Below are 52,756 nucleotides of genomic sequence, written 5' to 3'. Positions count from 1 at the left end.
CTCTGCCGCGTCTACTAGGCGCGGGAGGGAAAGAGCATGTCACGTATCGGTAAGAAAGCCGTCTCGATCCCCAAGGGCGTCACCCTGACGCTCGACGGCCAGACGGTGTCGGTGAAGGGCCCCAAGGGTCAACTCTCCTGGACTGTTCCCGAGGAAATCGAAGCCAAGTTGGAAGGCGATGAGCTGACCCTGGCGACTCGGAACGAGACCACGCGCGCCAAGTCGATGTGGGGTCTGTCCCGCACACTGGTCGCCAACATGGTGCACGGCGTCAGCACGGGCTTCGAGGAAACCCTCGAGCTGGTGGGCGTTGGTTACCGCGCCGCGATGAAGGGCACCGCGCTCTCCATCCAGCTCGGTTTCTCGCACGACGTTGACGTCGAGGCTCCTGCCGGCGTCACCTTCGCGGTGCCCAAGCAGACCGAAATCAAGATCGCCGGCGCTGATAAGCAGGCGGTTGGCGAGATTGCCGCGAAAATCCGCCGCATTCGTCCGCCCGAGCCCTACAAGGGCAAAGGCGTGCGCTATGCTGGCGAAAAGGTTCGCCGCAAGGAAGGCAAGAAGAAGTAAGCCATGGCGCTCTCTCCTCGTGAATCCGCTCAGCGGCGCGCCCAGCGCACCCGCATCCGCCTCAAGGCGCTGTCCAACGGTCGTCCGCGTCTGTCGGTCTTCCGTTCGTCCAAGAACATCTACGCCCAGATCATCGATGATGAACGCGGCGTGACCCTGGCTCAGGCCTCCACCCTCGAAGGTGAAGGCAAGACCAAGGGCGCGGACAAGGACGCGGCTGCTCTCGTCGGCAAGCTCGTCGCCGAACGCGCCATCGAAAAGGGCGTCAAGGACGTCGTCTTCGATCGCGGCGGCTACATCTTCCACGGTCGGGTGAAAGCCCTGGCTGACGCCGCGCGCGAAGCCGGCCTGAACTTCTAAGGGAAACATCATGGCTCGTGGTGACCAACAGCGCGGTGAAGGCGGTCCTCGCCGGGACCGTCGCGACCGCAACGCCCCTGAAGAGCGGGTCGACAGCGACATCGTCGAAAAGCTCGTCCACATCAACCGCGTCGCCGCCACCGTGAAGGGCGGCCGTCGCTTCAGCTTCGCCGCTCTGATGGTCGTTGGCGACCAAAAGGGCCGCGTCGGCTTCGGTCATGGCAAGGCGCGTGAAGTGCCGGAAGCCATCCGCAAGGCGACCGAAGAAGCCAAGAAGACCATGGTCCGCGTCCCGCTCCGCGAGTCGCGCACCCTGCATCACGACGGCTACGGCCGTTGGGGCGCTGGCAAGGTCATGATGCGCGCTGCCCCTCCCGGCACGGGCGTCATCGCCGGTGGTCCGATGCGCGCGGTTCTCGAAACCCTGGGCGTCCAGGACGTCGTGGCCAAGTCGACGGGTTCCTCGAACCCGTACAACATGGTTCGCGCCACGTTCGAGGCCCTGAAGGTTCAATCGTCGCCCCGCCAGATCGCCGCCAAGCGCGGCAAGAAGGTCGGCGACATTCTCGGCCGCCGCGCCGACGGAGCTTCGGCTCCGGACGCCATCGAGGGCTAAGTCATGGCTGAAGCTAAAACCGTCAAGGTTCGCCAAACCGGCAGCCCGATCCGTCGCAACGCCGTTCAGCGTCAAACGCTGGCCGGCCTGGGTCTCAACAAGCTGGGCCGCGTGTCCGAGCTGGAAGACACCCCGTCGGTTCGCGGCATGATCCGCAAGGTCCAGCATCTGCTGGAAATCGTCGAGTAGTTCTGCTACGAGACGCCGAAATCGCCACCCCGGTGAAAGCCGGGGTGGTTTTCGTTTGAAGTCCGGTCCTCGGATCCCGTCGGGAACAGAGGGCAGGGCGGCGGACGAGATCCATTCTTTCAAGCCGAGTCCGGCCGCTGGCCGGGCGCAGATCTCCAAGGAGAGGCACATATGACCAAACTTAATGAACTGGCTCCGCGCGAAGGTTCGACCAAGGGCCGCATGCGCGTTGGCCGTGGTCCGGGTTCGGGCAAGGGCAAGACCGCCGGTCGCGGTGTGAAGGGCCAGAAGGCGCGCTCGGGCGTCGCCATCGCCGGCTTCGAAGGCGGCCAGATGCCGCTGCACATGCGCATGCCCAAGCGCGGCTTCAACAACCCCTTCCGTCTCGAGTTCGCCGAAGTGAACCTGTGGCGCCTGGAACAAGCCGTCGAAGCCGGCAAGCTGAAGGCCGGCGCCGAACTGTCGGCCGCCGAGCTGATCGCCGCGGGCGTGATCCGTCGCGAACTGGACGGCGTGAAGCTGCTGGGCAAGGGCGAGATCAAGACCGCCCTGAAGCTGACCGTCTACTCCGCGACCGAAGCGGCCATCAAGGCCGTGGAAGCCGCCGGCGGCTCGGTGACCGTGACCAAGAAGGTCAAGGTCGAAGCCGAAGCCTAATCCTATAGACTGTCATCCCGGACGGCCTTCGGGCCGAACCGGGACCGCCGGAGCTCCGCGCTTGTCGCGGTCCCGGCTCTTCCCCCGGGCTTTGGTCGGGGTTCGGCCGGGATGACAGTTCTTTTCGAGGCTCGCCGTGACATCACGGCGGGCCTCACCTATTTGTGGCTCATCTTAAGAGTCGTGGGGAATTGAATGGCCTCGGCCGCCGAACAACTCGCAGCCAATATGAATTTCGCGTCGTTCCAAAAGGCGACCGAACTTCATAAGCGTATCTGGTTCACGATCATCGCGCTCGTGGTCTACCGCCTCGGCACCTATGTGCCGATCCCCGGCATCGACCCCGCCGCCTTCGCCGCCGCCTTCGCGGGCCAGTCGAAGGGCATCCTGGGCATGTTCAACATGTTCTCGGGCGGCGCCGTGCAGCGCATGGCCGTGTTCTCGCTGAACGTCATGCCCTACATCTCGGCGTCGATCATCGTGCAGCTGATGGGCTCGGTGTATCCGCCGTGGGAAAAGCTGAAGAAGGAAGGCGGCGAAGCCGGCCGCAAGACCCTCAATCAGTACACCCGCTACCTGGCGGTGATCCTGGCGGTCGTGCAGTCGTTCTCGATCGCGGTCGGCCTGCATAGCCAGCCTGGCCTGGTGTTCGACGGCATCTCGGCTCCGTTCTTCATCGCCTCGACCGTCGTCGCCCTGACCGGCGGCACCATGTTCCTGATGTGGCTGGGCGAGCAGATCACCAGCCGCGGCGTCGGCAACGGCGTGTCGCTGATCATCTTCGCCGGCATCGTGGCGGGCCTGCCCAAGGGCCTGATCCAGCTGCTGGTCCAGGCGCAGACCGCCGGCAACTACACCCCGCTGTTCGTGATCGTGATCCTGGCCGTCGCGGCCGTGTGGGCGATCGTCTTCATCGAGCGCTCGCAGCGCCGCCTGCTGGTCCACTATCCCAAGCGCCAGCAGGGCAACCGCATGATCGGCGGCGACACCTCGTTCATGCCGCTGAAGATCAACACCGCCGGCGTCATCCCGCCGATCTTCGCGTCCAGCCTGCTGCTGCTGCCGACCACGGCCATGGGCTTCCTGTCGACGGCCAACCTGCCCGAATGGGCGGCCTGGCTGCCCGGCACGGTGGGCGCGCTGCAGCACGGCAAGCCGGCGTTCATGCTGATGTACGCGGCCCTGATCATCTTCTTCTCGTTCTTCTACACCTCGGTGGTGTTCAACCCCGAGGAGACGGCCGAGAACCTGCGCAAGTACGGCGGCTTCCTGCCGGGCATCCGTCCGGGCAAGCGCACGGCCGAGTATCTCGACTATGTGCTCACCCGCCTGACGGTGATCGGCGCGGCCTACATCACCGCCGTCTGCATCATCCCCGAGGCGATGATGGCGTCGCTGGGCGCCACCCAGTTCGCCCTGGGCGGCACCTCGGTGCTGATCGTCGTGACCGTGACCATGGACACCGTGGCGCAGATCCAGTCCCACCTGCTGGCGCACCAGTACGAGGGCCTGATCAAGAAGTCGAAGCTTCGAGGCGGCAAGGGCCGCTAGGCATTAGAAGCGTTCCGGAAGCCGGTTTGTCACAAAACCGGCTTCCGTTTTCTCCACCCGGGCTCTAGGTCTGCTCGGGGAAGACGACCGGGCGAAGACTCGGCAACGCGCGAAGGGGCATTCATGAACTTGATCCTGTTCGGACCGCCGGCGGCGGGGAAGGGGACCCAGGCCAAGCGGCTCGTCACCGAGCGCGGCATGGTCCAACTCTCCACCGGCGACATGCTGCGCGCGGCCATCGCGTCCGGCTCCGAGCTGGGCGCCCGCGTCAAGGGCGTGCTGGACCGCGGCGAGCTGGTCACCGACGAGATCGTCATCGCCCTGATCGAGGACCGCCTGCCCGAGGCCGAGGCCGCCGGCGGCGCCATCTTCGACGGTTTCCCCCGCACCGTGGCCCAGGCCGAGGCGCTGGACAAAATACTGGCGGCCCGGGGTCAGAAGATCGACCTGGTCCTCCGACTCAAGGTAGACGAACCAGCCTTGGTGGAGCGGATCTCGAAGAGATTCGCCGAGCAGGGCCGGCCAGACGACAATCCCGAAGTCTTCGTGACCCGGCTTGCCGCCTACAACGCCCAGACCGCGCCGCTGCTGCCCTACTATGTAGAGCAGGGTAAGCTCACGGAGCTGGACGGCATGGCTTCCGTGGAAACGGTCGCCGCCTCGATCGACGCGGCGCTCTCGGGCGCGGCGTGAGACATTTTCAATTCGTTGATTTTCAGCGGATTCAACCATTGACGGCGGCGCAACGATCCCTATAACGGGGCGCTTCCGCGAAAGGGCGCGATCTGTGCGCGCCGGACTGGGTCGAAAGACCTGGCCGGGCGCGCCGTTCGCGTCTTTAGTGCGTGACTAGGAGAACATTAGACGTGGCCCGTATCGCAGGCGTCAACATCCCGACGAACAAGCGCGTTTTGATCGCGCTTCAGTACATTCACGGCATTGGCCAGAAGTCCGCTCGTGACATCGTCACGAAGGTGGGCATCGATGACGCTCGCCGGGTCAACCAGCTGACCGACGCCGAAGTGCTCGCGATCCGTGAAACGATCGACAAGGACTTCACCGTCGAGGGCGACCTGCGCCGCGAAAACTCGATGAACATCAAGCGTCTGATGGACCTGGCCTGCTATCGCGGCCTGCGTCACCGTAAGGGCCTGCCGGTCCGCGGTCAGCGCACGCACACGAACGCTCGTACCCGCAAGGGTCCGGCCAAGCCGATCGCCGGCAAGAAGAAATAAGGTAGCCTGACGATGGCCAAGGAACCGGGTCGCGTTAAAAAGCGCGAACGCAAGAACATCACCTCGGGCGTGGCGCACGTGAACGCCTCGTTCAACAACACCATGATCACCATCACCGACGCTCAGGGCAACACGATCTCGTGGTCCTCGGCCGGCATGATGGGCTTCAAGGGTTCGCGCAAGTCGACCCCGTACGCCGCTCAGATGGCTGCGGAAGACGCGGGCAAGAAGGCTGCCGAGCACGGCGTGAAGACCCTCGAGGTCAACGTGTCGGGTCCGGGTTCGGGTCGCGAGTCGGCCCTGCGCGCTCTCCAGGCCGCGGGCATGACCATCACGACGATCCGCGACGTCACGCCGATCCCGCACAACGGCTGCCGTCCGCCCAAGCGTCGTCGCGTCTAGTACTTTTTAGACACAATTCTCCTTCGCCGGCTGCGCAAAACGCGGCCGGCGAGCCGCGTTCAAGGGATCGACCACGTGATCGAAAGAAACTGGAACGAGCTGATCCGTCCTGAGAAGCCGCAAATCGAGACTGGCGCCGACGCGACCCGCAAGGCGCGGATCGTGGCCGAGCCGCTCGAGCGTGGTTTCGGTGTGACGCTCGGCAACGCTCTGCGCCGCGTCCTGCTCTCCTCGCTTCAGGGCGCCGCCGTTACCGCCATCCAGATTGATGGCGTTGTCCACGAATTCTCCTCGCTCGAAGGCGTCCGCGAAGACGTCGTCGACATCGTTCTGAACATCAAGCAACTGGCCGTGCGCATGCACGCCGAGGGCCCGAAGCGCATGACGCTGCGCGCCACCGGCCCCGGACCGGTGACCGCTGGCCAAATCGAAACGCCTTCGGACATCGAGATCCTGAACCCCGACCACGTGCTCTGCACGCTGGACGACGGCGCCACCGTGCGCATGGAGTTCACGGTCAACACCGGCAAGGGCTACGTCCCCGCCGACCGCAACCGTCCGGAAGACGCGCCGATCGGCCTCATCGCCGTCGACGCCCTGTACTCGCCGGTCAAGCGCGTCGCCTATCGCGTCGAGCCGACCCGTCAGGGTCAGTCGCTGGACTACGATAAGCTGATCCTGGAAGTCGAAACCAACGGCGCTGTCACGCCCGTGGACGCCGTGGCCTACGCCGCCCGGATCCTGCAAGACCAGCTGCAGATCTTCATCACCTTCGAAGAGCCCAAGGCCAAGTCGGCCGACGAGGCCAAGCCGGAACTGCCGTTCAACCCGGCGCTCCTGAAGAAGGTCGATGAGCTGGAACTGTCGGTTCGCTCGGCCAACTGCCTGAAGAACGACAACATCGTCTACATCGGCGATCTGATCCAGAAGACCGAAGCCGAGATGCTGCGCACGCCGAACTTCGGCCGCAAGTCCTTGAACGAAATCAAGGAAGTGCTGGCTGGCATGGCGCTGCACCTGGGCATGGACGTGCCGAACTGGCCGCCCGAAAACATCGAAGACCTGGCCAAGAAGTTCGAAGACCAGATCTAAGATTTAAGTATCGCGCTCGATCCGGGCCGCTCGCGGGTTTCCTTCGGGAAATCGGCGGGTGGCCTGGGCCTTTTGAAGCCGCAACAGCGGTGGAGGGCCCCGGCGCTTCGTTCTGACCCGGCCGGGATACGCTGGGATTGGTGACAATCAGCGCTTGTTCGCGCCACTGCGGGCCTCGGCCCAGGAGAGACTAAAATGCGTCACGGTAAGGCTCACCGTAAACTCGGCCGCACCTCGGCTCACCGCACCGCCATGTTCGCCAACATGTCGGCCTCGCTGATCAAGCACGAGCAGATCGTCACCACCCTGCCTAAGGCCAAGGAACTGCGTCCCTTCGTCGAAAAGCTGGTCACCCTGGCCAAGCGCGGCGACCTGCACGCCCGTCGTCAGGCCATCTCGACCGTCCGCGACGTCGAGCAAGTCGGCAAGCTGTTCGCCACCATCGGTCCCCGTTACAAGGACCGCCAGGGCGGCTACATCCGCGTCCTGAAGGCCGGCTTCCGCTATGGCGACAACGCCCCGCTGGCCGTCATCGAGTTCGTCGATCGCGACGTCTCGGCCAAGGGCAAGGATTCGGGCCCGGTGTTCACCGCCGACTCGGAAGACTAAGATTTCTCAGCCTCGGCTGAACGACGAAGGCCCCGGAGCGATCCGGGGCCTTTTTCTTTGCTCGCGGTTGGCGGGCTTCTACCGCGCCGCCGCGACCTCGGATGCGCTGGGCGTCTTGGCCGTCTGCACCGGGTTGCAGTCGGCCAGTTGGGCTTCCGACAACACCGCGCCGCGATAGCCGAAGCTGGTCACGGCTCCCAGCTCTCGCGCCAGGCGCTTGCAGCTGCGCAGCGGCGGCAGCGACTTGACCTTGATCGAGCGGCAGACGTCGGCCTTGCAACGCCAGACCGCGCCGTCGAACACGATGTGGTCGCGGGTGGTGGGCGCGCTCAGCGTCAGCCAACCGTTCGTGGGTTGGGTTTCGGCCATGACGGGGCCGCCCGTCGCGGCCAGGGCCGCGACGGCGAAAAGAAGACTACGCATGGGAAGCTCCGGGGAGGAGGTTTGGGGGAGGTACGCTTACTGTCGTCCCGGCCCGCGCTGGGGCGCGGCCCGAACGGGTCTAGGCCGCGGCCTTGAACAGGGTGAATTCCTCGCCGAACGCCCGCGCCACCGAGGGGCGGGCCTGCAGGCGGTCGCGATAGGCGGTCAGAGCGGGGTAGGGGGCGAAGTCCAACCCGACGTATTGGGCCCAGACCAGCATCACGAAGAGATAGGCGTCGGCGACGCTGAACCGGCCCTGCAGGAACTCGCGTCCGGCTAGGTGGGCCTCCACCACGGCGAAGCGGCCGGCCACCGACGCGCGGGCCACGGCCTTGGACTCCTCCGGCGCGCTGGCGCTGAGCAGCACCCCGAACGTCTTGGCGTGCAGTTCGGTGCTGATGAAGCTGAGCCAGCTCTGAACGCGACGCCGCTCGGCGCCATCGGCCGGCATCAGGCCCGAGGCCGGGAAGCGGTCGGCCACATAGGGCAGGATCACGGCGTTCTCGTAGATCAACTCGCCGTCCTCGGCGCGCAGCACCGGCACCTGGCCTGCGGGATTGATCGCCGTGAACGGCTTCCCGTCAGGCGTGCGCTTGGGCGTGGCCTTGTTGTCGACCTGGATGAAGTTGATCGGGGCTCCGGCCTCATACGCCGCGATCCGCGTCGCCATCGAACAGGCCATAGGGAAGAAATACAGGTCCATCGCCGCCTCCATTTGCATTTTCATACTATTTCGCATAAAAATAACCGAGGTCAAGGAATAAGCTGCGAACCGGTACAAAAAGCAGAATCCGCCTGGAGAGAGTGAGATGTCAGAACAGCCCGCCAAGCGCCGAGGCCGGCCTCGCGCCTATGATCCCGAACTGGCCCTGGCCAAGGCCACTGAGACCTTCTGGGCCCAGGGCTACGCCGGCGCTTCGCTGGACGACCTGGCCGCCGCCACGGGCATGAACCGGCCCAGCCTGTATGGGGCGTTCGGCGACAAGCAGGCTCTCTTCTCCGCCGCCATCGACGCCTATATGGACAACTCGCGCGCGGCCATGATCCAGGCCTTCCGGGCCGGCGGCACGCTGCGCCAGGCGTTGGAGCGGGTTTATCGGGCGGCGCTCGAGAGATATCTGTCGCCCGACGCCGGCGGGCGGGGCTGCTTCATGATCAGCGCGGGCCTGGGCCAGGCCATGGTCGACCCCGCCGTGCGCGACAAGGTCGCGGGCGGGCTGCACGAGCTGGACCGGGGTTTCGAGCGGCTGGTGGCGCGCGCTCAGGACGCCGGCGAACTGCCGCTGGGCGCCGATCCGGGCGTCCTGGCCAAGGTGGCCGGCGGAATGCTGAACGCCCTGTCGGTGCGGGCCCGCGCGGGCGAGAGCCACGAGGAGCTTGAGACCCTGATCCAGGCGACGCTGGACATGGTTTGCGGCCCCGAGCCCCAGGCCAAGAGCGCCTAGCCCTTCGACTTCACCGGCCGGGCGGGATTGCCGACCACGGTCACGCCGGGCGGAACGTCCCGCGTCACCACGGCGCCGGAGCCGATGATGGCGTCATCGCCGACGGTGACGCCAGGCACGATGATCGCCCCGCCGCCGATCCAGACATTGCGGCCGATCCGCACCGGCTTGCCCGACTCCAGGCCCGTGGCCCGCTCGACCGGATCGCGCGGGTGGTCGGCGGTGTAGATCTGGACCATCGGGCCGATCTGGCAGCCCTCGCCGATCACCACCTCGACCACGTCCAGGATCACGCAGCCGAAGTTCATGAAGGCGCCGGCGCCGATCTTGATGTTGTAGCCATAGTCGCAATGGAACGGCGCGCGGATGGTCGCACCGTCGCCGACCTCGCCGAAGTGCTCGCGGAGCAGGGCGGGGCGGTCGTCGATCGCGGAGCTGTTGTAGCGGTCCATCCAGGCCTGGTTGGCCCGCTGGTCGACCTGGATCTCCGGATCGTTGGCGTTGTAGAGCTCGCCGGCCAGCATCCGCTGTTTGTGGGTGAGGGACATCCGATGGCTACTCCCGCGTGAGGTCCTGGCGGCTGAACAGGTAGATGGCGGCGGCGGTCAGGGCGGCGCTCCAGCCCAGCAGCACCAGTAGCGCGATGCCGGCCACGCCGTTCTCCAGGCCGCCATGGAACGGGGCGGAGACGAAGCCGCGCAGCAGATCGGCGTCATAGGCCGGGATGGCCAGGGTCTTCCAGGTCGGGCCCGGCGAGAAGGCCCCCAGCACCGAGGCCAGGACAGACTGCACGAAACGCGCGCCCAGGCAGACCACGACCGCGCCCATGGGCGAGCGGCTGACCACGGCCACGCAGGCGGCCAGGGCGGCCAGGGTCATGGCCTCCAGCCAGGTGATCGCGAACACGGCGACCATCTGGCCAAAGCCGACGCCGCCGCCCGAGCCGATGATGGCCTTGTGGTTGATCGCCGCGCCGATGACCGCGGCGGCCAGGGTCAGGATCACCGTCAGCACCAAGTTCCACAGGATCGCCTCGCCGACCACGACCAGCTTGGCGCCCAGAAGGTTGGGGCGGGTGTTGCGCGGGGTCAGCAGCCGCCAGGTCTCCCAGCGATAGTCGCCAGCCAGCACGGCCGCCGCGCCGATCATCAGGAACAGGGCCGAGAAGGTCGAGGCGCCCGAGCCCAGGGCCTTCAGCACCTGGGCCATCAGGTCGACCGTGCCGCCCGGCATCGGGCGCTTGAGCATGTTGCGGACGATCAGGTCGCCGCCGATGCTGAGGAAGAACCCGACCACGGGGGCGAAGACGAAGCCCCAGAACAGGGCCGAACGGTCGCGCAGCAGGCGGAAGCGTTCGGCGGCGATGGCGTCGGCCAACATCACTCGGCTCCCTTCTGTTCGAGAGTCTTGAGGTAGACGCCCTCCAGATCGGCGTCGCGCCAGCGGGCCTCGGTGATCTCCACCCCGGCCTCGACCAAGGCCTTGATCAGGGCGGGGGTCTCGGCGCGCGGGATGTCGGCCAGCACGGCGTCGTCACCGTCGGCCTGGCCCTTGGAGCCCAGCGCGGCCAGCACCTGGGCGACCGGCGAGACCACCAGACGCAGGCGGGCCTGGCTGGCGGTCAGGGCGTCGACCGCGCCCTCGGCGGCGATCTTGCCCTTGCTGAGGATGGCCACGCGGTCGCAGACGCGCTTGACCTCGTCCAGCTGATGGCTGGCCAGGATGACGGTGACGCCCTCGCGCTTGGCGAGATCGACGATCAGGGCGCGGATCTCCTGGATGCCGGCCGGGTCCATGCCGCTGGTCGGTTCGTCCAGGATCACCAGTTCGGGCTTGGTGAAGAAGGCCGCGGCCAGGCCCAGGCGCTGCTTCATGCCGACCGAGAAGCCGCTTGTCGAGCGGTCGGCGGCGTCGGCCAGGCCCACGCGCTCCAGCCAGCCGCCGATGTCGGCGCTCTTGGCTCCGCTTTCCAGGGCCAGCATCTTCAGGGCGTCGCGGGCGGTGAGCGAGGGCGGATAGCGCGGCGTCTCGATCATCGCGCCGATCTTGCGCAGCGCGTTGATGTCGCCTGCCGGCGCGCCGAACAATCGGGCCGAGCCGCTGGTGGGCCGCACCAGGCCCAGCGCGATGCGGAACAGGGTGCTCTTGCCGGCCCCGTTGGGCCCCAGCACGCCGAACACGCCGCCGGCCGGAATGGACAGCGAGAAATCGTCGAGCGCCCGCACCGACCCGTAGGTCTTGGTGAGCGCCGTGGCCTCTAGGGCGATGGTCATGCGGGGAGGGTCTCGATCACGCCGGTGGGAATCTGTCGACGACTGCGACTATGGGGGTGCGCTTGTCGCCCGCCAAGTTAAGACAAGGTCATGCGCGCCTGTCACACGGACGAGACGTCCGGCTGTCATGCCGCCTGTCGCGTTGTTCCAGAGCCCGCCATGCCTGTTCAGTTCCGCTTCGCCGTCCTGGCCCTGCTGCTGTCGCTTTCGGCCTGCGCCTCGGCGCCGCCGCCCGCGACCCCGAAGGCCAAGCTGACGGTGCTGGTGTCGATCGACGGCTTCCGGCCCGACTACATGGCGCGCGGCGAGACCCCGACCCTGGCCGCCATCGCCGCCGAGGGCGTGTCGGGGACCATGAGGCCCTCGTTCCCGTCCCTGACCTTTCCCAACCACTATGTGCTGGTGACGGGCCGCCGGCCCGACGAGACAGGCGTGGTCGCCAATACGATGGAGGATCCGCAGATCCCGGGCGTGACCTTCACCACCTCGGTCGTGGAGGTCGTCACCGATCCGCGCTGGTGGAACGGCGGCACGCCGTTCTGGGTGGACGCCGAGCGCGAGGGCATGCGCACCGCGGCGATGTTCTGGCCCGGCTCGGTGGCGCCGATCCAGGGCGTGCGGCCCAGCCGCTGGCGCTTCTACGAGAAGGCCATGACCTCAGAGCAGCGGGCCGACGCGTTGCTGGCGTTCATCGACGAGCCGGGCCTGAACCCCGGCTTCGCGGCGCTCTATCTCGACATCGTCGACGTCGAGGGGCACCACCACGGCGTGGCCTCGGCCGAGGTCGACGGCGCTATCCACGAGAGCGATCGGGCGGTCGGGCGTCTGGTCGCGGGCCTGAAGGCCAGCGGCCGTTACGAGACCACCAACCTGATCGTGGTGTCCGACCACGGCATGGTCGACCAGCCGTTGGACAAGGTGATCGTGCTCGACACGCTGGTCGACGCCTCCAAGTTCAAGACGGTCGGCGACGGCGCCCTGGCCGGGATCCAGCCGGTCCCCGGCGCGGAGGAGGAGGTCGCCGCCGCCTTGACCAAGCCGCATCCGCACATGACCTGCTGGCGCAAGGCCGACATTCCGGCGCGCTACTACTATGGCCGCAACCGGCGCGTGCCTGCGGTCGTCTGCATGGGCGAACCGGGCTGGACCGTCATGACCGCCGCCAAGTTCGCCAAGCGCACCGACATCGGCGGTCACGGCCACGATCCCTCCGATCCCAGCATGACGGCGGTGTTCCTGGCGCGCGGGCCGGCCTTCAAGCCGGGCGTGACCCTGCCGCTTTTCGACAATGTCGACGTCTATTCGCTGCTCAAGCGGATCACGGGCGTGAAGGGCCACAAGGGCGACGGCGACCTGAAGATCGTCGGCAAGGCGCTGCGCTAGCGAGGGCGACTCGAACGGCGTTATGCGGACTTGCGCAGATAGTTTCGTTATGCGTTAAATATTGTCACTATCCGCAAGGGGAAGCGACATGGCTGACGGACGTCCCAACCTGAGCTCGGCGGTGTGCTACCGCGATCCCAAGGCCGCCCTGGTCTGGCTGGAAAAGGCGTTCGGCTTCGAGCTGGTGTTCCTGGTCGAAGACGCCGAGGGCAATCTGGGCCACTCGGAGATGCGCTTCGGCGACTCCGTGGTGATGATCGGCAACGAGTGGAGCGCCGACCACAAGAGCCCGGCCTCGATCGACGGCAAGAACACCCAGACCGTCCACATCCAGCTGCACGAGGGCGATCTGGACGCCCACTGCGAGCGGGCCAGGGCGGCGGGGGCGTCCATCCTGGCCGAGCCCGAGACCCAGTTCTACGGCGATCGCACCTATCGCTGCAAAGACCCCGAGGGTCACATCTGGACCGTGGCGCGCAGCCTTGAGGACGTCTCGATCGCCGAGATGGAGCGGCGCAGCGGCCTGAAGATCGTCGATCCCAAGTCGTGACGCCCGATGACTTTCGCCGCATCGCCCTGTCGTTTCCCGGAGCGATCGAAAGCGCGCACATGGGCACGGTCGATTTTCGCGCCGGGCGGATCTTCGCCACCCTGGGCAATCCCGACGCCGACTGGGCGATGGTCAAGCTGACGCCCGAGCGGCAGGAGATGCTGGTCGCGGCCGAGCCGGCGGTGTTCGTTCCCGTGCCGGGCGGCTGGGGCCAGGGTGGGGCGACCCGCCTGCGTCTGGGCGCCTGCGACGAGGCCACCGCGACGGGCGCCCTGACCGCCGCCTGGCGCGGCGTGGCCTCCAAGACCCTGCTCAAGGCGTTCGACGGCGCATGAACAGCTCGCTGGACCGCACCCTGGCCGCCCTGGCCGACCCGCATCGCCGGCGGGTCGTCGACCTGCTGCGCGCGCGGCCGCACCGGGCGGGGGAGCTAGCCGAGGCCGTGGGCCTGACCCCGCCGGCCATGAGCCGCCACTTGCGCGCCCTGCGCCAGTCGGGGCTGGTGGAGGAGAGCCATCCCGCCTTCGACGCCCGGGTGCGGGTCTACGCCCTGCGCGCCGGGCCGATGGACGAACTGAAGGCCTGGCTGGACGCGGCCGAAGAGCATTGGGTCGACCAGCTGTCGGCGTTGAAAGCCCATGTGGAGGGGTCATGAGTTCGCGCGTCGTCGTGGCCCTGCGCATCGCCGCGCCGCCGGCCCGAGTGTTCGAGGCCTTCACCCACGAGATCGGCCTGTGGTGGCGGCCCAATGGCCTGTTCGCCTTCACGCCTCGCTCGCCCGGCGTCATGGCCTTCGAGGCGGAGGAGGGCGGCGGCCATCGGCTGGTCGAGCGCCTGGCCTCGGGCAAGGTGTTCGAGGTCGGCAAGGTTCGCGTCTGGTCGCCCGGCGAGAAGCTGGTGGTCGGCTGGCGGCAGGCGACCTTCGCGCCTGATATGGACACCGAGGTCGAGGTCAGGTTCGAGGCGGTCGAGGACGGAACGCGGGTGACGGTCGAGCATCGGGGCTGGGACAGCGTCCCGCAGGTCCACGTCGCGCGCCACACCTTCCCCGACGGCCTGTTCCTGCGTCGGCATGGGGAATGGTGGCGCGACCTGCTGGGCGGCCTTGCGGTCGCCGCGGCGTCGGGTCAACTAAGGGACGCCGGGGAGGGCGACACATGACCGAGATCACGGGAAAACGGCGACAGGCCGCGCTGGGCTTCATCTTCGTCACGGCCATCATGGACGTGCTGTCGCTGGGGGTGATGATCCCGGTGCTGCCGAACCTGGTCAAGCAGTTCGGCGGCGGCGACACGGCGGTGGCGGCCGACTGGAACGTGCTGTTCGCCACCACCTGGGGGGTGATGCAGTTCTTCTGCTCGCCGATCCTGGGCCTGATGTCCGACCGCTTCGGCCGGCGGCCGGTGATCCTGACCTCGATCTTCGGCCTGGGCGTCGACTTCCTGTTCATGGCCTTCGCGCCCAGCCTGTGGTGGCTGTTCGTGGGCCGGGTGTTCAACGGCATGACGGCGGCCAGCTTCTCGACCGCGTCGGCCTATGTCGCCGATGTCACCACGCCGGAGAACCGCGCCAAGGGGTTCGGCCTGATGGGCGCGGCGTTCGGCATCGGCTTCACCTTCGGCCCGGCCCTGGGCGGCTGGCTGTGGCACTACGACCATCGCCTGCCGTTCCTGGTCTGCGCCAGCGTGGCCCTGTGCAACTGGCTGTACGGTTTCTTCGTGCTGCCGGAGTCCCTTCCGCCCGAGCGCCGGGTCAAGACCTTCGACTGGAAGAAGGCCAACCCCGTCGGCTCGCTGAACCTGCTGCGCAGCAAGCCCAGCCTGATGGGCCTGGCCGGGGTCGGCTTCCTGTTCCAACTGGCCCACAACGTCCTGCCGTCGGTGTTCGTGCTCTATATGGGCTTCCGCTACCACTGGTCGGTGCAGGCCATCGGCCTGACCATGATGATCAGCGGCCTGCTCAGCATCCTGGTGCAGGGCGCGATCGTCGGGCGGGCCGTCAAGGCGCTGGGCGAGCGCGGCGCGCTGCTGGTGGGCCTGTTCTCCGGCGCGGTGGCCTTCCTGATCTACGCGCTGGCGCCGAGCCCGATCCTGTATCTGTGCGGCATGCCGATCTTCGCCCTGACCGGCCTGATCCAGCCGGGCCTGCAAGGCCTGATGAGCCGCCGGGTCTCGCCCTACGAACAGGGCCAGCTGCAGGGCGCCAATTCGGCGATCATGGGCATCACCGCCATCATTGGCCCGACGCTGTACCTGGCGCCGTTCGCCTTCGCAGTCCGGCATGACGCCACGCTGCACATGCCCGGCCTGCCGATCTTCATCGCCTCGGCCCTGATGCTGCTGGCGACCGTCCTGGCCTACGGCGCGGCCAAGCCGATCGCGGCGGAACCGCAGGCGGCCTGAGGGCTTTCGCCAGACGTCCGGCCCCAAATCCAGACGTCTGGCGGCCATCAATGCGCCCGAAAGCTCGGCTTGAAGTCCAGGGCTGATCCACGGAGTCGTCCCATACCCATGCGAGCCCATCGCGCGCTTCTTCCCGCCCTCGTCGTCCTGGCCGCCTGCTCGCCGCAAGGCCAGTCCAAGGCCCAGTCGATCCCGGACCTGGCCCAGCCCACCCGCCGCGCGCCCAGCGACCCGGCCTCGATGAAGGCCTCGTTCTCGCCCGTGGTGAAGAAGGCCGCCCCGGCCGTGGTCAACGTCGCCAGCCGCCGCGTGATCCGCGCCCAGGCCCGCGATCCGTTCTGGGACTTCTTCATGGGCGGTGGCGGCGGTGCGCCGCGCGACCAGGTGCAGGGCTCGTTGGGCTCCGGCGCCATCGTCCGCGCCGACGGGGTGATCATCACCAACCACCACAACATCGAAGGCGTCACCGGCGGCAACGGCGACATCACCGTCCAGCTGTCCGACCGCCGCGAGTTCCCGGCCACCGTGCTGCTGGACGATCCGCGCGCCGACCTGGCCGTGCTGAAGATCGACACCAAGGGCGAGCGCCTGCCGGTGATGGCCATCGACGACCAGGAGCAGCTCGAGGTCGGCGATCTCGTCCTGGCGCTGGGCAATCCGTTCGGCGTCGGCCAGACCGTGACCAACGGCATCGTCTCGGCCCTGGCCCGCACCGATGTCGGCGCGGCCGACTTCGGCAGCTACATCCAGACCGACGCCTCGATCAATCCGGGCAATTCCGGCGGACCGCTGGTCGACATGGACGGCGACCTGATCGGCATCAACACCTTCATCATCTCGCGCTCGGGCTCGTCGGCCGGCGTCGGCTTCGCCATTCCGGCCGCCGTGGTGCGCCAGGTGGTGTCGACCGCCCTGGGCGGCGGCCATAGCGTCGTGCGGCCCTGGCTGGGCGTGAAGGGCCAACCGGTCACCGCTGAGATCGCCCGCAGCCTGGGCATGCCCGCGCCGCTGGGCGTTCTGGTGGCCCAGGTCTATGCCGGCTCGTCGGCCGACAAGGCCGGCCTGCGGGAAAGCGACATCATCCTGTCGATCGACGGCCGGGCCGTGAACGACGAAGGCGGCGGCGCCTTCGCCATCGGCACCCACAAGGTCGGCGACCGCGTGCCGATGGTCATCCGTCGCGGCGACAAGGAGCAGACCCTGACCGTCCGCGCCGAGGCCGCGCCCGAAAGCCCCGCCAAGGACGAGCGCACGATCACCGGCCGCAACCCCTTCGAGGGCGCGACCGTCGTCAACCTGTCGCCCGCCGTGGCCCAGGACCTGAACGTCGACCCGTTCGCGGGCAGGGGCGTGCTGGTGACGAAGATCGCTCAGGGCTTCGCCATGAACGCCGGCCTGCGTCCGGGCGACTTCGTCCGCGAGGTCAACGGCCGCGCCATCAACACCGTGGCCGACCTGGCCTCGGTCTCGGCGGGAACCGGCCGCAGCTGGTCGGTGACCATTGAGCGCGGCGGCCAGCGGATCACCGCGCGGTTCAACACCTAGGCCCTGTCCCGGAGATCGGCGCTCAAGCCGTCGATCTCCGGGCGGTTTTCAATCGGCCGTGATGCGCTAGGTTGCGGTCATGTCTCAGCCGTCTCCGCCCCTGAACGATCCGCGTCTGGCGACCACGGCCGTGCGGCCCTTCGTGCCCGGCGGCCTCGACTTCGATGTGTCCAAGCGCTTCTACCAGGCGCTGGGCTTCACGATGATCTTCGAGGCCCCCGACATCGCGGGCTTCGACGGCGACAGCGGCGGCTTCCTGCTGCAGAACGCCTATTTCAAGGGCTGGGCCGAGAACTTCATGATGCAACTGACCGTCGTCGATCTCGACGCCTGGTGGACGCATCTCCAGGCGCTGGACCTTCCGGGCCGCTTCGGCGTGCAGGCGGCCAAGGCGCCGGCCCTGCAGCCTTGGGGCCTGCGGGTGGCCTATGTCTACGGGCCGTGCGGAGAGCTCTGGCACGTCGCCCAGGCTTAGGCGTTGGGAACGGGGAGGGTGTGTCGCCCTTTCGGTCTCCCTGCTAGAAGAGCCCATGTCCGATCTTTTCCAAGCCGCCGGCCTGACGCCTCATGCGCCGTCGCCGCTCGCCGAGCGCCTGCGGCCCCAGACGCTCGAACAGGTCGTGGGGCAGGAGCACCTGCTGGGCCCGGAAGGTCCGATCGGTCGGATGGCGGCTGCCCAGCGCCTGTCGTCGATGATCCTGTGGGGCCCCCCCGGCACCGGCAAGACCACCATCGCCCGGCTGCTGGCCAAGGCTGGGGGCTATGAGTTCCAGCAGATCTCGGCGGTGTTCTCCGGCGTCGCCGACCTGAAGAAGGCCTTCGAGCAGGCGCGTGGCCGCCGCATGGCCGGCCAGTCGACCCTGCTGTTCGTCGACGAGATCCACCGCTTCAACCGCGCCCAGCAGGACGGCTTCCTGCCGTTCGTGGAGGAGGGGATCGTCACCCTGGTCGGGGCGACCACCGAGAACCCGTCGTTCGAACTGAACGGCGCTCTGCTCTCGCGCTGCCAGGTCTTCGTGCTCAAGCGCCTGGACGAGGAAGCTCTGGAAGCCCTGCTGGCCAAGGCCGAGGAGGCCGAGGGCCGCAAGCTGCCGCTGGACGCCGAGGCGCGCGGCACGCTGATCGCTATGGCCGACGGCGATGGCCGCTACCTGCTGACCCTGACCGAGACTCTGCTGTCGGTCGGCACGGACAGCCCGCTGAACGCCGTGCAGCTGGGTCAATTCCTGCAGAAGCGCCGGCCCGCCTACGACAAGAACCGCGAGGAGCACTACAATCTCATTTCCGCGCTTCACAAGTCGGTGCGCGGCAGCGATCCGGACGCGGCGCTCTACTGGCTGGCGCGGATGCTGGAGGGCGGCGAGGACCCGCTGTTCATCGCCCGTCGCCTTGTGCGCATGGCGTCCGAGGACATCGGCGCGGCCGATCCGCTGAGCCTGCTGCTGACCACGGCCGCCAAGGACGCCTACGACTTCCTGGGCAGTCCCGAGGGCGAACTGGCCCTGGCCCAGGCCGTGGTCCACATGGCCAGCGCGCCCAAGTCCAACGCCGTCTATATGGCCTACAAGGCCGCCCGCCGCGCCGCCAAGGAGACCGGCTCCTTGGCCCCGCCGGCCCATATCCTCAACGCCCCAACCAAGCTGATGAAGACGCTGGGCTATGGCGACGGCTACGCCTACGACCACGATGTCGAGGGCGGAGTTTCAGGGCAGAACTACTTCCCGGATGGGATGGCGCGGCCGAAGTTCTATGAGCCCAAGCCAGTGGGCGCCGAGGCCAAGGTGCGCGAGCGGCTGGATGCATGGGGCAAGCTGCGGCGAGACGGGAAGTAGTCTTCTCCTCCCCCGTTGAAACGGGGGAGGGGGACCACGAAGTGGTGGAGGGGGCGCGGCCGGCGCACGGACGCCCCTTCCGTCACGTCGCGTATTCGCGACGCGCCACCTCCCCCGTGATACGGGGGAGGAGATGACTCAACGCCCGCCCCGCCGTCCCCTCGCGCAGCCGAAACCCAAGGCCTCCGACGCGCCCATCGCGCTTACCGACGACGAGATCGCGCTCGCCCGGTCATGGGTGATCCATGAGGACGACAGCGTCATCGTGCTGAACAAGCCGGCGGGCCTGTCCAGCCAGGGCGGCCGCATCCAGGCCCATACGCTGGACGACCTGCTGTGGGCGTTCGCGCGGCCGGGGCGCCCGCGTCCGCGGCTGATCCACCGCCTGGACCGCGACACCTCGGGCGTCATCCTGACCGCCAAGACCAAGCCGGCGGCGGCGTTTCTGGGCAAGGCCCTGATGGGCAAGCGTTTTCGCAAGTCCTACATGGCCATCGTCGCGCCCGGCGCGCCCGAGCCCAAGGGCGGCATGATCGACAGTCCGCTACGCCGCGAGTCGATCGGTCGCGAGGCCTATATGCGGGTCTGCCCGCCCGACCATCCCGACGCCGAGACCGCCCGCAGCCGCTACCGCACCCTGTCGTCCAACGCCGTCGCGGCCCTGGTCGAGCTGTCGCCGGACACCGGTCGCATGCACCAGCTGCGCGTCCACATGGCCTCGATCGGCCGACCGATCTCGGGCGACAGCCGCTATGGCGGGGCGTTGATGCTGGGCGGGGCGGCGGTTCCGCGGCTGATGCTGCACGCCGCCAGCCTGGCCTTTCCCCATCCCGAGGGCGGCGAGCGGCGGGTCAATGCGCCGATCCCGGCCGACATGATCGCGATGCTGGGTTCGCTGGGCCTGCCGGTTCCGGAACAGCGAGCCGAACCAAGCCGTTGATACGGCAAGGAGATAACGCCATGAAACGCCTCGCCGGTCTTGCCCTGTCCCTGATGCTGCTGAGCGGCTGCGCCAGCGCGCCGACCCTCTACGCCGCCAAGACCACGCCCGCCAGCGCCGGCTATTCGGAGTTCCGCCTGGAGCCCGGCCGTTACCGCGTCACGTTCCAAGGCGGCCCGGGCGCGCCGATCAACCAGGTCAGCGACTACGCCCTGCTGCGGGCGGCCGAGCTGGCGGTCCGCGACGGCTACGACTGGTTCCGGGTGTCGGACCGCGTGACCTCGACCACGGGCTCCAGCAACGGTCCGCGCCTGTCGGTGGGCGGCGGCTCCAGCAGCTATGGCCGCCGCAGCTCGGTGGGCCTGGGTGTGGGCACCAGCTTCAACCTCGGCCCGGGCCCGGCCGTGACCAGCTCGCTGGAAGTGGTGTTCGGACGGGGCCAGGCGCCGCGCGACGCCGACGCCTATGTCGCCAAGGCGATCATCGACTCCATCGGCCACGGCTACGGCCGCAGCGCGATCTAGCCGTTACTGACAGCAGGCTGTCAGCAGGGGCGTTCCATGGTCCGTAATCAGGACGCATGGAGACTGTCATGACCCTCAAGGCCCGTTGCCACTGCGGCGCGACCCAGTTCGAGATCACCGAGGCGCCCACCGAGCTGGCCGACTGCAACTGTTCGTTCTGCTCGCGCCGGGGCGCGCTGCACGCCTACTACAAGCCGGCCCAGTTCAAGCTGACTACGGCGCGCGACCGGGTCTCGACCTATCAGTGGGGTCACTATCTGGGCCAGCATCACCACTGTGGCGTCTGCGGCTGCCCGACCTATTCGGAGTTTCCCAGCTTCGACAGCGGCGCGCCGGACTTCGACGACCCCCGGATCAGCGTGAACGCGCGGCTGCTGGTCGATTTCGACTGGTCCGCGCTGCCCGTCCGTAAGGTGGACGGCAAGGCCTACTAGGCGGCGGCCGTCTTGGCCGCGATCGCCGCCAGCGGATTGGTGGCGCGCAGCGCCGCGTGGGTCAGGCCGGCGGTCTCGGCGGCGGCGAAATAGCCTTCCGCCGGCAGGCCCTGCAGGATGGTCATCGGGGCCAGGCCCTTGGAATCGCGGCCGAAGTTCATGATCTCGGCGGCCACCTTCTCGGCGGGACCCACCAGGTCCGAGGCGTCCAGGGTCAGGCCAGCCAGGCGCGCGTCCTTCAGACCGCGCAGGGCGTCCTTCTCCGGCGGCACGCGAGCGATGACGCCGCGCGTCAGGGCCTTCAGCAGACCGACCACTTCCAGCAGGCGGCCCGACGGCGTGCCACGGGTGACGTCCACCAGCTCGATCATCACGCCGCCGCGCAGCAGTGCCAGCGAGAGGCCCGGCGTGCCGGTCAGCATGTCGCGGCCGCGCTGGGTGCCCAGGGTGCGGAACGAGGCGGGCAGGATCAGGTCCGGCACGTCGTGACCCTGCGCCCCCCGGGCGAACAGGGCGGCGAACTTCAGGGTGGCCTCGTCGACGAAGGCGATGTCGCGGTCGGGCAGGCGGCTGACGGCGCGCGAGGTGGCCTGGCGGCCGCTGCCCAGGTGGGTGACCACCGGCTCGATGCGGATCGCTGTGGCCACGTTGCGGCGCAGGCTGACCACGTGCTCCAGCGTGAAGTCGACCCGCAGGGCCGCGCCGCCGGCGGTGGTGAAGGCGACGGGCGTGCGGCGAGCCTCGTCGGCGGCCTCGACCGCGCGCCGCACGGGCGAGCGGTTGGAGTCGCGGCGGGCGCGGGCGGCCAGCACCGAGGCGGCGTCGATGCGCCGGCAGACGGCCTCGCCGTTCTCGACGCCGATCACCGAGCTGATGCCCAGGTCGTTGACGTCGACCGAACCCAGCAGGTGGGTCAGCACGTCTTCGAGGATCTTCACGCTGGTGGCCTGGGCGGCCAAGCCGTGATCGCTGTTCATGGCGATCAGGAATTCGCTGTCGGAGATGCGGGCCCGCATGTCCTGGCGGTCCAGGTGCTCGGCGAGCTTGCGCTCGACATAGGTCCAGACGTCGCCGCGCTTCTGGCTCCACCAGTCGCCGGCCCAGGCGCGGATGGCCTTGACGCTGATGACGTTCACCGAGCCGCGGGCGATCAGCTCCGATCCCGCCAGCCGGTGCAGGACCGGGGCGGGCAGAGCGAGACGCTGGGTCGTTTCGTTCTGGTCGTGGCTGTCGAAGGGCATTGGCGAAGGTTCTCGGAGAGGACCTTCAGAATGCCTGCCTTGCGCTTAACGGGTCGTTCGGAAACAAGGTTTCCAAATCGACTACCTTATAGGTTTACCAAGCTGAGCCTTACGACCTCGCCGGTTCAGTAATCGTCCTCGGGCGCGTCCGGGATGGCGTAGAGGATCGGGACGAGGCAACCGCGATAGCCCGTGGGCGGCGCGGTCGGACGGGCGGCCGAGACCAGGTTGCGAGCCGCGATGCCGAACGCCTCGCTGGGCTGGGATTCCACGACCTCGACATTGCCGATCTGGCCCCAGGGCGCGACGTCGAAGCGGACAACGGCCCAGCCGGCCACCTGCCGCGCGGCGTAGACCGGCGGATAGGTCTTGTTGGCCGGCACGTTCATCTGGGCCTGGGTGATCTTGCAGACGTCGCCGGGCCGCGACAGGGCCTTCAGGTCCGGCCGCGCCGGGGCTGGCGTCGGGCGCGGCCGGGCGGCGAAGGTGGCGAAACAGGCGGTGCGCGGCGAGCCGGGCTGGTAGCGCGACTCCGCGACGGCGGCGGCGGCCGTGTCGGCGAACGCGGCGTCGCCGTTCTGAGCCACGACCCGCACATTGCGCACCGCGCCGTCGGCGTCGATGTCGTAGCGCAGGCCGGCCCAGGCCGGATCGATGCTCTTGCCGTCGAAGGCCCGCAGGTCGGGATAGGCGATGGTCTGCGGACGGCGACGCGGGGCCTTCCCGCAGTCGCCGGCGGCGGCCAGGGCCTCGCGGAGGGCCGGCGGCGCGTTGCGCCCGTCGGTGGCGAAGGCCTCGAACAGCTTGGCGGGCGAGGCCTCGGCGACCGGAACGCTGGTCTGTTTCAGCTCGAGCCGGCAGCTCTTGGCCGGCGCGCCGGGCGCGAACCGCCAGGTGGCCAGCGTGGCGCCCAGGTCCTCGTTGGGGAAGTAGAACGGACCGGGCGCGCGCTTGAGATTGGTCACAGCGCCATCGGCGTCGATAGAGAAGGCGTAGGCCTCGACCGGCGCAGCCGGCGGCGGCGCGGGGGTCTGGGTCACCGGCGGCGTCCACACCTGGCGGGTCTTGGCGCGGATCGGCGCGCTCTCGACGACACGCACGTCGTGTCCGTCGCAGACGACGGTGGCGGGGGGCGGCGCGAAGCCGACCACGAAGACCGACGGGGTTCCCGACAGGGGCGGAACGGTGGCCTGGGCGGCGGTGAGGGGCGTCAGAGCCGCCAGGGCCACGAGAACCAAACCGCGCATGCGACCTCCGGAACCTGTACTGCGCCGACGCTACCACAAGACGTGTGACAGCTGCAAAGCGCCGCGCCGCTTGGCGTTCGGCGCCGCTCGGCGCATAAGGAGCCAATGACCAAACTGCTCCTCGTGGCCGCCGGCGGCGCCGTGGGCTCGGTCGCCCGCTATCTGGTGGGCGCCCAGGCTCTCCGGCTGTTCGGGACGGCGTGGCCCTATGGCACCTTCACCGTCAACGTCGTCGGCGGATTCCTGATGGGCGTCCTGGCCTCGTGGCTGGCCCATCGCGGCAACGCCCATTCGGAGCAAATCCGCCTCATGCTCGCCGTCGGCGTCATGGGCGGGTTCACCACCTTTTCGGCCTTCTCGCTGGAGACCGCGCTGATGATTCAGAAGCGCGCCTACGGCCAGGCCTTCACCTACACCGCCGCCAGCGTCCTGCTGTCCGTGGCGGCTCTTTACGCGGGGATGTTCATCGCCCGCAGGATATTCGCCGCATGAAAGAAGTACGCACGCTCTATGTGGACGCGGGCGAGGACGGGGTTCGCGTTGACCGCTGGTTCAAGCGCCGCTGGCCCCACCTGAACCACATCCAGCTCAACAAGCTGTTCCGCTCGGGCCAGGTGCGGGTCGACGGCTCGCGCGTGAAGGCCGACACCAAGCTGGCCGCCGGCTCGCAGGTGCGCGTGCCGCCGCTGCCCGACGCGCCGGATCCGGACGAAAAGCCCAAGCTGTCGGCCCGCGATATCGCCTACGCCAAGTCGCTGGTGCTGTACGAGGACGAGGAAGTCCTGGCGCTGAACAAGCCCGCCGGCCTGGCCGTGCAGGGCGGCACGAAGACAACCCACCACATCGACAAGCTGCTCAGCGCCTGGGGCGAGGGCGTGGATCGGCCCAAGTTGGTCCACCGCCTGGACCGCGACACCTCGGGCGTGCTGCTGCTGGGCAAGACCCCGGCCGCCGCCGCGCGCCTGTCGGGCTCGTTCGCCAAGCGCAAGGCGCAAAAGACCTATTGGGCCATCGTGCAGGGCAATCCGCACCCGGTCGAGGGCGTCATCGAGCTGCACCTGGCCAAGCGCGGCGTGGGCGATCGCGAACTGGTCGTTCCGGCCGAACCCAAGGACAAGGACGCTCAGCCGGCCGAGACCGAGTTCGTCTCGATCAGCCGCGCGGGTCCGCGCGTCACCTTCATGGCCCTGCGCCCGCACACCGGCCGCACGCACCAGCTGCGCGCCCACATGAAGGCCATCGGCCACCCGATCCTTGGCGACCCGAAATACAGCGACGAGAAGTCGGTCCAGCTGTCGGAAGGCCTGAAGCTGCAACTGCACGCCCGCTCGGTGATGCTGCCGCACCCGTCGGTGGGCATGCTGTTCATCGAGGCGCCGATCAGCCCGGAGCTGAAGGCCGGCTTCGCCAAGTTCGGCTTCTCGGAAGACGAGGCCGACCAGGACCCGTTCGCGAAAAGGCAGATCAAGCGCCGATGAGCCAGGACGTCGTTCGCGACGCCTGGGCCCTGCTGGATCAGGGCCGGCCGGCCGACGCCGTCGAGCTGACGCGCGTCGCCGCCGCCCTGCCGACCGCGGGGACGCCGGTGCTGGTCGTCCACGCCGCAGCGCTGAAGGCGGTCAATCGCCACGACGAGGCCCTGGCGTTCAATCGCCGGTCCGTGGCGGTGACGCCCGGCGACCGCATCGCCTGGTACAATCTGGCCGCCACCCTGGGCGATCTCGCGCAAGCCGAAGACGGCGAGGCGGCGATCCGCAAGGCCATGGCGCTGGGGCTCGATGCGCCCGAGGCCTGGCTGGTGCTCGGCCGCGCCCTGCAAGGCCAGCAACGCTATGACGAGGCCGAGGCGGCGTTCCGGGGCGCCGTCGCCCGGCGCGAGACCTTCGCCGACGCTCACCGCAACCTGGCCCAACTGCGCTGGATGCGGACCGGCGACCTGGCCCACGCGCTGGAGCCCCTGAAGGCCTCGATCGCGCGAGCGCCCGGCGACAGCCCGTTGATCCTGCTGAAGAACACGGTCGAGGAGTTCGCCGGCGACAAGGCGGCCGCCTACGCCACCCTGCGCGAGGCCCTGGTCCGCCAGCCCGGCGATGGCCACCTGCTGCTGGCGGCCGCGCACATGGCCGGCGAGGTCGGCGAGATCGACGCCATGCTGGCCTACGCCCACGCCGTCGAGCGTCTGGCTCCGCAGTTCCCGCCGGTGCTGGCGGCGCTGTGCGAGGCGCATCTGGCGATCGGCGATCCGGCCTCGGCCGCCGCCGTGGCCGAGCGCTTGCGCGTGGTCTCGCCTCTGGACCAGTACGGCCTGGCCCTGCAATCGACGGCCTGGCGCCTGACCGGCGATCCGCGCCACGCCCAGCTCAGCGATTACCCGGGGTTGGTGCGATCCTACACCCTGCCCACGCCCGAGGGCTGGGACAGCCTGGAGGCCTATCTCGACGCCCTGCGCGCGCGCCTGGCGCAGCGTCATGACCTGAAGACCCATCCGCTGCAGCAGTCCCTGCGCGGGGGCAGCCAAGTCCCGTCATTGCACCAGTCGCCCGAGCCGGTGTTCCGCGCCTTCTACGAACAGGCCCGCAAGGTGGTGGCCCAGTACATCGCCGACATCGGCCCGGGCGCCGACCCGCTGCGCTCCCGGGCGACCGGCGACTTCCGGTTCAGCGGCGGCTGGTCGGTGCGCTTGCGGCCCAACGGCTTCCACGCCGACCACGTCCATCCGCAGGGCTGGATTTCGTCGGCCTTCTATCTGGACCTGCCGACAGGCGTGGCCGACGACGACAAGCGCGAAGGCTGGATCAAGTTCGGCCAGCCCGGCTGCGTGACCAAGCCGGCCCTGGGCCCAGAGCACGAGGTGCGGCCGTCGCCGGGCATGCTGGTGCTGTTCCCGGCCTACATGTGGCACGGCACGCGGGCGTTCACCTCGCCGGAGCACCGGCTCACCATGGCGTTCGACGTGGCGCCCCAATAATCTTGTCATCCCGGCCGTAGCGAAGCGAACAGCCGGGACCCAGGGCAACCGCAGTGCGCCGGCCCCTGGGTCCCGGACAGCCTCTGCGAGGCTTCCGGGATGACAAGAAATTTGCGCCCTAAACCAAGCCCGTAACCGCCTTCGCCCCCGCGCTGTCCGGGAAGATCCTGCTCTCGATCACGGCGCGATCCACGCCCATGTGGTCGGCCAGAACGCCCTTGAAGAGGCCGCGCATGTCGATCGTGGGGGCCAGGTCGCGGTTCTCGAACAGGGCCTGCTGCGACAGGGTCGGCCAGTCACCGATGATGCTTCCGCCGCCCTTCAGGCCGCCGCCGAGCACCAGGGCCGTCGATCCCGTGCCGTGGTCGGTGCCGCCGGTGCCGTTGACCTTGGCGGTGCGGCCGAACTCGGTGACCACCACGACCACGGTGTTCTTCCACTGGTCGCCCAGGCCGGTGTTCAGTCCGTCCAGCACCGCGTCCAGATAGGACAGGCGGGTGGCGATCTGGCCCGGCTGACCGGCGTGGGTGTCGAAGCCGTCCAGCGAAATGGCGGCGATCTGCGGGCCGTCGGCCTGGTTCATGAAGCCGGCCAGGGTCGAGCCCAGCTTGCGGGCCGCCTCGTTTCCCTGCCGGTTCTGGCGGTCGTTGGCCATGGTCGGCGACATCGTGGCCGGCGCCATGCTGGCGGGGGTGGCGGCGGCCATGGCGTTCATGGCCGGGGAGGGGGCTAGGGCGGTCATCGCCGCCTGGGCCATGGTCTCGGTCTCCAGACCCCGCGCGAAGGCCGGGCCCATCAGCGGGTCGTTGCGATAGAGGTCCTGCAGCAGCGTCGGCAGGCGAGCGGTCTCGTCGACACCCTTGCCCGGCGACCAGCTGGCGGCCTGGACCTTGCCGCGCAGGATCAGCGGGGCGGTGGTCCCCACCGAGAGGCCCTCGACCTTGCGGGCCGGGGCCATGGCCTCCAGCGTGCGGTTCAGCCAGCCGGTGTCGCTGCCATAGACGTGGGATTCGCCGGTCTCCAGCACGTCCTGGGCCTCGAAGTGCGAGCGGGCGCGGTCGGGGCTGGCGATGGCCGGAGCGATGCGCGCCTGGCCCTTCAGGGCCAGCCTGTGCACCGAGGTCAGTTCGGGGTGCAGGCCGAAGGTCCCGTCCAGCTTCAGCACCTGGTCGGGCTTCAGGGCGATGGCGCCGCGCAGGTCGGCATAGGCCGGGTCGCCGACCGGCGGGGCCACCGACAGGCCGTCCATGCCGCCCCGGCAGATCACCACCACCATCTTGCGACGGGCGAGATCGCCCTCGCTGGCGGCGAAGGCCTGGGAGCCCAGGAAGCTGACCCCGACGCCGAGGCCGGCGGCCAGGCTGAGGAACGAACGGCGGGAAGGTTGTTGAGCGGTCATCGGCGTTGGAACTCCGGGCTCATCACGAGAAGGGCGAAGGCTTCGCGGCGGGTCTCGGCCCGCGACACGGCCTTGGCGACGGGCGGCGATAGGCGCGCGCCCAGGGCGTCCAGCGCGACGGCGTTGGGATCCAGGCGATCGGCGACCACGGCGGCGAAGCCCTGGCTCCATTGCATCCGCTTGATCAGACCGTCGGGCGACGCCCAGGCCTGGGCCTCTTCCGGCCACCCCTTGGGGGAAGGCGGCGAGAACGGCTTCTGGCCCAGGCCGGTCAGGATCGGCGCCAGCCGGCCGATGGCCGAGGGCTCGGCCCCGATCAGCCGCCAGGTCGACAGGGTGAACTCGTACGGCGTCTTGAACTTGGCCGGGGCCGGGTCCCAGGCTTCGGGGGCCTCGATCAGCGCCCGGGCCACCTGGTCGAGCCGGCCGTCGGTCTCGCGCCAGCGTTTCTCCAAGGCCGCGACCAGGGCGGGTGGGGGTGTGTCGGAGACGAAGTGGCGGGCGATCTTCGTGCAGACGTGATGGGCGGTGCGCGGATCGGCGGCCAGGGTTTTCAGCACGGCGAGGCTTTGGGCCAGGCCCCCTTCGGGATAGACGCGACCCATGATCGACCGGCGACCGGGATCATGTACGTTTTCGCGGAATACGAACTCCCCCGGGCGATCTTCGTCGTCGCGGGCGACGCTGAAACCCGTCAAAGCGCGGGCGAACTCCGTCACGTCCGTCTGAGTGTAGCCGGCGTTCACACTGACGGTATGGAGCTCCAAAATCTCGCGGGCGAGGTTTTCGTTGAGACCCCGACGCATGCCCTTCTTGGTGAGATAGGCCGCGGCGCGGCTGTTTGGACCGATTGACTGGGCCTGGTCCAAATAGGTCAGCATGGCCTGATGGGTGGAGGACGCTACCAGCATGTCTTCGAAACGACCGAAGGCGTGCGCGCGTATGGCTTCGCGTTCGAAGGCGGCGATCAGGCCGGACGTCATTTGCCTTGTCGCGGAGACCGTGAAGTGGTTGGCCCAGAACAGAACCCATCGCTCGCGGAAACCGTTGGGCGTATTCGCCGCCAAGCGCGAACGGGCGAGAAAATCGTTTTCGATCATCTCTCGCATCGACTGCTGAGCGTCCATGAACGCCCGCGCGGCGGTGTCAGCGTCCTTTTTCGGGGACTGACGGTCGATCCGGCGCTCCTGGCGATATTTCAGCATATCGAGGAAACGCTGCGCGCCGGTTTCGCCCCCGTCGTCCGGCACTTCGGAGTTCTGTTGAGCCTGCGTGACTAGCCAAGCTCGTGGATCGTTCTTGATGGCGTCGATCTCGCCCGGCCGGGCCCCCAGGCCGAAGCGCGTCACCGCCAGGGCGGCCATCATGTCATTGGAAGGCAAGTTCAAGAGGGGCTCTCCCTTGCGCGATGTCGCTGTATCACTCAATTCAACGCTCAAAAGGCGGCAGTCCGTCGCTTCCCATTGAAAAAAGAGTCTCGTGTCAGAAAAGCCCGACCTGCTTCAGAAGCCGCGCCGCTTCTACAAGGCCGCCGCCGCCGCGCATGTCGAAGGCGGCTTCGCGGTGCAGCTGGACGGCCGCACGCCCAAGTCGCCGGCCAAGTCGCCCCTGGTCCTGCCGACGCTGGCCCTGGCGCAACTGGTCGCCGCCGAGTGGGAGGCGCAGGCGACGGTGATCGACTCCACCGCCATGCCCGCCACCCGCCTGGCCTTCACCGCCATCGACCGCATCGGCGAGACCCGCGCCGAGGTGGCCAAGGAAGTCGCCGCCTACGCCGGCTCGGACCTGCTGTGCTATCGCGCCGAACACCCGACGCCGCTGGTCGAGCGCCAGGCCCGCGAGTGGCAGCCGCTGCTGGACTGGGCGGGTGAGACGCTGGGAGCCGCCTTCACCCCGGTCGCCGGGATCATCCATTCGCCGCAACCGCCCCAGACGCTGGCGGCCGTCGAGGCTCTAGCCCTGTCGCTGGACGACTTCAGCCTGGCGGGCGTGGCCTACGCCGCCGGCCTGCTGGGCTCGACCGTGCTGGCCCTGGCCATCCGCGCCGGCCAAATCGACGGCCAGACGGCGCTGGACCTGTCGCGGCTGGAGGAGATCTTCCAGGCGCAAACCTGGGGCCAGGACGCGGAAGCCGCCCAGCGCGCCGAGCACCTGTCGGTCGAGGCCAAGGTGCTGGAGCGGTGGTTCGCCGCCCTGCGCGAATGAGGAGCCTGGCCGTCTACGCCCTGGCGGCCCTGGCCGAGATCGGCGGTTGCTTTGCCTTCTGGGCGTGGCTGAAGCTGGGCAAGTCGCCGCTGTGGGCGCTGCCGGGCGTGGCCAGCCTGATCGTCTTCGCCCTGCTGCTGACCCGCATCGACAGCCCCGCCGCCGGCCGGGCCTACGCGGCCTATGGCGGGATCTACATCCTGGCCTCGATGGTCTGGATGCGGATGGTCGAGGGCGCCAAGCCCGACCGCTGGGACCTGGCCGGACTTTGCATCTGCCTGGCCGGGGCGGCGCTCATCCTGTGGGCCCCGCGCTCGGCCTGAGCGACTTTGCTGCGCTGCCGTTAGGGCTGGCTTGCAAGCGCCGTCGCGCGGCTTTACCCCTCGAACCATAAGGCGGCCCCCGTGTTCGGGAGACCGCTGGGAGAGCAGGGGAGTTTCGTCGCGTGCAGCACATACTGGAGGAACTGGATCGTCGCCGGGCTCAGGCGCGGGCGGGCGGCGGCGAGAAGCGGGTGGCGGCGCAGCACGCCAAGGGCAAGCTGACGGCCCGCGAGCGCATCGATCTGCTGCTGGACGAAGACAGCTTCGAGGAGTTCGACATGTTCGTCGAACACCGCAGCGCCGACTTCGGCATGGCCGACCAGAAGATCCCCGGCGACGGCGTCGTCACCGGCTGGGGCACGATCAACGGCAAGGTGGTCTACGTCTTCTCCAAGGATTTCACGGTGTTCGGCGGCTCTCTGTCGGGCGCCCACGCGGCCAAGATCGTCAAGGTCCAGCGCCAGGCGATGAAGGTCGGCGCGCCGATCATCGGCCTGTTCGACGCCGGCGGCGCCCGCATCCAGGAAGGCGTCGACAGCCTGGCCGGCTATGCCGACATCTTCCTCGAGAACGTCATGGCCTCGGGCGTGGTGCCGCAGATCAGCGTGATCATGGGCCCCTGCGCCGGCGGCGACGTCTATTCGCCGGCCATGACCGACTTCATCTTCATGGTGAAGGACACCAGCTACATGTTCGTGACCGGCCCGGACGTGGTCAAGACCGTCACCAACGAGGTGGTCACCGCCGAGGAGCTGGGCGGGGCCCGGGTCCACGCGGCCAAGTCGGGCGTGGCCGAGGGCGCGTTCGAGAACGACCTGGAGGCCCTGACCCAGGTGCGCCGCCTGGTCGACTTCCTGCCCAGCTCCAACCGCGAGCCGGCCCCGGAACGCGAGAGCTTCGACGAGGCCTATCGCGCCGAGCCCAGCCTGGACACCCTGGTCCCCGACGATCCGGGCAAGCCCTACGACATGAAGGAGCTGATCCTGAAGATCGTCGACGAGGCCGACTTCTTCGAGATCTCCAGCGAGTGGGCCAAGAACATCGTCGTTGGCTTCGCCCGCATGGACGGCGAGAGCGTCGGCATCGTCGCCAACCAGCCCCAGGTGCTGGCCGGGGTGCTGGACATCGACTCCAGCCGCAAGGCGGCGCGGTTCGTGCGCTTCTGCGACGCTTTCAACATCCCGATCATCACCCTGGTCGACGTGCCGGGCTTCATGCCGGGCACCAAGCAGGAGTACGGCGGCCTGATCAAGCACGGGGCCAAGCTCTTGTTCGCCTATGCCGAGGCCACGGTGCCAAAGATCACCCTGATCACCCGCAAGGCCTATGGCGGGGCCTATGACGTGATGAGCTCCAAGCACCTGCGCGGCGACCTCAACTACGCCTGGCCCACGGCCGAGATCGCGGTGATGGGGGCCAAGGGAGCGGTGGAGATCATCTTCCGCGCCGAGGCCAAGGATCCCGTCGCGCTGGCCGCCCGCGAGGCCGAATACAAGGCCGCCTTCGCCAACCCGTTCGTGGCGGCCAGCCGAGGCTACATCGACGACGTGATCATGCCCCACGGCACCCGCAAGCGCATCGTCCGGGCGCTGAAGAGCCTGAAGGGCAAGGAGCTCTCCAATCCCTGGAAGAAACACGACAACATTCCGCTGTAAGGGACCGTCCATGGCCGCCGCGCTGATCATCGTCGACATGCAGCGCGGCATGCTGCCCGAGAACACCGGGCCTCGGAACAATCCCGACGCCGAAGACAATATCGAGCGCCTACTCGCGGCCTGGCGGGCGGCCGATAGGCCGATCGTCCACGTGCGGCACATGTCGCGCTCGCCGGCCGGGGCGTTCTGGCCCGGGTCTCCGAACTGTGAATTCCAGACGCGGTTCACGCCGTTGCCGTCCGAACACCGGATGGAGAAGAACGTCCCCGACGCCTTCGCGGGCAGCGGCCTGGAGCGGTGGTTGCGGGTGCGGGACATCCGCGACCTGGTGATCGCGGGGGTGAGCACCAACAACTCTGTTGAGGCCACGGTGCGAGCCGCATCCTGTCTGGGCTTCGGCGTCACCGTGCCGGGCGATGCTTGCTACGCCTACGACAAGACCGACCTCGCGGGGATGATGCGGCCGGCCGAGGAATGGCACGTGATGTCGCTGTCCAATCTGGATGGCGAGTACGCGACGGTCGTGCGCACGGACGAGGTCTTGGCGGACTGAGCGCGGGGAGACTCAGCGTCACGAATGGCGGACAGACCTGATCCTTCTCCCCTTGCGGGAGAAGGTGGCGCGCAGCGCCGGATGAGGGGGCGATAGGCCTGTCGGAAGGGGCGTGGGGCGTTGCAGGGTATAGCTTTGAGGGCGGTGCGACCCCCATCCGTCAGCCTGCGGCTGACACCTTCTCCCGCAAGGGGAGAAGGGCAAGCGCGCGGGGATAAGTGCGATCTTCGCGACCGCGTTCAAACCTGCCGTATTCTGTAGTCACCTCGTCGCGAGGAAAGGGCGCATGGCCAGCGACCGTTGCGGCGACGGGGGGGTGATCGAGCGGGAAGCTCTTTCGATGGTGGGTGAAAGCCGCCAACCTCGTGTGTTTCCTTGGCGGCGGTCGGCCTTGCAGCACAGAAACGACAGGAGCACGGGGGTCGGAAGTTCAGCAGGCTGGTCCGGGAGGATCAGCGGTCCGGGCTGGATGCTAACCAGCCCGCCCGTCGGAGGCTTCAAGGCGGCGAGGCTCTAACAGAGCTCGAGCGTCGCGCGCTTCCGGATAACGGTCACGCGGAGCGGACGGCTTCGTCGAAACGGTATTTTCTATTTCCGTCCGGACGTGGTCCGGACGCTCCGCGACCCTTTCCATCCCTTCAGCGGTTTCCGCGTGAAGCTGAAACCCCGTGTCTTCTCCCTTCCCCCTTGATGGGGGAAGGGCGGGGATGGGGGTGACACCATTGGACGATTTCACGAAGGCCTCGCCACATCCTGAGAGTCTGTCACCCCCATCCCCAACCCTTCCCCCATCAAAGGGGGAAGGGAGTCTGTTCAAAGATCAAACCTAACCCCCTGCGCCAGCGGCAGGGCTCCCGAGTAGTTCACCGTCGCCGTCTGCCGGCGCATGTACTGCTTCCAGCTGTCCGACCCGCTCTCGCGGCCGCCGCCGGTCTCCTTTTCGCCGCCGAACGCGCCGCCGATCTCGGCGCCCGAGGGGCCGATATTGACGTTGGCGATGCCGCAGTCGCTGCCGGACGCCGACAGGAAGGCCTCGGCCTCGCGCAGGTCGTTGGTCAGCACGCAGGAGGACAGACCCTGGGGCACATCGTTCTGGATCGCCACGGCGTCGTCGAAATCGCGATAGGAGACGACGTGCAACAAGGGCGCGAAGGTCTCGCGCTGCATGCCGGCGCTGGGCTCGGGCAGGCGGGCCAGGGCGGGGCGCACGTAATAGGCCTCGGGATGTTCGTCGATCAGCAGCCGCTCGCCGCCGCTGACGGTCCCGCCGTCGGCCCGGACCTGGTCCATGGCCGCGACGAAGCTCTGATAGGCCGCCTTGTCGTGCAATGGGCCCAGTAGCACGCCGTCCTGGCGCGGATCGCCGACCGACAGGCGCGAGAAGGCGCTCTCGACTGCGTCGGCCAGGGTGTCGACCAGGCTCTCGTGGACGATCAGGCGGCGCAGGGAGGTGCAGCGCTGGCCCGCCGTGCCGGCCGCCGAGAACACGATGGCGCGGACGGCCAGGGAGAGGTCGGCGCTGGGCGCGACGATCATGGCGTTGTTGCCGCCCAGCTCCAGGATCGAGCGGCCGAAGCGACCCGCGACGATCGGAGCCACGGCCTGGCCCATGCGGGTGGAGCCGGTGGCGCTGACCAGCGGGATGCACGGATCGCGCACCAGCCGCTCGCCGGCGTCGCGGCCGCCCAGAACCACGCTGGCCAGGCCTTCTGGCGCGTCGCCGAACCGGGCGATGGCCCGCTCCAGGATGGCGTGGGTGGCGAGAGCCGTCAGGGGCGTCTTCTCCGACGGCTTCCAGATCACCGGATCGCCGCAGACCAGCGCCAGGCACGCGTTCCAGGCCCAGACGGCGACCGGGAAGTTGAAGGCGCTGATCACTAACACCGGCCCCAGCGGATGCCAGGTCTCGCGCATGGCGTGGCCGGGACGCTCCGAAGCGATGGTCAGGCCATGCAGCTGGCGAGACAGGCCGACGGCGAAGTCGCAGATGTCGATCATCTCCTGGACCTCCCCGGCCGCTTCCGAAGCGATCTTGCCGGCTTCCAGCGTGACGAGAGCGGCCAGGTCGTCCTTGGCGGCGCGCAGCTCTTCGCCCAGCAGGCGCACCAGCTCGCCGCGACGGGGAGCGGGCACGGTGCGCCAGGCGCGGAAGGCTCTCGCCGCCGCGGAGACCTTGGCGTCGATCGTCTTGGCGTCGTCATAGGCGACCTGGGTCAGGATCGCCCCGTCGATCGGGCAGCGCACGGGAACGCCGCCGTCGGCGGGCAAGCCGGCGACACCCAGCTTGCTCAGGACGGCGCGGGCATGGGCGGAGGGGGAGGGGAACGACGTGGCCATGCCCATGGAAAACGCCGACCCCGGGGTCGGGTCAAGTCCGCTCGGCTTGACGCATGGGGGAGGCGCACTTCAAATGCGCACGCTCACATCGGGGCGATTGGGGACGGCCGCGACCAGCGCATGGACGACAACGCCGCCTATATTCAGAAACTCGAGGTCCTGCGGGCCGGCGTCGATCGACGCCTGGCCGAGCTCGCGCCCAAGGCCGGCCAGGCTCCGGACCGTCTGGTCGAGGCCGTGCGCTATGCGCTCCTGGCGCCAGGCAAGCGCTTCCGGCCGATGCTGACCCTGCTGACCGCCGCCCAGTTCGGTGCGGCCGAGGGTGCGGCCTTGGATACGGCCTGCGCCTTCGAGATGGTCCACGCCGCGTCGCTGATTCTCGACGACCTCCCGTCGATGGACAACGCCGGCCTGCGCCGGGGCCTGCCGACCATCCACCGCGCCTTCGACGAGGCCACGGCGGTGCTGTCGGGCGTAGGCCTTCTCAACGAGGCCTATGCCGTGATCGCGGGCGACAAGGGGCTGTCGGCCGCGCTGAAGGGTGAGATCACCGGACGGATCGCCGCCTCCGTGGGTTTCGTCGGCCTGATCGCCGGCCAGGCGCGTGACCTGTTCGATCGCGACCAGGTCCGCGACATGGACGCCATCGACCGCCTCAACCACGAAAAGACCGGTGTGCTGATCATGGCCGCCGCCCAGTCCGGCGCCCGGATCGCCGGAGCCTCCGACGAGGCCGTCGCGGCGGTGGGCGAGTTCGGCCGCCGCATGGGCCTGGCCTTCCAGATCCGCGACGACATCATCGACGCCGAGGGTTCGGTCGACGGGGCCGGCAAGGATGTCGGCCAGGACGCCGGCATGACCACGGTCGTCTCGCTGCTGGGCGTCGAAGGGGCGCGGGCGGCGATGGAAGAGCATGTGGCGGTGGGCCAGGCGGCGCTGGACAGCGTCGGCGGCTGCGATCTCGTGGCCGGCTACGTGGGTCGCCTCTTCGCCGGGCGCAAGGCCGCCGCGTGACCGGCGAGGCCATTCTGACGGTCGCCGGCGTGGTCCACGCCTATGGCGACAAGCCCGTGCTGCAAGGCGTCGACCTGATCCTGAAACCCGGCGAAATCTACGCCCTGCTGGGGCCGAACGGCGCGGGCAAGACCACCCTGATTAAGACGATCTGCGGCCGCATCCGCCCCAACGGCGGCGCGGTGGCTCTGCACGGCCAGGACCCTGCGCGGGTCGCCTCGGCCCGGGGTTGCCTGGGCCTGGCGCCGCAGGAAATCGCCCTCTACGCCCATCTGACCGTGGCCGAGAATCTGGCGACCTTCGCCAGCCTGGCCCAGGCGCCGCGCCGCGCCGTGCCCGCCGCCGTGCAGCGCGCCATGGAACTGACCCGCATCGCCGACCGGGCCAACGTGCAGATCCGTCATCTGTCGGGCGGCTATCAGCGCCGCGCCAACATCGCCGCCGCCATCATCCACCAGCCAGCCCTGCTGATCCTCGACGAGCCGACGGTCGGGGTCGACATCGACGCCCGCGAGGCCCTGGACGCGGTGATCCGCGACCTGCGCGACACCGGCGTGGCGGTGCTGATCACCACCCACGACCTGGAGCAGGCCGGGGGGCTGGCCGATCGCGTGGGCTTCCTTCGCGACGGCCGCATGGCCCTGGAAGGAACGCCGGCGGCCCTGATCGCCGACGCCTTCGGCCAGCAGATGGAGGTCCTGGTCGAACTGGCCGAGGAGCCCGACGCCGCCGGCGAAGCGCGCCTTGACGCCGAAGGCCTGGTCCGCGCTCCGCGCCGCGCCAAGCTTTGGACCCGCCTGGACGCCGACGGCTACGCCGCCGCCGGCAGGCTCGACAAGGCGCTGCGCCAGGCTGGGCTGACGCCGCGCGAGATCCGGGTCCGCGAGCCGTCGCTGCACACCCTGTTCAGCCTGGTGGCCGACCGGAAGCTGGCGGCATGATCCGGCTGGAGATGATCCTGGCCATGGTCCGCGTGATGGCGCTGGAGCTGTGGCGCGACCGGGCGGCCCTGGTCATGACCTTCCTGCTGCCGCCGCTGGTGTTCCTGATCTTCAGCTCGGTGTTCGCCGGGGCCACGGGCGAGGACATCAAGCCGAAACTGGCCGTCGCCGACCTGGCCCGCAGCGAGACCTCGGGCCGGGTGGCGCAGGCGCTGCTGAAGGGGGCGGAGATTCGGGCCGAAGCGGTGACGCCGGCCACGGTCGAGGCCGTGCGGGCGGCGGTGAAGTCAGGCCAGGCCGACGCCGGGCTGGTCATTCGCACGGACCCGGCGGCCAAGGGGCGGCCGTTCCTGATTATCTCCGATCCGGCCCGCGCCGTCGCCGCGCCGCTGACCCAGGCTCGGGTGCAGCAGGCTCTGGGCCGGGCAGCCCCCGACGCCGCCATGCGTCGCGCCGTCGAGCAGGTGATGCCGGCCCTGGGCGAGTTGACCGAGGACCAGATCGAGCGCGTCGACACCGCCGCTGCGATCCTGAAGAGCGAACCGCCCAAGGAGATGAGGAGCGACCTTTTCGACCGCGAGGACCTGGTCGGCGCCAAGAAGGGCGGGGCGACCATAGCCTATTACGCCGGGGCGGTGATGATCCTGTTCGCGCTGTTCTCGGCCATGCAGGGCGCGCTGGGCCTGATGGACGAGCGCCGCACGGGGGTCGCCGACCGCCTGCTGGCCGGGGTGGCGGGCATGGGACCGGTGGTGACCGGCAAGTTCGTCTTTCTGGTGGGGCAGGGGATCGTCCAGGCGGTGGCCATCTTCGCCACCGCCCAGATCGTCTATGGCGTGGCGGTGATCCCGCACTTCGTCTTGTGGCTGCCCACCACCCTGGCCGCCGCCATCTGCGCCGCCGGCCTGGCCCTTGGCCTCGTGTCGGTCTGCAGGACCCGCGAGCAGGCCCAGATGCTGTCGACCTTCGTGATCCTGGTGCTGGCCGCGATCGGCGGCAGCATGGTGCCACGCTTCCTGATGCCGGTCTGGCTGCAGACCGTCGGCTGGTTCACGCCGCACGCCTGGGTGATTGACGCATATCAAGGCGTGCTGTGGCGCGACGCCGGAATCTCGCAGGTGTATAAGGCGTGGGGCGTGCTGACCGCCGCCGGCCTGGCCGGCCTGGCGCTGGCCCAGACCCTGGCGCGGCTGTCGCGTCGATAGGACCCGTGATGACGACCCTGGCGTTCGATATCCTGCTGTTCCTGGGCGCCTTCGCCTTCATGGAAGGCTTCGCCTGGGTGACCCACAAGTACGTCATGCACGGCTTCATGTGGAGCTGGCACAGGTCGCACCACGAGCCGCGCGAGGGCGTCTTCGAATTGAACGACCTGTTCGCCGTGGTCTTCGCGACGCCGGCCATTGTGGCGATCTATTTCGGCGTCCACGGCACGCCCTGGCTGCTGCCGGTCGGGCTGGGGATCACCGCCTACGGCCTGATGTACTTCATCTTCCACGACGGCATGGTGCATCGGCGCTTCAAGGTGCCGCTCGGCAAGTCGGCCTTCTGGAAGCGCGCCATCCAGGCCCATCGCATCCACCACGCGGTCCACACCAAGCACGGCGCGGTGTCGTTCGGCTTCCTGTGGGCGAGACCAGTGCGCGAGTTGAAGGCCCAGCTGAAGGCGATGGGCGTCGAAGCCTAGATCTTCGACCACATGGCCGGCCGCGCCGGCGGCGTGACCAGCCGGTCGAACATCGCCGAGCGCAGGGCCATGACGACGCCTTCCAGGGCCCGCCACATCTTCATCCGCCCGCTGACCACGACCCGTTCGTCCCAGGCCTTGTCGCCGACCCGGACCACGTCCAGCCCGATCTGCCGATAGACGCCCCGCGCCGCCGCGATCGCCCACGCCGAACGGACCGGCAGGTCGCGCAGACCCCAGCGGGCCGAGGCGTAATAGGGCTCGGCGGCGTCGACCAGCCGCTTGGCCATGATCGCCACTGCGCCGCGATGGGCCGGATCGGCGACGGCGTCGTCCGGTACGCCCAGCTCGGTCAACCAGGCGCGAGGGACGTAGACCCGGTCGTTGCGGGCGTCCTCGACGATGTCGCGGGCGATGTTGGTCAGCTGGAAGGCCAGGCCCAGGTCCTGAGCGCGACGCAGGGTCGGCAGGTCGTCGGGCTTCACGCCCATGACCAGGGCCATCATCGTCCCGACTACGCCGGCCACGCCCCAGCAATAGTCGAGCAGGTCGTCCAAGGTCTGGTAGCGGCGGCCTTCGACGTCCATGGCGAAGCCGTCGATCATGTCCAGGGCGTAGCGCTCTGGGATGCCGCGCCGCTGGGCCACGGTCTGGAAGGCGGCGAACTGCGGATCGGTCGGCGGCTCGCCGGCCAGGGCGGCGCGGGTCTGGGCGTAGAGGGCGGCCAGGCGCGCTGGCGCGTCCTCGACCGGGCTCATGCCGTGGCCCAGGGTCTGGCCGTCGATGACGTCGTCGCAGTGACGGCACCAGGCGTAGAGCATCTCGGCGTCGGCGCGGGTCTCCGCGTCGAACAGGGCGGCGGCGGCGGCGAAGCTCTTGCTGCCCTTCTGGATTGCCTCGCGGCTCTGGACCTCTAGGTCGCTCACGCGGTTTCCGTCTGGAAGTCGTCGATCATCAGGCCGGCCGTGGCCTTGGCCGAGCCGACCACGCCGGGAATGCCCGCGCCGGGATGGGTGCCAGCCCCGACGAAATAGAGGTTGGGAATGACGTCGTCGCGATTGTGGGTGCGGAAGAAGGCGCTCTGGGTCAGGAGCGGCTCCAGCGAGAAGGCCGCGCCGTTCCAGGCGTTCAGCTCGGTCGTGAAATCGTCCGGCGTGAAGATGCGGCTGGTCACCAGATCTCGCGACAGGTTGGGGATGTAGCGATCCTCCAGGTACTTGAGGATCTTGTCGCGATAGGCCGGGCCCTGCTCGGTCCAGTCGATGTCGGCGGTCTCGAGATTGGGCACCACCGACAGGACGTAGAAGCTGCTGCATCCGGGCGGGGCCATGCCGGGATCCGTGGCGCACGGCGAATGCAGATAGAGCGAGAAATCGTCGGCCAGGCCGTCCTTGTTATAGATCTCGCCGATCAGCTCCCGATAGCGCGGGCCAAAGCAGATGGTGTGATGGCGGATGTCGGGATGCTCGGCCTTCAGACCGAAATAGATCACGAACAGCGAGGGGCTCCAGCGCTTGCTCTCCAGCGCCTTGCCCACCTTCTTGCCGCGCGGATCATCGACCAGCAGTTCGCGATAGGTGTGCATGACGTCGGCGTTCGAGGCGACGGTGTCGAAGGCTTCGAACGCGCCATCGTGATGGATGACGCCGGTGACGCGGCCGTCCTTGGTAGTGATCTTCTGGACGGGCGCATTGAGGCGGATCGTCCCGCCCAGGTCCTCGAGCAGCCGCACGAGACCCCGGATCAGCGCGCCGGTCCCGCCGCGCGGGAACCAGACGCCGCCGCGACGCTCCAAGGCGTGGATCAGGGCGTAGATCGACGAGGTGGCGAACGGGCTGCCGCCGACCAGCAGGCTGTGGAACGACAGGGCCTGGCGGACATGCTCATCCTTCACGAAGGACGAGACCTTGTCATAGACGCTGCGCCAGGCCTGCAGCTTCATCAGCGCGGGGGCGGACGAGACCATGCTGCGGATGTCGAGGAACGGCACGGCGCCCAGCTCGACATAACCCTTCTGATACAGCTCTTCGGAATAGGCGTGGAACTTGCGGTAGCCCTCGACGTCGGCCGGATTGCGGGCGGCGATCTGGCGATCCAGCTCGGCCTGATCATTGACGTAGTCGAAGACGTCGCCGTCTTCCCAGACCAGCCGGTAGAATGGATTGACCGGCATCAGCTCGACATAGTCCTCGATCTTGCGGCCGCTGATCGTGAACAGCTCCTTCAAGCAATCGGGATCGGTGATCACTGTCGGGCCAGCGTCGAAGATGAAGCCCTCGTCTTCCCAGACGTAGGCGCGGCCGCCGGGCTTGTCGCGGCTTTCCATCACCGTGACGTCGAAGCCGGAGGATTGCAGACGGATGGCCAGCGACAGGCCGCCGAAGCCGGAGCCGATGACTGCCGCGCGAGGTTTGGGATGGGTCATGCGATCCTGTCTTCGGTCACTGAGGCTTCACTGAGATATCCAAGCGCCGCGCCGATGGGAACCGGTGGCTTGCCGATCAGCACGCGGGCCCGGTCCCACGGCGTGAGCCGGGCGGCGTAGAAGCGCTGGATCAGCGGCGCGCCGAGCCGGTAGAATCGCTCCAGCACCTTGTAGCGCTGGTCCGGCGCGCAGGCCTTGAACAGCATGCGGTTGAGCAGGCGGAAGAATCGACGCCTGCGCCAGCAGGCCTTCGAGTGAGCCTCGGCGCAGGCGCGGACATGGGCGCTGGTGATGCGGGGCAGGGCGGCGATCTGGTCGGCCAGACGCGCGGCGTCGGGCAGGGAATAGCCGGTGGTCGGCTGGAACAGCGCGGCGCGCAGGCCCACCTCGGCGACCTGGGCCCGGGCCTCGCGCCAATAGGCGTCGATGTCGCCGGCCAGAGCGATGGGCAGAACGCCGTGCTCCTCGCGCTCGATCTTGGCGATGGTCCAGCCCTGCTGGCCGGCATAGGCGGCGATGGCGGCGCGCAGGTCGGCGTGGTCGAGATCGGGGCCGTCGCTGTAGCGGGTGTCCTCGATCAGCAGGCGGGTGGCGTCCAGCGGCAGCACGTAGAGGAAGCGATAGCCATCCAGCTGCGAGACCGTGGCGTCCATGACGATCGGGCGGGTCAGGCCGTGGGGCGCCGACAGCTTCACGCCCTGACCCAGAAACTTCTGCCAGCCCAGCACCAGGCTGCGGCTGCGGCGGGGACCCCGGCCGTCGATGACGGCGGCGGCGGCGATGCGGCGACCGTCAGACAGCGTGACCTGATGCGGCGAGACGTCGGACACCGGTGCGTTCAGCCAGGCGTCCTTGCCCAGCGCCGCGACCACCGCCTCGTGCAGACGCTTGGAGGTGATCGCCAGATAGGGCGTATCCAGTGTGCGTTGATGCTCGGGGAAGCGCACGTCGTAACCCGGCCAGCGATGGACGATCAGCGGACGCAGCCAGCCGCTGATCCCGGGGCTGACGTCGGTCTGGAAGTGGCACCAGGTGTGCTCGCCGCCGATTCGCGTGTCGCGCTCCAGCATCACGACCCGAAGGTCGGGCCGCAGCGCTTTCAGACGCAGGGCGATCAAGCTGTTGGCCAGCCCGCCGCCCACCAGGACGACATCGGCGCGGGTTGTGGAGGACGCAACTGCCATGCCCAGGCTCTAGCACGATTGGGCGGCGTCCACGCCAGCGTTGCGCACGACGGAGCGACCGGTTACGGACGGTCAAATCGGGAGGCGCCCATGTCCGAGGCCAGGATCATCGACGGTAAGGCATTCGCGGCCGATCTGCGTGCGCGGATCGCCGAGGAGGTGGCCGCCCTGAAGGCCGATCACGGCCTGACGCCCGGCCTGGCCGTGGTGCTGGTGGGCGAGGATCCGGCCAGCCAGGTCTATGTCCGTAACAAGGGCGAGCAGACCCTGGCGGCGGGCATGCATTCGGAAACCCATCGCTTGCCGGCCGACGTCACCCAGGACGATCTGCTGGATCTGTTGGGCCGGCTGAACGCCGATCCGGCCATCCATGGCATTCTCGTGCAGTTTCCGGTGCCCGATCATCTCAGCCAGGCTGATATCGTCGCGGCGATCTCGCCCAACAAGGATGTCGATGGCCTGACCGTCACCAACGCCGGCCGCCTGGCCAGCGGCTTGCCGGCCCTGACGCCTTGCACGCCGCTGGGCTGCATGATGCTGCTGAAGGACGTGCTGGGCGACCTGAAGGGCAAGAACGCCGTGGTCATCGGCCGCTCGAACCTGATGGGCAAGCCGATGGCGCAGATGCTGCTGGCCGCCGACTGCACCGTCACCATCGCCCATTCGCGTAGTCAGGCCCTGCCGTCCATCGTCCGTCAGGCCGACATCGTCGTCGCCGCCGTCGGTCGCGCCGAGATGGTCAAGGCCGACTGGGTCAAGCCGGGCGCGGCGGTCATCGACGTCGGCATCAGCCGCTTTCCGGCCCGCGATCCGGACGCGGCGGCGGCAGGCAAGACCCGTCTGGTCGGCGACGTCGCCTTCGACGAGGTCAAGGCCGTGGCCGGAGCGATCACGCCGGTGCCGGGCGGGGTGGGGCCGATGACCATCGCCTGCCTGCTGGCCAACACTCTTACGGCCGCCAAGCGCCTGCACGAGATCGACGCCTGATGCGCCGGGCGATGGTCCTGGCGTTCGCCGTCGTCTCACTGGCCGCCTGCGGCGAGAAGCGCCCGCCGGCCCCGACGCCCGAACAGGCCCTGCTGTTGAAGCCCGCCGACGCGCGGCTGGCGGGTCTCTACGAGACCTCCTGCAAGGCCTGCCACGCCACCCCCGGCACGGGCGCGCCGCAGGTCCATGACCGCGCCGCCTGGGACCCGCGCTGGAAGCAGGGCGAAGCCGCGCTGCTGGACCACACCGTGCAGGGCTACAAGGCCATGCCGGCGTCCGGGCAATGCGTGGCTTGCGCCCCGTCCGATTTCCAGGGCCTCATACGATTCATGGCGGGGCGCGAAGACCCCGCATAAGCCGGGGGAACGCGATGATCTCGAGACGAGGCGCTCTGGTCGCGGGCGGTACGGGAGCCGCGGTGGTCGCTACCGGCGCGACCGGATATCTGGTCGCCACCCATGACAAGCCCGAACCCTTGGCGCCGCCGTCCGTCAACGCCGAGGGCCATCTGCTCTGGCGCAACTGGTCCGGTGTGCAGACCGCCTATCCCTCCGCGCGGCTGGCGCCCAAGGACGAGGGCGAACTGGCCCTGATGCTGAAGACCGCCGCGGCGCCGATCCGGCCGGTGGGAGCAGGACACTCCTTCACGGCCCTGGCGCCGACCAGCGGCGCGCTGGTGTCGCTGGACGCGATGGCGGGGATCACCAGCTGGGAAGGCGACGAGGCGGTGGTGCTGGCCGGCACGCGCCTGGGCGCGCTGGGACCGGCCCTGGCCGCCAAGGGCCGGGCCATGGCCAATCTGCCCGACATCAACAAGCAGTCTCTGGCCGGGGCCCTGGCCACCGCGACGCACGGCACGGGCGTCAAGCTGCAGGCCCTGCACGGCGACGTCACCGCGCTGCGGCTGGTCACGCCCGGCGGCCGGGTCATCGACTGCGACGAGACCCATGAGCCGGACATCTTCCAGGCGGCCAGGGTGTCGCTGGGGGCGCTGGGTGTGATCTCCCAGGTGCGGCTCAAGACCATTCCCAACCGCCGCATCCGCCGCAAGGTCTGGATCGAACCGTTCGACGACGCCCTGGCCAAGGCCGAGGCGCGTTGGGCCGAGCATCGCAATTTCGAGTTCTACGCCGTGCCGTTCACGGGACTGGCCGCCTGCATCAGCCATGACGAGACCGACGATGCGGCCCAGGCGCGGGGTCCCGACCAGGACACCGCCTTCCTCGACGCCTTGAAGGGGCTGCGCAATCTGCTGGGCTTCTCGACGCCGCTGCGCAAGGCCGCCGCCCGCGCGCTGTTGGCCGGAGCCAAGCCAGAGACCGCCGTCGACGAGGGCTGGAAGCTGCTGTCGACCGAGCGGCCGGTGCGCTTCAACGAGATGGAGTTCCATCTGCCGGTGGATGCCCAGCTGCAGGCGTTGCAGGAGGTGGTCCGGGTCATCGAGAAGGAGCGGCCCGACGTCTTCTTCCCGATCGAGGTTCGCCGGATCGCGGCCGACGACGCCTGGCTCTCGCCGTTCAGCAGCGGACCGCGCGGTTCGATCGCCGTGCATACGCACTACAAGGACGACTTCGCGTTCCTGTACGAGCTGGTCGAACCGATCTTCCGCCGCCACGGCGGACGGCCGCACTGGGGCAAGCTGCACAGCCTGAACGGCCGCGCGCTGGAAGCGCTGTATCCGCGCTGGGAGGATTTCCTGAAGGTGCGGGCCGAGCTGGATCCGGAGGGGCGGATGCTCAATCCATACCTGAGAGGTCTGTTCGGCCTGGTTTAGCCGGCGAGGTACTCGGACGTGCGGCCTTCCAGTTCCTCGGCCAGCGCCTTGCCCACGGGGTGGGTGTCGACCTTGATGTCGCCGCGCACCGCCGCCTTGATGGCGTCGATGTGGGCGTCGACCAGGAACATCGGGGCCGAGAGACGGGTTTCCGGCTCATCGATCAGCTTGCACAGCGACGCGGCGATGCGGGTGATCAGCGGGAACTCGTAGGTGGCGCCGAGACCCTTCAGGTCGTGGGCGCGCAGATAGAGCGTCTCGACCGTCGTGGCGGTCAGGCCCTGGACCTTGACCTCCTGGCGAGCGGCCTCGAGCTTGGTGATCTCGTCCTGCAGCCATTGGGCGAAGTTGCCCGACAGGCTCTTCAGAGCGGCTTCGGCCTTGGCGATGGCGGCCATATCGATGCCGCCGCGCCCGCCCACCTTGAGCTTGAGCATATTCGGCACCTGGATCACCTCAGCGGTGGTCTTGTTCGTCACTTTCGCCTCCCCAGCGGCGGAATTTGGAGATCGGTACCATAGCAGGCGTTAACAACGAATGAGACGTAGGTTTCAGTGCGGCCAAGCGTCTCAGGCCGAGAACTGCTCAGCTAGAACCCGCTCGTCTAGACTACGGCCGGCGTCGAACAACATCGCCAGACTGGTGTCGCGATCTTCCGAGATGTGGACTTCCATGACATCGCGGACCTCGAAATTGTCGGCCACCGCGCTGACTGGCCGCTTGTCGGCCTCCAGAATCTCGAAGGTGATCCGCGCCGAGCGCGGCAGCAGGGCGCCGCGCCAGCGGCGGGGGCGAAAGGCGCTGATCGGCGTCAGGGCCAGGACCTGGCCGCCGATGGGAATGATCGGGCCGTGGGCCGAGAGGTTGTAGGCTGTCGAACCGGCCGGGGTGGCGATCAGGGCTCCGTCGCAGACCAGTTCGCCCATCCGCACCTTGCCGTCGATCGAGATGCGCAGCTTGGCGGTCTGGCGGGTCTGCCGCAGCAGCGAGACCTCGTTGATGGCCAGGGCGTGGTGGTTCTGGCGTTTGGAATCGATGGCGGTCATGGCCAGCGGGTGGATGACGGCGCGTTCGGCGGCGTTGATCCGCTCCAGCAGGCCGTCCTCGCTGTACTCGTTCATCAGGAAGCCGACCGAGCCGCGGTTCATGCCGTAGATCGGGGTCTGCTTGGCCATCGCGCCGTGCAAGGTTTCGAGCATGAAGCCGTCGCCGCCCAACGCCACGATCACCTGGGCCGCGTCCTCGCCGACGTCGCCATAGCGGGCGGCGAGACGGTCGCGCGCTTCCTCGGCTTCGGGGCGGTCGCTGGCCTTGAAGGAGAGGCGAGTCAGGGCGGGCTGCGGCGTGTACATCGGGCTCAAGAGGCGTGAAGCCCGCCCGCTTGTCAAACCGCTCCGACGGCCTGCCGGAAGGCCATTCCGGCGATGTCCGGCGTAAAGGGGCCAAAGGCGCTGCCGGCGCGGCGAGCGCCCTCGTCGCCGCCGCCCGGACGGCCGCCGTTCAACTGGCGGACGTGCTCCAGGATGGTCGGGAAGACGCTGCGGTCGATGCCGACAGCCGAACAGGCCAGCGCCAGAAGTTCAGGCCGGTTGCTGTCGATCGCGCGACGGATCTGGGCCGGTTCGAAATGACCCAGGCGAGCCAGGGCCAGGACGAACAACGGCAGGCGGCCTTCGCGCAGCACGCGCAGCAGGTAGCCCGGACGAAGCTGGCCGGCGGAATCGAGCTTCTCGACCAGCGAGCGCTCCATCGCCTCGCGCTCCTCCTCGCTCTCGACGACGCCGTCGTTGGCCGGATCCTCGCCGTTGTGCGCGGCGCGCAGGGCCTCGTCGACGGCGGCGTTCATCAGGACGGGATCGAGATGGAAGCGGGCGGTGAGGGCGTCGCGCAGGGCGCGGCCGACCCAGAGATAAAGCTGTTCGGCCAGGTCAGTGGACAGGCGCGCGTGGCGAGCCAGGGGCGAGCGCAGGGCCACGATGTCCTTGGCCCGATCCACGAGCTTTCGCAGGCCCTCCTGGGAAAGCTCTGCGGTCTCGTTGTTGGCCAGGGCCGTCAGCACGGCGGGCTCACCGCGGGCCAGGATGGCTTCGACGACCGAGGCGGCCAGGCGCGGCCGGCGGGCCACTTCGATCTGATGTTCCAGCGTGGCCTGGACCAGCAGGCGGATCAGGTCATGATCCTGCAGCACCGGGCTACGGGCGATGATCGGGCGGGCGATCTCGATCTCGTCGAGGGCCAGGATGTTGATCAAGGCCGAGGGGGCCCAGGCGGCGTCGGCCAGGCGCTCAGCCAGACGCTGGCGAATGTCGCGCTCGGCTTCGACGACCAGGGTCATGAAGATGGAATCGAGCAGGCGCTGGACGTCGGGATCGGTCGGGGCGCCAACGGTCTCGCTGGCCTCGCATAGCTCGATGATGCCGGTCAGCAGCCGTTCGCGATCGCCCGGATCGCGGCTGCGCGCCAGTGTCAGAAGCTTTGCGGTCTGGACGGCTTGGATGACCAGCCTCCTCGAATCCCGAACTCGGTGAAGATGACCTTGCCGACGCTAAATGAAAACATGCTTAAACAGGCGAACCCGCCAAACCATAAGAATAGCGGCGCGTTGTCGCGGGTGAAGCGTAGAAGATGGGAGGCGCGAGCATGGGCGAACACCTGATACTGGCCCTGGATCAGGGCACGACCAGCACGCGGGCGATCCTGTTCGATTCGACGGGCGGGGCGTTGGCCGACGCGACGCGGCCCCTGCGCCAGAGCTATCCGGCCGACGGCTGGGTCGAGCACGACGCCGAAGAGATCTTCGCCGCCTGCGTGGCGGTGATGCGCGAGACCATGGACCGCTCGGGACGCGACATCGCCGAGGTGGCCGCGATCGGCATCACCAACCAGCGCGAAACGGTGGTCATCTGGGACAAGGCCACGGGCCGGCCAATCCATCCGGCCATCGTCTGGCAGGACCGCCGCACGGCCGACGCCTGCGAGCGCCTGAGGGATGCGGGCTACGGCGAACGGGTGGCTCAGATCACGGGGCTGCTGCTGGATCCCTACTTCTCCGGCACCAAGATCGCCTGGATCCTCGACCACGTCACCGGCGCGCGGGCTCGCGCCGAGGCGGGCGAGCTGCTGTGCGGCACGATGGACGCCTGGGTTATCTGGCGGCTGACCGGCGGCGCCGTGCACGCCACCGACGCCACCAACGCCTCGCGCACCCTGCTGTTTGACATCGAGGCCCAGCAGTGGTCCGCGCCGATGCTGGATCTGCTGCAGGTCCCGGCCAGCCTGCTGCCTAAGGTGCTCGACTGCGCCGACGACTATGGCGCGACCATCGCCAATATCCTGGGGCGCGAGGTGCCGATCCGGGGCGTGGCGGGCGACCAGCAGGCGGCGCTGATGGGGCAGGGCTGCATCCTGCCGGGCCAGATGAAGGCCACCTACGGCACCGGCTGCTTCATGCTGATCAACACCGGCGAGCACCGTCCGACGTCGCGCTCGCGTCTGCTGACCACCGTCGCCGCGCGGGTCGGGGGCAAGACGACCTACGCCCTCGAGGGTTCGATCTTCGTGGCCGGCGCGGCGATCCAGTGGCTAGGCGAGGGGCTGGGCATCACCGGCGGTCCGCGCGCCGCCGAGGCTTTGGCCCGCGCCGCCAAGCCCGATCACGGCGTGGTCGTGGTGCCGGCCTTCACGGGTCTCGGCGCGCCGTGGTGGGACGCCGGCGCGCGGGGCGCGATCTTCGGCCTGACCCGCGACGCCGGCCTCGCCGAGATCGCGGCGGCGACCTACGATTCCTGCGCCCTGCAGAGCCGCGACCTGATCGAGGCCATGCGGGCCGATGCGCCGGACGCCTTCGGCGACGAGGCCCAGCTGCGCATCGACGGGGGCATGTCCAAGAGCGCCTGGTTCTCCCAGCGTCTGGCCGACCTGACGGGCATGCCGGTGCATCGCGCCAGCTATCTGGAGACGACGGCCCTGGGCGCGGCGCTGTTCGCCGGCCTTGGGGCGGGGGTGTATCCAACGTTGGAAGCGGCCGCTTCGGCGCGACCGGCGGCCGAGACCCTGTCGCCGTCGATGCCGCTGCACCAGCGCGAAGCCGCCTATGCCCGCTGGCTCGATGCGGTGCCGCGCGTCCGGACCTAAGACTACGAGAGCGTTGTTTTGATAACGCTGTCATGTTTTCTACGCTTCGAGGAAAACAAGAAGCGGAGACCGCCATGACCACCCGTCGCGCCGTGCTCACGGCCAGCGCCGCCCTGATCGCCGCAGGAGGATCGATGCCCGCGCAAGCCGCCGCGGCGGCCTATCCCCACATCGGCCGCGTTCGCCGCCTGTCGCCGGAGCTGGACGCCGTGATCGCGCCGGACGCGGTGATCGAGCAACTGGCCGACGGCATGACCTGGTCCGAGGGGCCTGTGTGGATTTGGGAGGGTAATTACCTCCTGTTCTCCGACGTGCCCGCCAACACGATGTACCGGTGGAGTGAGAAGGACGGAAAGACGGTCTTCCTCAAGCCGTCTGGCTATGATGGCCCGCCGACAAAGGTCTTCCGCGAGCCCGGTTCGAACGGCATGACCCTGAACCTGGCGGGGGAGCTGCTGATCTGCGACCACGGTAATCGGGCGGTGGCCAAGGTCGATCTGGCGACCAAGAAGAAGACGATCGTCGTCGACCGCTTCAACGGGAAGCGCTTCAACAGCCCCAACGACCTGATCGTGGCCCGCCAGGGCGCGCTGAAGGACGCGATCTACTTCACCGATCCGCCCTACGGCTTGGAGGGGCTCGACGCCTCGCCCGCCAAAGAGCTGGCGTTCAACGGGGTCTATCTGCGCCGCCCGACCGGCGAGGTCGTGGTGGTCGACGACAAGCTGACCTTCCCCAACGGCCTGGCCCTGTCGCCCGATGAGAAGCGCCTCTACGTCGCCGTGTCTGATCCCAAGGCGCCGGTGATCATGGCCTATGACCTGGGTCCGGACGGTCTGCCTACCTCACGCAAGGTGTTCTTCGACGCCACGGAACTTCAGAAGGCCGGCGGACCGGGCCTGCCGGACGGCATGCGTGTCGACGCCCAGGGGCGTCTGTTCGCGACGGGGCCGGGCGGGGTGCTGATCCTGACGCCCGACGCCAAGCTGCTGGGCGTGATCGAGACCGGTTTCGCCACCGCCAACTGCACGTTCGGCGAGGATGGCAAGACGCTGTTCCTGACCTCCAACCATGTCCTGGCGCGGATCCGCACCAAGACCACCGGCGCGGTCTGGTAGGTCGCCATGGACGGGATCAACAAACGCGCCTTTCTCGCCGCCGGCCTGGCCGCGGGTGTCGCCATGCGGCCGCTGCGGGGCCTGGCTCAGGAGCCTGGCCGCAAGCTGGGCTATGCGATCCTGGGGCTGGGCTACTACGCCACCCGGATCATCATGCCGCGCTTCGCCGAGTGTGAGCATTCCAGGATCGCGGCCCTGGTCAGCGGCTCGCCCGACAAGCTGAAGACCTTCGGCGCGCAGTACGGCGTGCCCGACAGCGGGCTCTACAGCTACGAAACCTTCGACCGGATCATCGACAATCCGGACGTCGACATCGTCTACATCATCACGCCCAACAGCCTGCACCGCGCCTTCACCGAACGCGCTGCCAAGGCCGGCAAGCATGTGATGTGCGAGAAGCCCATGGCGACCTCGGTCGCCGACGGCGAGGCGATGATCGCCGCCTGCAAGGCCGCCGGGCGCAAGCTGATGATCGGCTATCGCAGCCGTTTCCAGCCCCACAACATCGAGGCCATCAAGTTGGCGCGGGAAGGGGCGCTTGGACCCGTTCGGACCGTCGTGGCCGACCACGGCTTCACGATCGGCGATCCCACCCAGTGGCGGCTGAACCGGGCGCTGGCGGGCGGGGGCAGCCTGATGGACATCGGCATCTACAGCCTCAACGCCGCCCGCTACCTGACCGGCGAGGAGCCCGTCGCGGTCAACGCCGTCGAGTCCACCGACCGCTCGAACATCCGATTCAAGGAGGTGGAGGACATCATCAACTTCCAGCTCCTGTTCCCGTCCGGCGCGACGGCCAACTGCGTCTCGGCCTACAGCGTCAACGTCAACCGCTACCGGGTCTCTGGCCCCAAGGGCTGGGTCGAGATCGATCCGGCCACCAGCTACCAGGGCCAAGTGATGCGCGCCCAACTGGGCGGCCAGACCGCGCCGCGCGAGCCGGCGCCGACCCGCAAGAACCAGTTCTCCGGGCAGCTGGATCACTTCTCCGAATGCATCCTGGCTGGCCGCGAGCCGATCGTCGGCGGTGAGGAAGGGGTGAAGGACCTGCGGGTTATTGAGGCCATCTACCGCGCCGCTCGCGAAGGCCGGACGGTAAAGCTGTGAGGGCGCTGGTCCTCGCCGCTGCGCTGCTGGCGCCCAGTGTCGCTTTTGCCCAGCAGCAGATCTCGCTGTGGCCGAATGGCGCGCCGGGCTTCGAGAGCCGCAAGGACATTGCCGAGGTCGCCGGTGACTACTGGCTCAGGAGCATCAACAACCCCTCGGTCACGGTCTATCTGCCGCCCAAGGAGATCGCCACCGGCGCGGCCCTGGTCGTGCTGCCGGGCGGTGGTCACAAGATCCTGGTGATCCGCTCGGAAGGCACGGACGTCGCCAAGGTGATGAACCCGGCCGGCGTCGCGGTCTTCATCATCAAGTACCGGCTGTTTCGCGAGGAGGGCTCGCCCTACACGATCGAGCATGCCCGCCAGGACGCGGTGCGGGGCGTCCGGTGGGTGCGCAGCCACGCGACCGAGTTCGGGATTGACCCCAAGCGGATCGGCCTGATGGGCTTCTCGGCCGGCGGCGAGACGGCGAACCTCGAAGTCTACCAAGGCGCGCTGGCCAGCGATCCGAAGGTTGACGCCATCGATCAGGTCAGCGCCCGGCCGGACTTCCAGGTGCTGGTCTATCCGGGGCCTTTGGGCGTTCCCGACAAGGTTCCGGCGGACGCGCCGCCCGCCTTCCTGATCGCCGCCAATGACGACGAGTGCTGCTCGGCGCCGCTGGTCGACCTGTTGTCCAAGTTCCGCGCCGCCAAGACGCCGGTCGAGCTGCACCTATTCCAGGCCGGCGGCCACGCCTTCAACATGGGTCTTCGCAAGGACCAGGCCTCATTCAAGCATTGGCCGAACCTGCTGGTCGACTGGCTGAACGACAACGGCTGGATGAAGCCCCGCTAGGGATTTTCGTCCAGATAGGCCTTCACCCGCGCGAACAGCGCCTCGAACATCGGCGTCGTCAGGCGCCCGGTGTTCGTGTTGAGGCGCGAGCAGTGATAGCTGTTGAACACCCGATAGGGCCCGGCCTGGAACTCCGAGCCGTGGCCCGGAACGCCGGCTGACGCCCTCAGGCCGACGGCCTTCAGCAGATTGCGCCGCGAGACGTCGCCCAGAGTGACGATGGCCTTCAGCTTGGGGAACATCTCCAGCCGCGCCGTCAGGAACGGCCGGCAGTTGTTCTCCTCGGAAGTCTCAGGCTTGTTGCCGGGCGGGGCGCAGCGGACGGCGTTGGTCACCGCGCTGCCGATCAGCTTCAGCGAGTCATCGGGCCGCGCCTCGAACTTGCCGGTGGCGAAGCCGAACTTGATCAGGGTGTCGTAGAGCAGGGTCCCCGCATAGTCGCCGGTGAAGGGTCGGCCGGTGCGGTTGGCGCCCTTGCGGCCGGGGGCCAGACCCACGACCAGTAGCCGAGCGTCCTTGTCGCCGAACGACGGGGCGGGGCCGTTGAACCAATCGGGATAGAGCTCTTGGTTCTCGCGGCGATAGGCCA

At 68.6% G+C, this 52,756-nt stretch carries 58 protein-coding genes and 2 pseudogenes (2 of these 60 running past the window's edge); 43 read left to right on the top strand and 17 right to left on the bottom strand.

Annotated features, from left to right (window positions below; all coding sequences use genetic code 11):
• The 12 genes from rpsH to rplQ all read left to right on the top strand — a co-directional run.
• Window positions 1-18, top strand: partial view of a 30S ribosomal protein S8 gene (gene rpsH, locus AC1RUS_RS18730; protein ID WP_062145548.1) — the 3' portion only. Its footprint begins 381 nt before the window's first position; the window shows 18 of its 399 coding nt (coding positions 382-399); its start codon lies beyond the left edge, outside the window; it ends in the stop codon at window positions 16-18.
• Window positions 19-36: 18 nt separating this feature from the next.
• Complete coding sequence (gene rplF, locus AC1RUS_RS18725) at window positions 37-570, top strand: 50S ribosomal protein L6 (protein WP_492918102.1); 534 nt, start codon at window positions 37-39, stop codon at window positions 568-570.
• Between the two features lie 3 nt (window positions 571-573).
• The gene (rplR, locus tag AC1RUS_RS18720) at window positions 574-930 is read left to right on the top strand and encodes a 50S ribosomal protein L18 (RefSeq protein WP_492918101.1); all 357 of its coding nucleotides are present in this window, start codon (window positions 574-576) and stop codon (window positions 928-930) included.
• Between the two features lie 10 nt (window positions 931-940).
• Window positions 941-1,546, top strand: a complete 606-nt coding sequence (rpsE, locus tag AC1RUS_RS18715) for a 30S ribosomal protein S5 (RefSeq protein WP_062145554.1) — start codon at window positions 941-943, stop codon at window positions 1,544-1,546.
• A 3-nt stretch (window positions 1,547-1,549) separates the two neighbouring features.
• Complete coding sequence (rpmD, locus tag AC1RUS_RS18710) at window positions 1,550-1,735, top strand: 50S ribosomal protein L30 (RefSeq protein ID WP_492918100.1); 186 nt, start codon at window positions 1,550-1,552, stop codon at window positions 1,733-1,735.
• 171 nt (window positions 1,736-1,906) lie between these two features.
• Window positions 1,907-2,392: a 50S ribosomal protein L15 gene (gene rplO / locus AC1RUS_RS18705; protein ID WP_492918099.1), complete on the top strand. Its 486-nt coding sequence runs from the start codon at window positions 1,907-1,909 to the stop codon at window positions 2,390-2,392.
• A 195-nt stretch (window positions 2,393-2,587) separates the two neighbouring features.
• The gene (secY, locus tag AC1RUS_RS18700) at window positions 2,588-3,943 is read left to right on the top strand and encodes a preprotein translocase subunit SecY (protein ID WP_492918098.1); all 1,356 of its coding nucleotides are present in this window, start codon (window positions 2,588-2,590) and stop codon (window positions 3,941-3,943) included.
• A gap of 123 nt (window positions 3,944-4,066) precedes the next feature.
• Window positions 4,067-4,636, top strand: a complete 570-nt coding sequence (locus AC1RUS_RS18695; RefSeq protein ID WP_492918097.1) for an adenylate kinase — start codon at window positions 4,067-4,069, stop codon at window positions 4,634-4,636.
• A 173-nt stretch (window positions 4,637-4,809) separates the two neighbouring features.
• A complete protein-coding gene (gene rpsM, locus AC1RUS_RS18690; protein ID WP_012285684.1) occupies window positions 4,810-5,178 on the top strand; it encodes a 30S ribosomal protein S13 in 369 nt (122 codons plus the stop codon).
• A 12-nt stretch (window positions 5,179-5,190) separates the two neighbouring features.
• Window positions 5,191-5,580 (top strand): 30S ribosomal protein S11, encoded by a 390-nt coding sequence (gene rpsK, locus AC1RUS_RS18685; RefSeq protein ID WP_004616890.1) that lies wholly within the window; start codon window positions 5,191-5,193, stop codon window positions 5,578-5,580.
• A gap of 75 nt (window positions 5,581-5,655) precedes the next feature.
• Window positions 5,656-6,672: a DNA-directed RNA polymerase subunit alpha gene (locus tag AC1RUS_RS18680; protein ID WP_108490689.1), complete on the top strand. Its 1,017-nt coding sequence runs from the start codon at window positions 5,656-5,658 to the stop codon at window positions 6,670-6,672.
• Between the two features lie 195 nt (window positions 6,673-6,867).
• Window positions 6,868-7,281 (top strand): 50S ribosomal protein L17, encoded by a 414-nt coding sequence (gene rplQ, locus AC1RUS_RS18675; protein WP_026176397.1) that lies wholly within the window; start codon window positions 6,868-6,870, stop codon window positions 7,279-7,281.
• Window positions 7,282-7,359: 78 nt separating this feature from the next.
• On the opposite strand, the gene AC1RUS_RS18670 is transcribed toward rplQ, so the two are convergent.
• Together AC1RUS_RS18670 and AC1RUS_RS18665 are read right to left on the bottom strand one after the other, a co-directional pair.
• Window positions 7,360-7,704, bottom strand: a complete 345-nt coding sequence (locus tag AC1RUS_RS18670; protein WP_492918096.1) for a DUF8200 family protein — start codon at window positions 7,702-7,704, stop codon at window positions 7,360-7,362.
• A gap of 79 nt (window positions 7,705-7,783) precedes the next feature.
• Window positions 7,784-8,431: a glutathione S-transferase family protein gene (locus AC1RUS_RS18665; protein ID WP_492918095.1), complete on the bottom strand. Its 648-nt coding sequence runs from the start codon at window positions 8,429-8,431 to the stop codon at window positions 7,784-7,786.
• 82 nt (window positions 8,432-8,513) lie between these two features.
• On the opposite strand from AC1RUS_RS18665, the gene AC1RUS_RS18660 reads away from it, so the two are divergent.
• The gene (locus tag AC1RUS_RS18660; RefSeq protein ID WP_492918094.1) at window positions 8,514-9,149 is read left to right on the top strand and encodes a TetR/AcrR family transcriptional regulator; all 636 of its coding nucleotides are present in this window, start codon (window positions 8,514-8,516) and stop codon (window positions 9,147-9,149) included.
• Here AC1RUS_RS18660 and AC1RUS_RS18655 read toward each other — a convergent pair.
• The 3 genes from AC1RUS_RS18655 to AC1RUS_RS18645 are packed head-to-tail and all read right to left on the bottom strand — an operon-like array spanning window position 9,146 to window position 11,422.
• A complete protein-coding gene (locus tag AC1RUS_RS18655) occupies window positions 9,146-9,697 on the bottom strand; it encodes a sugar O-acetyltransferase (protein ID WP_492918093.1) in 552 nt (183 codons plus the stop codon). The two genes, AC1RUS_RS18660 and AC1RUS_RS18655, sit on opposite strands and share 4 nt — an antisense overlap.
• Window positions 9,698-9,704: 7 nt before the next feature.
• A complete protein-coding gene (locus AC1RUS_RS18650) occupies window positions 9,705-10,529 on the bottom strand; it encodes an ABC transporter permease (RefSeq protein WP_492918092.1) in 825 nt (274 codons plus the stop codon).
• On the bottom strand, window positions 10,529-11,422 hold the full coding sequence (locus AC1RUS_RS18645; RefSeq protein ID WP_492918091.1) for an ABC transporter ATP-binding protein: 894 nt from the start codon (window positions 11,420-11,422) through the stop codon (window positions 10,529-10,531). The genes AC1RUS_RS18650 and AC1RUS_RS18645 overlap by 1 nt, the downstream gene beginning before the upstream one ends.
• Before the next feature lie 159 nt (window positions 11,423-11,581).
• Between AC1RUS_RS18645 and AC1RUS_RS18640 the strand changes: the two genes are divergently transcribed.
• The 12 genes from AC1RUS_RS18640 (at window position 11,582) to AC1RUS_RS18585 (ending at window position 21,032) form a co-directional block, all read left to right on the top strand.
• Window positions 11,582-12,805, top strand: coding sequence for an alkaline phosphatase family protein (locus tag AC1RUS_RS18640; protein ID WP_492918090.1), 1,224 nt, complete (start codon window positions 11,582-11,584; stop codon window positions 12,803-12,805).
• An 88-nt stretch (window positions 12,806-12,893) separates the two neighbouring features.
• A complete protein-coding gene (locus tag AC1RUS_RS18635) occupies window positions 12,894-13,355 on the top strand; it encodes a VOC family protein (protein WP_492918089.1) in 462 nt (153 codons plus the stop codon).
• Complete coding sequence (locus tag AC1RUS_RS18630; protein ID WP_492918088.1) at window positions 13,352-13,690, top strand: MmcQ/YjbR family DNA-binding protein; 339 nt, start codon at window positions 13,352-13,354, stop codon at window positions 13,688-13,690. The genes AC1RUS_RS18635 and AC1RUS_RS18630 overlap by 4 nt, the downstream gene beginning before the upstream one ends.
• Window positions 13,687-14,010: an ArsR/SmtB family transcription factor gene (locus AC1RUS_RS18625; RefSeq protein WP_492918087.1), complete on the top strand. Its 324-nt coding sequence runs from the start codon at window positions 13,687-13,689 to the stop codon at window positions 14,008-14,010. The genes AC1RUS_RS18630 and AC1RUS_RS18625 overlap by 4 nt, the downstream gene beginning before the upstream one ends.
• Window positions 14,007-14,516 (top strand): SRPBCC domain-containing protein, encoded by a 510-nt coding sequence (locus AC1RUS_RS18620; protein WP_492918086.1) that lies wholly within the window; start codon window positions 14,007-14,009, stop codon window positions 14,514-14,516. The genes AC1RUS_RS18625 and AC1RUS_RS18620 overlap by 4 nt, the downstream gene beginning before the upstream one ends.
• Entirely contained in the window at window positions 14,513-15,757 is a 1,245-nt protein-coding gene (locus AC1RUS_RS18615; protein WP_492918085.1) for a TCR/Tet family MFS transporter, read from the top strand. The genes AC1RUS_RS18620 and AC1RUS_RS18615 overlap by 4 nt, the downstream gene beginning before the upstream one ends.
• A 108-nt stretch (window positions 15,758-15,865) precedes the next feature.
• A complete protein-coding gene (locus tag AC1RUS_RS18610; protein ID WP_492918084.1) occupies window positions 15,866-17,302 on the top strand; it encodes a DegQ family serine endoprotease in 1,437 nt (478 codons plus the stop codon).
• Between the two features lie 79 nt (window positions 17,303-17,381).
• On the top strand, window positions 17,382-17,777 hold the full coding sequence (locus tag AC1RUS_RS18605) for a VOC family protein (protein ID WP_492918083.1): 396 nt from the start codon (window positions 17,382-17,384) through the stop codon (window positions 17,775-17,777).
• Window positions 17,778-17,832: 55 nt separating this feature from the next.
• On the top strand, window positions 17,833-19,134 hold the full coding sequence (locus tag AC1RUS_RS18600; protein ID WP_492918082.1) for a replication-associated recombination protein A: 1,302 nt from the start codon (window positions 17,833-17,835) through the stop codon (window positions 19,132-19,134).
• A gap of 133 nt (window positions 19,135-19,267) precedes the next feature.
• Entirely contained in the window at window positions 19,268-20,074 is an 807-nt protein-coding gene (locus AC1RUS_RS18595) for an RluA family pseudouridine synthase (RefSeq protein ID WP_492918081.1), read from the top strand.
• Window positions 20,075-20,094: 20 nt separating this feature from the next.
• Entirely contained in the window at window positions 20,095-20,598 is a 504-nt protein-coding gene (locus AC1RUS_RS18590; RefSeq protein ID WP_492918080.1) for a CC0125/CC1285 family lipoprotein, read from the top strand.
• A 68-nt stretch (window positions 20,599-20,666) separates the two neighbouring features.
• On the top strand, window positions 20,667-21,032 hold the full coding sequence (locus AC1RUS_RS18585; RefSeq protein WP_492918079.1) for a GFA family protein: 366 nt from the start codon (window positions 20,667-20,669) through the stop codon (window positions 21,030-21,032).
• On the opposite strand, the gene AC1RUS_RS18580 is transcribed toward AC1RUS_RS18585, so the two are convergent.
• Window positions 21,029-22,273, bottom strand: coding sequence for a hypothetical protein (locus AC1RUS_RS18580; RefSeq protein ID WP_492918078.1), 1,245 nt, complete (start codon window positions 22,271-22,273; stop codon window positions 21,029-21,031). The genes AC1RUS_RS18585 and AC1RUS_RS18580 overlap by 4 nt on opposite strands.
• A 125-nt stretch (window positions 22,274-22,398) precedes the next feature.
• Entirely contained in the window at window positions 22,399-23,520 is a 1,122-nt protein-coding gene (locus AC1RUS_RS18575) for a TonB family protein (protein ID WP_492918077.1), read from the bottom strand.
• Between the two features lie 105 nt (window positions 23,521-23,625).
• Here AC1RUS_RS18575 and crcB point away from each other — a divergent pair, with 105 nt between their 5' ends.
• The 3 genes from crcB to AC1RUS_RS18560 are packed head-to-tail and all read left to right on the top strand — an operon-like array spanning window position 23,626 to window position 26,488.
• Window positions 23,626-24,012 carry a fluoride efflux transporter CrcB gene (gene crcB, locus AC1RUS_RS18570; RefSeq protein ID WP_492918076.1) on the top strand — a complete coding sequence of 129 codons (387 nt, stop codon included), beginning with the start codon at window positions 23,626-23,628 and terminating at the stop codon, window positions 24,010-24,012.
• Window positions 24,009-24,998, top strand: a complete 990-nt coding sequence (locus AC1RUS_RS18565; protein ID WP_492918075.1) for an RluA family pseudouridine synthase — start codon at window positions 24,009-24,011, stop codon at window positions 24,996-24,998. The genes crcB and AC1RUS_RS18565 overlap by 4 nt, the downstream gene beginning before the upstream one ends.
• Complete coding sequence (locus AC1RUS_RS18560; RefSeq protein WP_492918074.1) at window positions 24,995-26,488, top strand: putative 2OG-Fe(II) oxygenase; 1,494 nt, start codon at window positions 24,995-24,997, stop codon at window positions 26,486-26,488. Before AC1RUS_RS18565 ends, AC1RUS_RS18560 begins: the two co-directional genes overlap by 4 nt.
• A 118-nt stretch (window positions 26,489-26,606) precedes the next feature.
• Here AC1RUS_RS18560 and AC1RUS_RS18555 read toward each other — a convergent pair whose 3' ends face one another.
• Both AC1RUS_RS18555 and AC1RUS_RS18550 read right to left on the bottom strand, forming a co-directional pair.
• The gene (locus tag AC1RUS_RS18555; protein WP_492918073.1) at window positions 26,607-27,887 is read right to left on the bottom strand and encodes a DUF1501 domain-containing protein; all 1,281 of its coding nucleotides are present in this window, start codon (window positions 27,885-27,887) and stop codon (window positions 26,607-26,609) included.
• Window positions 27,884-29,275 (bottom strand): DUF1800 domain-containing protein, encoded by a 1,392-nt coding sequence (locus AC1RUS_RS18550; RefSeq protein ID WP_492918072.1) that lies wholly within the window; start codon window positions 29,273-29,275, stop codon window positions 27,884-27,886. The genes AC1RUS_RS18555 and AC1RUS_RS18550 overlap by 4 nt, the downstream gene beginning before the upstream one ends.
• A 91-nt stretch (window positions 29,276-29,366) precedes the next feature.
• Here AC1RUS_RS18550 and AC1RUS_RS18545 point away from each other — a divergent pair, with 91 nt between their 5' ends.
• The 4 genes from AC1RUS_RS18545 to AC1RUS_RS18530 all read left to right on the top strand — a co-directional run bounded on the left by AC1RUS_RS18545 (window position 29,367) and on the right by AC1RUS_RS18530 (window position 32,623).
• Complete coding sequence (locus AC1RUS_RS18545) at window positions 29,367-30,092, top strand: ATP12 family chaperone protein (protein ID WP_492918071.1); 726 nt, start codon at window positions 29,367-29,369, stop codon at window positions 30,090-30,092.
• Window positions 30,089-30,415 (top strand): YnfA family protein, encoded by a 327-nt coding sequence (locus AC1RUS_RS18540; protein WP_492918070.1) that lies wholly within the window; start codon window positions 30,089-30,091, stop codon window positions 30,413-30,415. The genes AC1RUS_RS18545 and AC1RUS_RS18540 overlap by 4 nt, the downstream gene beginning before the upstream one ends.
• Before the next feature lie 122 nt (window positions 30,416-30,537).
• Window positions 30,538-32,070, top strand: coding sequence for an acyl-CoA carboxylase subunit beta (locus AC1RUS_RS18535; RefSeq protein ID WP_492918069.1), 1,533 nt, complete (start codon window positions 30,538-30,540; stop codon window positions 32,068-32,070).
• A 10-nt stretch (window positions 32,071-32,080) separates the two neighbouring features.
• Window positions 32,081-32,623, top strand: coding sequence for a cysteine hydrolase family protein (locus AC1RUS_RS18530; protein ID WP_492918068.1), 543 nt, complete (start codon window positions 32,081-32,083; stop codon window positions 32,621-32,623).
• Between the two features lie 813 nt (window positions 32,624-33,436).
• Here AC1RUS_RS18530 and amaB read toward each other — a convergent pair.
• Window positions 33,437-34,960, bottom strand: a complete 1,524-nt coding sequence (gene amaB / locus AC1RUS_RS18525) for an L-piperidine-6-carboxylate dehydrogenase (RefSeq protein ID WP_492918125.1) — start codon at window positions 34,958-34,960, stop codon at window positions 33,437-33,439.
• A gap of 120 nt (window positions 34,961-35,080) precedes the next feature.
• Here amaB and AC1RUS_RS18520 point away from each other — a divergent pair, with 120 nt between their 5' ends.
• Genes AC1RUS_RS18520 through AC1RUS_RS18505 form a run of 4 tightly spaced genes read left to right on the top strand, consistent with a single transcriptional unit; the run spans window position 35,081 to window position 38,602 of the window.
• Complete coding sequence (locus tag AC1RUS_RS18520; protein WP_492918067.1) at window positions 35,081-35,974, top strand: polyprenyl synthetase family protein; 894 nt, start codon at window positions 35,081-35,083, stop codon at window positions 35,972-35,974.
• Complete coding sequence (locus tag AC1RUS_RS18515) at window positions 35,971-36,915, top strand: ABC transporter ATP-binding protein (protein ID WP_492918066.1); 945 nt, start codon at window positions 35,971-35,973, stop codon at window positions 36,913-36,915. Before AC1RUS_RS18520 ends, AC1RUS_RS18515 begins: the two co-directional genes overlap by 4 nt.
• Entirely contained in the window at window positions 36,912-38,120 is a 1,209-nt protein-coding gene (locus tag AC1RUS_RS18510; RefSeq protein ID WP_492918065.1) for an ABC transporter permease, read from the top strand. Before AC1RUS_RS18515 ends, AC1RUS_RS18510 begins: the two co-directional genes overlap by 4 nt.
• Window positions 38,121-38,128: 8 nt before the next feature.
• Window positions 38,129-38,602 (top strand): sterol desaturase family protein, encoded by a 474-nt coding sequence (locus AC1RUS_RS18505; RefSeq protein WP_492918124.1) that lies wholly within the window; start codon window positions 38,129-38,131, stop codon window positions 38,600-38,602.
• Here the strand turns inward: AC1RUS_RS18505 and AC1RUS_RS18500 are convergent.
• The 3 genes from AC1RUS_RS18500 to crtY are packed head-to-tail and all read right to left on the bottom strand — an operon-like array spanning window position 38,599 to window position 42,211.
• Entirely contained in the window at window positions 38,599-39,528 is a 930-nt protein-coding gene (locus tag AC1RUS_RS18500) for a phytoene/squalene synthase family protein (RefSeq protein ID WP_492918064.1), read from the bottom strand. The two genes, AC1RUS_RS18505 and AC1RUS_RS18500, sit on opposite strands and share 4 nt — an antisense overlap.
• Window positions 39,525-41,027: a phytoene desaturase gene (locus AC1RUS_RS18495; protein WP_492918063.1), complete on the bottom strand. Its 1,503-nt coding sequence runs from the start codon at window positions 41,025-41,027 to the stop codon at window positions 39,525-39,527. Before AC1RUS_RS18495 ends, AC1RUS_RS18500 begins: the two co-directional genes overlap by 4 nt.
• Window positions 41,024-42,211 carry a lycopene beta-cyclase CrtY gene (gene crtY / locus AC1RUS_RS18490; protein WP_492918062.1) on the bottom strand — a complete coding sequence of 396 codons (1,188 nt, stop codon included), beginning with the start codon at window positions 42,209-42,211 and terminating at the stop codon, window positions 41,024-41,026. Before crtY ends, AC1RUS_RS18495 begins: the two co-directional genes overlap by 4 nt.
• A gap of 90 nt (window positions 42,212-42,301) precedes the next feature.
• On the opposite strand from crtY, the gene folD reads away from it, so the two are divergent.
• The 3 genes from folD to AC1RUS_RS18475 are packed head-to-tail and all read left to right on the top strand — an operon-like array spanning window position 42,302 to window position 44,972.
• Complete coding sequence (gene folD, locus AC1RUS_RS18485) at window positions 42,302-43,198, top strand: bifunctional methylenetetrahydrofolate dehydrogenase/methenyltetrahydrofolate cyclohydrolase FolD (RefSeq protein ID WP_492918061.1); 897 nt, start codon at window positions 42,302-42,304, stop codon at window positions 43,196-43,198.
• Window positions 43,198-43,554: a c-type cytochrome gene (locus AC1RUS_RS18480; RefSeq protein WP_492918060.1), complete on the top strand. Its 357-nt coding sequence runs from the start codon at window positions 43,198-43,200 to the stop codon at window positions 43,552-43,554. The genes folD and AC1RUS_RS18480 overlap by 1 nt, the downstream gene beginning before the upstream one ends.
• Before the next feature lie 14 nt (window positions 43,555-43,568).
• Window positions 43,569-44,972, top strand: coding sequence for a D-arabinono-1,4-lactone oxidase (locus tag AC1RUS_RS18475; RefSeq protein ID WP_492918059.1), 1,404 nt, complete (start codon window positions 43,569-43,571; stop codon window positions 44,970-44,972).
• Here the strand turns inward: AC1RUS_RS18475 and AC1RUS_RS18470 are convergent.
• From AC1RUS_RS18470 to AC1RUS_RS18460, 3 genes are all read right to left on the bottom strand, one after another.
• Window positions 44,969-45,451, bottom strand: a complete 483-nt coding sequence (locus AC1RUS_RS18470; RefSeq protein WP_492918058.1) for an Hpt domain-containing protein — start codon at window positions 45,449-45,451, stop codon at window positions 44,969-44,971. The genes AC1RUS_RS18475 and AC1RUS_RS18470 overlap by 4 nt on opposite strands.
• Before the next feature lie 90 nt (window positions 45,452-45,541).
• Window positions 45,542-46,324, bottom strand: coding sequence for an NAD kinase (locus AC1RUS_RS18465; protein WP_492918057.1), 783 nt, complete (start codon window positions 46,322-46,324; stop codon window positions 45,542-45,544).
• A 32-nt stretch (window positions 46,325-46,356) separates the two neighbouring features.
• Complete coding sequence (locus tag AC1RUS_RS18460; protein WP_492918123.1) at window positions 46,357-47,442, bottom strand: DUF2336 domain-containing protein; 1,086 nt, start codon at window positions 47,440-47,442, stop codon at window positions 46,357-46,359.
• Window positions 47,443-47,612: 170 nt separating this feature from the next.
• Here AC1RUS_RS18460 and glpK point away from each other — a divergent pair, with 170 nt between their 5' ends.
• From glpK to AC1RUS_RS18440, 4 genes and pseudogenes are all read left to right on the top strand, one after another.
• Window positions 47,613-49,106: a glycerol kinase GlpK gene (glpK, locus tag AC1RUS_RS18455; RefSeq protein WP_492918056.1), complete on the top strand. Its 1,494-nt coding sequence runs from the start codon at window positions 47,613-47,615 to the stop codon at window positions 49,104-49,106.
• A 32-nt stretch (window positions 49,107-49,138) separates the two neighbouring features.
• A pseudogene (locus tag AC1RUS_RS18450) lies at window positions 49,139-50,116 on the top strand (SMP-30/gluconolactonase/LRE family protein); the annotation flags it as partial.
• Between the two features lie 14 nt (window positions 50,117-50,130).
• A pseudogene (locus tag AC1RUS_RS18445) lies at window positions 50,131-51,331 on the top strand (Gfo/Idh/MocA family protein).
• On the top strand, window positions 51,328-52,167 hold the full coding sequence (locus AC1RUS_RS18440; RefSeq protein ID WP_492918055.1) for an alpha/beta hydrolase: 840 nt from the start codon (window positions 51,328-51,330) through the stop codon (window positions 52,165-52,167). The pseudogene AC1RUS_RS18445 and the gene AC1RUS_RS18440 overlap by 4 nt, the downstream one beginning before the upstream one ends.
• On the opposite strand, the gene AC1RUS_RS18435 is transcribed toward AC1RUS_RS18440, so the two are convergent.
• Window positions 52,164-52,756, bottom strand: partial view of a uracil-DNA glycosylase gene (locus tag AC1RUS_RS18435; protein WP_492918054.1) — the 3' portion only. Its footprint extends 91 nt past the window's final position; 593 of the gene's 684 nt are visible here — the last part of the coding sequence; the start codon falls outside the window, past its right edge — the gene reads right to left on this strand; the stop codon is at window positions 52,164-52,166. The genes AC1RUS_RS18440 and AC1RUS_RS18435 overlap by 4 nt on opposite strands.

Source organism: Caulobacter sp. GW821-FHT10F06 (assembly GCF_058809215.1).
The sequence above is the reverse complement of the archived record's forward strand: the minus strand, read 5'-3'. Positions and strand labels throughout refer to the sequence as shown.

Bases quoted from the DNA above. Each gene is read 5' to 3' on its own strand.
- AC1RUS_RS18465 (WP_492918057.1), bottom strand. From the start codon at position 46,324: ATGTACACGCCGCAGCCCGCCCTGACTCGCCTCTCCTTCAAGGCCAGC.
- rplO (WP_492918099.1), top strand. From the start codon at position 1,907: ATGACCAAACTTAATGAACTGGCTCCGCGCGAAGGTTCGACCAAGGGC.
- rplF (WP_492918102.1), top strand. From the start codon at position 37: ATGTCACGTATCGGTAAGAAAGCCGTCTCGATCCCCAAGGGCGTCACC.
- AC1RUS_RS18560 (WP_492918074.1), top strand. From the start codon at position 24,995: ATGAGCCAGGACGTCGTTCGCGACGCCTGGGCCCTGCTGGATCAGGGC.
- AC1RUS_RS18575 (WP_492918077.1), bottom strand. From the start codon at position 23,520: ATGCGCGGTTTGGTTCTCGTGGCCCTGGCGGCTCTGACGCCCCTCACC.
- AC1RUS_RS18645 (WP_492918091.1), bottom strand. From the start codon at position 11,422: ATGACCATCGCCCTAGAGGCCACGGCGCTCACCAAGACCTACGGGTCG.
- AC1RUS_RS18625 (WP_492918087.1), top strand. From the start codon at position 13,687: ATGAACAGCTCGCTGGACCGCACCCTGGCCGCCCTGGCCGACCCGCAT.
- AC1RUS_RS18480 (WP_492918060.1), top strand. From the start codon at position 43,198: ATGCGCCGGGCGATGGTCCTGGCGTTCGCCGTCGTCTCACTGGCCGCC.
- rpmD (WP_492918100.1), top strand. From the start codon at position 1,550: ATGGCTGAAGCTAAAACCGTCAAGGTTCGCCAAACCGGCAGCCCGATC.
- crtY (WP_492918062.1), bottom strand. From the start codon at position 42,211: ATGGCAGTTGCGTCCTCCACAACCCGCGCCGATGTCGTCCTGGTGGGC.
- AC1RUS_RS18660 (WP_492918094.1), top strand. From the start codon at position 8,514: ATGTCAGAACAGCCCGCCAAGCGCCGAGGCCGGCCTCGCGCCTATGAT.
- AC1RUS_RS18540 (WP_492918070.1), top strand. From the start codon at position 30,089: ATGAGGAGCCTGGCCGTCTACGCCCTGGCGGCCCTGGCCGAGATCGGC.
- rplR (WP_492918101.1), top strand. From the start codon at position 574: ATGGCGCTCTCTCCTCGTGAATCCGCTCAGCGGCGCGCCCAGCGCACC.
- AC1RUS_RS18475 (WP_492918059.1), top strand. From the start codon at position 43,569: ATGATCTCGAGACGAGGCGCTCTGGTCGCGGGCGGTACGGGAGCCGCG.
- AC1RUS_RS18665 (WP_492918095.1), bottom strand. From the start codon at position 8,431: ATGAAAATGCAAATGGAGGCGGCGATGGACCTGTATTTCTTCCCTATG.
- AC1RUS_RS18605 (WP_492918083.1), top strand. From the start codon at position 17,382: ATGTCTCAGCCGTCTCCGCCCCTGAACGATCCGCGTCTGGCGACCACG.
- glpK (WP_492918056.1), top strand. From the start codon at position 47,613: ATGGGCGAACACCTGATACTGGCCCTGGATCAGGGCACGACCAGCACG.
- AC1RUS_RS18510 (WP_492918065.1), top strand. From the start codon at position 36,912: ATGATCCGGCTGGAGATGATCCTGGCCATGGTCCGCGTGATGGCGCTG.
- AC1RUS_RS18530 (WP_492918068.1), top strand. From the start codon at position 32,081: ATGGCCGCCGCGCTGATCATCGTCGACATGCAGCGCGGCATGCTGCCC.
- AC1RUS_RS18615 (WP_492918085.1), top strand. From the start codon at position 14,513: ATGACCGAGATCACGGGAAAACGGCGACAGGCCGCGCTGGGCTTCATC.
- AC1RUS_RS18590 (WP_492918080.1), top strand. From the start codon at position 20,095: ATGAAACGCCTCGCCGGTCTTGCCCTGTCCCTGATGCTGCTGAGCGGC.
- AC1RUS_RS18595 (WP_492918081.1), top strand. From the start codon at position 19,268: ATGACTCAACGCCCGCCCCGCCGTCCCCTCGCGCAGCCGAAACCCAAG.
- folD (WP_492918061.1), top strand. From the start codon at position 42,302: ATGTCCGAGGCCAGGATCATCGACGGTAAGGCATTCGCGGCCGATCTG.
- AC1RUS_RS18600 (WP_492918082.1), top strand. From the start codon at position 17,833: ATGTCCGATCTTTTCCAAGCCGCCGGCCTGACGCCTCATGCGCCGTCG.
- amaB (WP_492918125.1), bottom strand. From the start codon at position 34,960: ATGGCCACGTCGTTCCCCTCCCCCTCCGCCCATGCCCGCGCCGTCCTG.
- rpsK (WP_004616890.1), top strand. From the start codon at position 5,191: ATGGCCAAGGAACCGGGTCGCGTTAAAAAGCGCGAACGCAAGAACATC.
- AC1RUS_RS18580 (WP_492918078.1), bottom strand. From the start codon at position 22,273: ATGCCCTTCGACAGCCACGACCAGAACGAAACGACCCAGCGTCTCGCT.
- AC1RUS_RS18655 (WP_492918093.1), bottom strand. From the start codon at position 9,697: ATGTCCCTCACCCACAAACAGCGGATGCTGGCCGGCGAGCTCTACAAC.
- AC1RUS_RS18640 (WP_492918090.1), top strand. From the start codon at position 11,582: ATGCCTGTTCAGTTCCGCTTCGCCGTCCTGGCCCTGCTGCTGTCGCTT.
- AC1RUS_RS18555 (WP_492918073.1), bottom strand. From the start codon at position 27,887: ATGACCGCTCAACAACCTTCCCGCCGTTCGTTCCTCAGCCTGGCCGCC.
- rpsE (WP_062145554.1), top strand. From the start codon at position 941: ATGGCTCGTGGTGACCAACAGCGCGGTGAAGGCGGTCCTCGCCGGGAC.
- AC1RUS_RS18520 (WP_492918067.1), top strand. From the start codon at position 35,081: ATGGACGACAACGCCGCCTATATTCAGAAACTCGAGGTCCTGCGGGCC.
- AC1RUS_RS18610 (WP_492918084.1), top strand. From the start codon at position 15,866: ATGCGAGCCCATCGCGCGCTTCTTCCCGCCCTCGTCGTCCTGGCCGCC.
- crcB (WP_492918076.1), top strand. From the start codon at position 23,626: ATGACCAAACTGCTCCTCGTGGCCGCCGGCGGCGCCGTGGGCTCGGTC.
- AC1RUS_RS18670 (WP_492918096.1), bottom strand. From the start codon at position 7,704: ATGCGTAGTCTTCTTTTCGCCGTCGCGGCCCTGGCCGCGACGGGCGGC.
- AC1RUS_RS18505 (WP_492918124.1), top strand. From the start codon at position 38,129: ATGACGACCCTGGCGTTCGATATCCTGCTGTTCCTGGGCGCCTTCGCC.
- AC1RUS_RS18695 (WP_492918097.1), top strand. From the start codon at position 4,067: ATGAACTTGATCCTGTTCGGACCGCCGGCGGCGGGGAAGGGGACCCAG.
- AC1RUS_RS18495 (WP_492918063.1), bottom strand. From the start codon at position 41,027: ATGACCCATCCCAAACCTCGCGCGGCAGTCATCGGCTCCGGCTTCGGC.
- AC1RUS_RS18565 (WP_492918075.1), top strand. From the start codon at position 24,009: ATGAAAGAAGTACGCACGCTCTATGTGGACGCGGGCGAGGACGGGGTT.
- AC1RUS_RS18635 (WP_492918089.1), top strand. From the start codon at position 12,894: ATGGCTGACGGACGTCCCAACCTGAGCTCGGCGGTGTGCTACCGCGAT.
- AC1RUS_RS18620 (WP_492918086.1), top strand. From the start codon at position 14,007: ATGAGTTCGCGCGTCGTCGTGGCCCTGCGCATCGCCGCGCCGCCGGCC.
- secY (WP_492918098.1), top strand. From the start codon at position 2,588: ATGGCCTCGGCCGCCGAACAACTCGCAGCCAATATGAATTTCGCGTCG.
- AC1RUS_RS18585 (WP_492918079.1), top strand. From the start codon at position 20,667: ATGACCCTCAAGGCCCGTTGCCACTGCGGCGCGACCCAGTTCGAGATC.
- rplQ (WP_026176397.1), top strand. From the start codon at position 6,868: ATGCGTCACGGTAAGGCTCACCGTAAACTCGGCCGCACCTCGGCTCAC.
- AC1RUS_RS18650 (WP_492918092.1), bottom strand. From the start codon at position 10,529: ATGTTGGCCGACGCCATCGCCGCCGAACGCTTCCGCCTGCTGCGCGAC.